The organism is Kitasatospora sp. SUK 42, from assembly GCF_015776785.2.
In the GTDB taxonomy this organism is placed as follows: domain Bacteria; phylum Actinomycetota; class Actinomycetes; order Streptomycetales; family Streptomycetaceae; genus Kitasatospora.
In genome coordinates this window covers 1,623,575-1,679,656 of record NZ_LFMD02000002.1, presented here as the reverse complement: position 1 = coordinate 1,679,656, position 56,082 = coordinate 1,623,575, and the positions used below count along the sequence as shown (strand labels likewise).

General features: G+C 74.5%; 49 protein-coding genes, 1 tRNA gene, 1 pseudogene and 1 riboswitch. Of the genes and pseudogenes, 22 read left to right on the top strand and 29 right to left on the bottom strand.

Annotated features, from left to right (window positions below; all coding sequences use genetic code 11):
• The 9 genes from RZ50_RS07210 to RZ50_RS07170 all read left to right on the top strand — a co-directional run.
• Positions 1–378 (top strand): LytR C-terminal domain-containing protein (locus RZ50_RS07210; protein WP_217680294.1); only part of this gene is annotated, 378 nt, incomplete at its 5' end.
• Between the two features lie 310 nt (positions 379–688).
• Positions 689–2,446: an LCP family protein gene (locus tag RZ50_RS07205; protein ID WP_305853015.1), complete on the top strand. Its 1,758-nt coding sequence runs from the start codon at positions 689–691 to the stop codon at positions 2,444–2,446.
• Positions 2,447–2,550: 104 nt separating this feature from the next.
• The gene (locus tag RZ50_RS07200) at positions 2,551–3,000 is read left to right on the top strand and encodes an SRPBCC domain-containing protein (protein ID WP_196952437.1); all 450 of its coding nucleotides are present in this window, start codon (positions 2,551–2,553) and stop codon (positions 2,998–3,000) included.
• A gap of 182 nt (positions 3,001–3,182) precedes the next feature.
• Positions 3,183–3,983 carry a VOC family protein gene (locus RZ50_RS07195; RefSeq protein WP_196952436.1) on the top strand — a complete coding sequence of 267 codons (801 nt, stop codon included), beginning with the start codon at positions 3,183–3,185 and terminating at the stop codon, positions 3,981–3,983.
• Positions 3,984–4,071: 88 nt separating this feature from the next.
• Positions 4,072–4,818, top strand: coding sequence for an HAD family phosphatase (locus RZ50_RS07190; protein WP_196952435.1), 747 nt, complete (start codon positions 4,072–4,074; stop codon positions 4,816–4,818).
• Positions 4,815–7,220 carry a glycoside hydrolase family 65 protein gene (locus RZ50_RS07185; protein WP_196952434.1) on the top strand — a complete coding sequence of 802 codons (2,406 nt, stop codon included), beginning with the start codon at positions 4,815–4,817 and terminating at the stop codon, positions 7,218–7,220. The genes RZ50_RS07190 and RZ50_RS07185 overlap by 4 nt, the downstream gene beginning before the upstream one ends.
• 124 nt (positions 7,221–7,344) lie before the next feature.
• Positions 7,345–9,078: a pyruvate dehydrogenase gene (locus RZ50_RS07180; RefSeq protein ID WP_374199880.1), complete on the top strand. Its 1,734-nt coding sequence runs from the start codon at positions 7,345–7,347 to the stop codon at positions 9,076–9,078.
• A 74-nt stretch (positions 9,079–9,152) separates the two neighbouring features.
• Positions 9,153–9,788, top strand: a complete 636-nt coding sequence (locus RZ50_RS07175) for a helix-turn-helix domain-containing protein (RefSeq protein WP_196952433.1) — start codon at positions 9,153–9,155, stop codon at positions 9,786–9,788.
• A gap of 31 nt (positions 9,789–9,819) precedes the next feature.
• On the top strand, positions 9,820–10,038 hold the full coding sequence (locus tag RZ50_RS07170) for a DUF6126 family protein (protein ID WP_196952432.1): 219 nt from the start codon (positions 9,820–9,822) through the stop codon (positions 10,036–10,038).
• A 72-nt stretch (positions 10,039–10,110) separates the two neighbouring features.
• On the opposite strand, the gene RZ50_RS07165 is transcribed toward RZ50_RS07170, so the two are convergent.
• Positions 10,111–11,553, bottom strand: coding sequence for a PLP-dependent aminotransferase family protein (locus RZ50_RS07165; RefSeq protein WP_196952431.1), 1,443 nt, complete (start codon positions 11,551–11,553; stop codon positions 10,111–10,113).
• A 117-nt stretch (positions 11,554–11,670) separates the two neighbouring features.
• On the opposite strand from RZ50_RS07165, the gene sigJ reads away from it, so the two are divergent.
• Positions 11,671–12,576, top strand: a complete 906-nt coding sequence (sigJ, locus tag RZ50_RS07160) for an RNA polymerase sigma factor SigJ (protein WP_196952430.1) — start codon at positions 11,671–11,673, stop codon at positions 12,574–12,576.
• A 42-nt stretch (positions 12,577–12,618) separates the two neighbouring features.
• Here the strand turns inward: sigJ and RZ50_RS07155 are convergent, their stop codons facing one another.
• The 5 genes from RZ50_RS07155 to RZ50_RS07135 form a co-directional block, all read right to left on the bottom strand.
• Entirely contained in the window at positions 12,619–12,876 is a 258-nt protein-coding gene (locus RZ50_RS07155; RefSeq protein WP_196952429.1) for a hypothetical protein, read from the bottom strand.
• Positions 12,873–13,223 (bottom strand): hypothetical protein, encoded by a 351-nt coding sequence (locus RZ50_RS07150; RefSeq protein ID WP_254802021.1) that lies wholly within the window; start codon positions 13,221–13,223, stop codon positions 12,873–12,875. Before RZ50_RS07150 ends, RZ50_RS07155 begins: the two co-directional genes overlap by 4 nt.
• A 94-nt stretch (positions 13,224–13,317) precedes the next feature.
• Positions 13,318–14,235 (bottom strand): undecaprenyl-diphosphate phosphatase, encoded by a 918-nt coding sequence (locus tag RZ50_RS07145; protein ID WP_196952428.1) that lies wholly within the window; start codon positions 14,233–14,235, stop codon positions 13,318–13,320.
• Positions 14,236–14,333: 98 nt separating this feature from the next.
• Positions 14,334–14,591 (bottom strand): hypothetical protein, encoded by a 258-nt coding sequence (locus RZ50_RS07140; RefSeq protein ID WP_196952427.1) that lies wholly within the window; start codon positions 14,589–14,591, stop codon positions 14,334–14,336.
• Between the two features lie 83 nt (positions 14,592–14,674).
• Entirely contained in the window at positions 14,675–15,454 is a 780-nt protein-coding gene (locus tag RZ50_RS07135; RefSeq protein ID WP_196952426.1) for an NRDE family protein, read from the bottom strand.
• A 209-nt stretch (positions 15,455–15,663) separates the two neighbouring features.
• On the opposite strand from RZ50_RS07135, the gene RZ50_RS07130 reads away from it, so the two are divergent.
• Complete coding sequence (locus tag RZ50_RS07130; protein ID WP_196952425.1) at positions 15,664–16,146, top strand: carboxymuconolactone decarboxylase family protein; 483 nt, start codon at positions 15,664–15,666, stop codon at positions 16,144–16,146.
• On the top strand, positions 16,143–16,991 hold the full coding sequence (locus RZ50_RS07125) for an isocitrate lyase/phosphoenolpyruvate mutase family protein (RefSeq protein ID WP_196952424.1): 849 nt from the start codon (positions 16,143–16,145) through the stop codon (positions 16,989–16,991). Before RZ50_RS07130 ends, RZ50_RS07125 begins: the two co-directional genes overlap by 4 nt.
• 81 nt (positions 16,992–17,072) lie before the next feature.
• On the opposite strand, the gene RZ50_RS07120 is transcribed toward RZ50_RS07125, so the two are convergent.
• The 12 genes from RZ50_RS07120 to RZ50_RS07070 all read right to left on the bottom strand — a co-directional run bounded on the left by RZ50_RS07120 (position 17,073) and on the right by RZ50_RS07070 (position 28,793).
• A complete protein-coding gene (locus tag RZ50_RS07120) occupies positions 17,073–17,330 on the bottom strand; it encodes a hypothetical protein (RefSeq protein ID WP_196952423.1) in 258 nt (85 codons plus the stop codon).
• Between the two features lie 42 nt (positions 17,331–17,372).
• Entirely contained in the window at positions 17,373–18,458 is a 1,086-nt protein-coding gene (locus RZ50_RS07115; RefSeq protein ID WP_308271514.1) for a cytochrome P450, read from the bottom strand.
• The gene (locus RZ50_RS28940; protein WP_254802020.1) at positions 18,443–20,002 is read right to left on the bottom strand and encodes a cytochrome P450; all 1,560 of its coding nucleotides are present in this window, start codon (positions 20,000–20,002) and stop codon (positions 18,443–18,445) included. The genes RZ50_RS07115 and RZ50_RS28940 overlap by 16 nt, the downstream gene beginning before the upstream one ends.
• Positions 19,999–20,625 carry an ATP/GTP-binding protein gene (locus tag RZ50_RS07110; RefSeq protein WP_196952421.1) on the bottom strand — a complete coding sequence of 209 codons (627 nt, stop codon included), beginning with the start codon at positions 20,623–20,625 and terminating at the stop codon, positions 19,999–20,001. Before RZ50_RS07110 ends, RZ50_RS28940 begins: the two co-directional genes overlap by 4 nt.
• The gene (locus RZ50_RS07105) at positions 20,603–20,950 is read right to left on the bottom strand and encodes a DUF742 domain-containing protein (RefSeq protein ID WP_196952420.1); all 348 of its coding nucleotides are present in this window, start codon (positions 20,948–20,950) and stop codon (positions 20,603–20,605) included. The genes RZ50_RS07110 and RZ50_RS07105 overlap by 23 nt, the downstream gene beginning before the upstream one ends.
• Entirely contained in the window at positions 20,947–21,360 is a 414-nt protein-coding gene (locus RZ50_RS07100; protein WP_196952419.1) for a roadblock/LC7 domain-containing protein, read from the bottom strand. The genes RZ50_RS07105 and RZ50_RS07100 overlap by 4 nt, the downstream gene beginning before the upstream one ends.
• Positions 21,361–21,409: 49 nt before the next feature.
• Positions 21,410–22,624: a sensor histidine kinase gene (locus RZ50_RS07095; RefSeq protein WP_254802342.1), complete on the bottom strand. Its 1,215-nt coding sequence runs from the start codon at positions 22,622–22,624 to the stop codon at positions 21,410–21,412.
• A 235-nt stretch (positions 22,625–22,859) separates the two neighbouring features.
• Positions 22,860–25,004, bottom strand: a complete 2,145-nt coding sequence (locus RZ50_RS07090; RefSeq protein WP_196952417.1) for a SpoIIE family protein phosphatase — start codon at positions 25,002–25,004, stop codon at positions 22,860–22,862.
• Positions 25,005–25,127: 123 nt separating this feature from the next.
• A complete protein-coding gene (locus tag RZ50_RS07085; protein WP_196952416.1) occupies positions 25,128–26,249 on the bottom strand; it encodes a PP2C family protein-serine/threonine phosphatase in 1,122 nt (373 codons plus the stop codon).
• Between the two features lie 715 nt (positions 26,250–26,964).
• Positions 26,965–27,543, bottom strand: coding sequence for a TetR/AcrR family transcriptional regulator (locus tag RZ50_RS07080; protein WP_196952415.1), 579 nt, complete (start codon positions 27,541–27,543; stop codon positions 26,965–26,967).
• A 38-nt stretch (positions 27,544–27,581) separates the two neighbouring features.
• Positions 27,582–28,406 carry an alpha/beta fold hydrolase gene (locus RZ50_RS07075; RefSeq protein WP_196952414.1) on the bottom strand — a complete coding sequence of 275 codons (825 nt, stop codon included), beginning with the start codon at positions 28,404–28,406 and terminating at the stop codon, positions 27,582–27,584.
• Positions 28,407–28,502: 96 nt separating this feature from the next.
• A complete protein-coding gene (locus RZ50_RS07070) occupies positions 28,503–28,793 on the bottom strand; it encodes a YiaA/YiaB family inner membrane protein (protein WP_196952413.1) in 291 nt (96 codons plus the stop codon).
• Between the two features lie 210 nt (positions 28,794–29,003).
• Positions 29,004–29,162: riboswitch (cyclic di-AMP (ydaO/yuaA leader) on the top strand.
• 13 nt (positions 29,163–29,175) lie between these two features.
• Between RZ50_RS07070 and RZ50_RS07065 the strand changes: the two genes are divergently transcribed.
• Positions 29,176–30,024, top strand: a complete 849-nt coding sequence (locus RZ50_RS07065) for a M23 family metallopeptidase (RefSeq protein ID WP_196952412.1) — start codon at positions 29,176–29,178, stop codon at positions 30,022–30,024.
• Positions 30,025–30,093: 69 nt separating this feature from the next.
• Here the strand turns inward: RZ50_RS07065 and RZ50_RS07060 are convergent, their stop codons facing one another.
• On the bottom strand, positions 30,094–30,966 hold the full coding sequence (locus tag RZ50_RS07060) for a hypothetical protein (protein WP_196952411.1): 873 nt from the start codon (positions 30,964–30,966) through the stop codon (positions 30,094–30,096).
• 42 nt (positions 30,967–31,008) lie between these two features.
• On the opposite strand from RZ50_RS07060, the gene RZ50_RS07055 reads away from it, so the two are divergent.
• From RZ50_RS07055 to RZ50_RS07040, 4 genes are all read left to right on the top strand, one after another.
• Positions 31,009–31,581, top strand: coding sequence for a GNAT family N-acetyltransferase (locus tag RZ50_RS07055; protein WP_196952410.1), 573 nt, complete (start codon positions 31,009–31,011; stop codon positions 31,579–31,581).
• A 150-nt stretch (positions 31,582–31,731) separates the two neighbouring features.
• Positions 31,732–32,475 carry a sensor domain-containing protein gene (locus RZ50_RS07050; RefSeq protein WP_196952409.1) on the top strand — a complete coding sequence of 248 codons (744 nt, stop codon included), beginning with the start codon at positions 31,732–31,734 and terminating at the stop codon, positions 32,473–32,475.
• A 100-nt stretch (positions 32,476–32,575) separates the two neighbouring features.
• Positions 32,576–33,328 carry a class I SAM-dependent methyltransferase gene (locus RZ50_RS07045; RefSeq protein WP_196952408.1) on the top strand — a complete coding sequence of 251 codons (753 nt, stop codon included), beginning with the start codon at positions 32,576–32,578 and terminating at the stop codon, positions 33,326–33,328.
• Positions 33,329–33,353: 25 nt separating this feature from the next.
• Positions 33,354–33,800: a GNAT family N-acetyltransferase gene (locus RZ50_RS07040; protein WP_196952407.1), complete on the top strand. Its 447-nt coding sequence runs from the start codon at positions 33,354–33,356 to the stop codon at positions 33,798–33,800.
• On the opposite strand, the gene RZ50_RS07035 is transcribed toward RZ50_RS07040, so the two are convergent.
• The 8 genes from RZ50_RS07035 to RZ50_RS07000 form a co-directional block, all read right to left on the bottom strand.
• Complete coding sequence (locus RZ50_RS07035) at positions 33,797–34,966, bottom strand: hypothetical protein (protein WP_196952406.1); 1,170 nt, start codon at positions 34,964–34,966, stop codon at positions 33,797–33,799. The two genes, RZ50_RS07040 and RZ50_RS07035, sit on opposite strands and share 4 nt — an antisense overlap.
• Positions 34,967–35,344: 378 nt before the next feature.
• On the bottom strand, positions 35,345–36,196 hold the full coding sequence (locus RZ50_RS07030; protein ID WP_196952405.1) for a hypothetical protein: 852 nt from the start codon (positions 36,194–36,196) through the stop codon (positions 35,345–35,347).
• A 200-nt stretch (positions 36,197–36,396) separates the two neighbouring features.
• Positions 36,397–36,470: transfer RNA gene (locus RZ50_RS07025), tRNA-Met, on the bottom strand.
• 106 nt (positions 36,471–36,576) lie between these two features.
• Positions 36,577–37,875 (bottom strand): PrsW family intramembrane metalloprotease, encoded by a 1,299-nt coding sequence (locus tag RZ50_RS07020; RefSeq protein WP_196952404.1) that lies wholly within the window; start codon positions 37,873–37,875, stop codon positions 36,577–36,579.
• Between the two features lie 116 nt (positions 37,876–37,991).
• Positions 37,992–38,822 (bottom strand): tRNA (guanosine(46)-N7)-methyltransferase TrmB, encoded by an 831-nt coding sequence (gene trmB, locus RZ50_RS07015; protein WP_308271513.1) that lies wholly within the window; start codon positions 38,820–38,822, stop codon positions 37,992–37,994.
• 125 nt (positions 38,823–38,947) lie between these two features.
• Entirely contained in the window at positions 38,948–40,183 is a 1,236-nt protein-coding gene (gene lhgO, locus RZ50_RS07010; protein ID WP_196952403.1) for an L-2-hydroxyglutarate oxidase, read from the bottom strand.
• Positions 40,184–40,499: 316 nt separating this feature from the next.
• Positions 40,500–42,080 (bottom strand): TROVE domain-containing protein, encoded by a 1,581-nt coding sequence (locus tag RZ50_RS07005; RefSeq protein ID WP_196952402.1) that lies wholly within the window; start codon positions 42,078–42,080, stop codon positions 40,500–40,502.
• 600 nt (positions 42,081–42,680) lie between these two features.
• Positions 42,681–44,108, bottom strand: a complete 1,428-nt coding sequence (locus RZ50_RS07000; protein WP_196952401.1) for an MFS transporter — start codon at positions 44,106–44,108, stop codon at positions 42,681–42,683.
• Positions 44,109–44,868: 760 nt separating this feature from the next.
• Here RZ50_RS07000 and RZ50_RS06995 point away from each other — a divergent pair.
• The 3 genes from RZ50_RS06995 to RZ50_RS06985 all read left to right on the top strand — a co-directional run bounded on the left by RZ50_RS06995 (position 44,869) and on the right by RZ50_RS06985 (position 48,570).
• On the top strand, positions 44,869–47,016 hold the full coding sequence (locus RZ50_RS06995; protein ID WP_217680291.1) for an asparagine synthase-related protein: 2,148 nt from the start codon (positions 44,869–44,871) through the stop codon (positions 47,014–47,016).
• A gap of 195 nt (positions 47,017–47,211) precedes the next feature.
• Positions 47,212–47,733: a universal stress protein gene (locus RZ50_RS06990; protein ID WP_196950589.1), complete on the top strand. Its 522-nt coding sequence runs from the start codon at positions 47,212–47,214 to the stop codon at positions 47,731–47,733.
• A 132-nt stretch (positions 47,734–47,865) separates the two neighbouring features.
• Complete coding sequence (locus RZ50_RS06985; protein WP_196950590.1) at positions 47,866–48,570, top strand: DsbA family oxidoreductase; 705 nt, start codon at positions 47,866–47,868, stop codon at positions 48,568–48,570.
• An 89-nt stretch (positions 48,571–48,659) separates the two neighbouring features.
• Here RZ50_RS06985 and RZ50_RS06980 read toward each other — a convergent pair whose 3' ends face one another.
• Positions 48,660–50,933 (bottom strand): sigma-70 family RNA polymerase sigma factor, encoded by a 2,274-nt coding sequence (locus RZ50_RS06980; RefSeq protein ID WP_308271512.1) that lies wholly within the window; start codon positions 50,931–50,933, stop codon positions 48,660–48,662.
• 359 nt (positions 50,934–51,292) lie between these two features.
• Positions 51,293–52,168 (bottom strand): TetR/AcrR family transcriptional regulator, encoded by an 876-nt coding sequence (locus RZ50_RS06975; RefSeq protein ID WP_254802017.1) that lies wholly within the window; start codon positions 52,166–52,168, stop codon positions 51,293–51,295.
• Between the two features lie 573 nt (positions 52,169–52,741).
• Between RZ50_RS06975 and RZ50_RS06970 the strand changes: the two genes are divergently transcribed.
• The gene (locus RZ50_RS06970; protein WP_254802016.1) at positions 52,742–54,091 is read left to right on the top strand and encodes an NAD(P)/FAD-dependent oxidoreductase; all 1,350 of its coding nucleotides are present in this window, start codon (positions 52,742–52,744) and stop codon (positions 54,089–54,091) included.
• A gap of 182 nt (positions 54,092–54,273) precedes the next feature.
• Positions 54,274–55,569 (top strand): annotated as a pseudogene (locus RZ50_RS06965) (PP2C family protein-serine/threonine phosphatase); the annotation flags it as partial.
• Between the last annotated feature and the right edge of the window lie 513 nt (positions 55,570–56,082).

Below are 56,082 nucleotides of genomic sequence, written 5' to 3'. Positions count from 1 at the left end.
GTGGACGTGTTCAACGCCTCCTCGGCCGCCGGGGTCTCCTCCGGCAACGAGGCCAAGGCCCTGGTCGGGATGGGCTTCAAGGAGGGCCGCACCGGCCCCGCCGCCGGCAAGCCCAGGACCACCACCGTCACCTACGGCAAGGGCGCCAAGGACGCCGCCGAGCAGGTCGCCGCCCGCTACGGCGTCACCGCCACCGAGTCCGCCTCGGCCGCCGCCGACCACGTCGTGGTCACCCTCGGCAGCACCTTCACCGGCGTCGCCGCCGACAAGCCCGCGGCTCCCAGCGCCCCGGCCACCGGCGACCCGGCCGCCAACCTGCCCATGCAGGGCCCCAAGGTCGAGGCCCAGTCCGACGGCGGCATCCCCTGCGTCTTCTAGAGGCCGCCGCGTCCTCCGGAAGCCACCGAGTCTTCCAGAAGCCGCCGCGTCCTCCGATCACCGCGGCGGTGATTCCCCGTCCGAATCGAGTGGTTTCGGGCGGTCTTTCGCCGGGTTCCCCAGTGGCCGACCGGGTTGTTGGTGCACCAGAGGTCCGTGATCATCTTGGGCCTAAATATGATCGGAAGCCACGATGGTCGGTCTGTACTGACTTTCGTATGTGCAACCTGGGAACGGGCTCGTCCGTCTCCTCTGTGTGCGGTGCGCCAGATCGTCCGGGGCGTCGCTTCCGTCGGTGAAAGGTACGCGCATGTCAGGTCGCAGGGGCGAGAGCCCGGCTCGGGGCGAGGGCACGCCCGACGCGCTCGCGTCGGAGGGCCCGGAGGGCGCCGTGCCCCCGCCGCGCTCCGGCGGCCGGGCGGAGGCCCGCCGTGCCGCGCAGGGCAGGGGCGGCGGGAAGGCGGAGGCGGCCAGTGGCGGCCGGGCCGCGGCCCGCCGCAACAGCAAGCCCAAGAAGAACGTGAAGAAGATCGTCGCCTGGTCCGCGGCCGGCGTGCTGGTCCTGATCGCGGGCACCGGCGGCGCGATCTACTACAAGCTGAACGCCAACATCAAGACCTTCGACTCCGACGCGGTGTCCACCGACCGCCCGCCGGAGGCCAAGGCCGACGCGGACGGCAACAAGCCGGTCAACCTGCTGCTGATCGGCTCGGACAGCCGGGGCAAGAACAACGCGGACCTCGGCGGCGGCGAGGACGGCGGCGCCCGCTCGGACACCACGATCCTGCTGCACGTCTACGCCGACCACAAGCACGCCGTGGGCATCTCGATCCCGCGCAACGCGATGGTGCAGATACCGCCCTGCAAGCTGCCCAACGGCAAGTGGACCAAGGGCGGCAACGACCTGTTCAACGCCGCGTTCTCCATGGGCGGCAGCGACGACGGCAACCCGGCCTGCACCCAGAACACCATCGAGAAGGTCACCGGGATCCGGATCGACCACACCATGGTGGTCGACTTCAACGGCTTCGCCGCGATGACCAAGGCCGTCAACGGCGTGGACGTCTGCCTGCCGAAGCCGATCTACGAGGGTGACATCAACCCCAACCTGCACAAGAAGGGCAACCTCGTCCTCCCGCAGGGCAAGCAGACCGTCCAGGGCCAGCAGGCGCTCGACTACGTGCGGCTGCGGCACGGCATAGGCGACGGCTCGGACATCGGCCGGATGAAGCGCCAGCAGGCCTTCCTCAGCTCGCTCGCCACCAAGATGAAGAAGGACGGGCTGAGCCCCACCAACCTGCTGCCGCTCGCGGACGCGGCGACCAAGTCGCTGACCGTCGACCAGGGGCTGGACTCCGCGGACAAGCTGCTCTCCTTCGGCATGTCGCTGAAGAACATCGACATGCACGACCTCAAGTTCGTGACCGCGCCCTGGCGCTACCGCACCCAGGACGCCAACATCGACCTGGTCCAGCCCGACGCCAACAAGCTCTGGGAGACCCTCAGGGCCGACCAGACCATCGACGGCCAGAACGCCACCGGCCAGCAGCCGGACGCCCCCGGCAGCGGCACCAGCTCGGCCCCGCAGCAGCCCGCGCCCAGCACCTCGGCCGCTCCGCCCGCCCCGGCCGGGGACGCGGCCAACTCCTCGATCAAGGTGGCGGTCTACAACGGGACGACCGTCAACGGCCTGGCCGGCAAGGGGACGGAGCAGCTGAAGGCCGCCAAGTTCGTCGCCAGCACGGCGGGCCAGGGGTCGAGCACCAAGCTGAAGACCACCACGATCGAGTACGGCTCCGGGCAGAAGGCGAACGCCGAGAAGGTCGCCGCGCTGTTCCCGGGCGCCAGCCTGGAGCCCAGCAGCGCGCGCGGCATCTCGGTGATCGTCGGCCAGGACTTCGCGGCGGCCATGGGCATGGGGTCCGGCGCGGCACCCACCAGCAGCCCGGCCGGCGCCACCCCGGGCGTCCAGGCGCCCCCGCAGCCGCTGCCGACCACCGTCACCAACGACGCCCGCTCGGCGGACGACGACATCTGCGCGAACACCACCTACGGCAGCGGCGGCTGACCGCGCACACCGGGACGGCGGGCACGGCCCCGGGGCGCACGAGCCCCGGGGCCGTGCCATGGTGGCCGTGGAGGGGGACCACCGGCCACCGAGAGGCGGACCCCATGCCCGAGATCGCCATGCAGTTCGACATCGCCGCCCCGCAGGCCGTCGTCCTCGCCGCGCTCACCACGCACGACGGGCTGACCAGCTGGTGGACGGACGCCGTGGACCGCGAGGGCGACGTGCTGCTGTTCGACTTCCCCGACGTCCCCGAGCCCTTCCGGCTGCGCCTGGAGCGGTCCGGCCCGGACCGGGTGGTGTGGGCCAACGCCGGGTCCTTCCCGCCGCACTGGGCCGGCACCTGGATCAGCTGGGAGCTCACCGACCAGCCGGACGCGCCCGAGCGCACCCGGCTGCTGTTCCGGCACGGGGGCTGGCAGCCGGGCAGTGAGGAGGGCGTCCCGATGGTGGCCGGCACCTGGGCCGAACTGCTGGTCCGGCTCAAGGACTACGCGCAGAGCGGCAAGGTGCAGCCGTTCTTCGTCACCACCCGGCACCACGACGAGGAGTGAGCGGCCGCTGACCGGTCGCCGACCAGTCGCCCGCCAGGGCGCCGTCCGGTGGCGGGAACGCGACGGCGGACCGAAGGTGGGCGGTGTACCGCCGTCCGCGCGGACGGCACCACCGGGCGGGCCGAGCCCCCGCCCGTCCCGACGACCCCAGCCGGCCACCACCGCCTCCGGGAGGCCCAGCAATGCCCGTAGTCACCGATCCGTACACCCCCGGCACCCCGTGCTGGGTCGACCTGATGGCGAGCGACCAGCAGGCCGCGCTCGACTTCTACCGCGACCTGTTCGGCTGGCAGGGCAAGGTCGGCCCGGCCGAGTTCGGCGGCTACGCCGTGTGCACGCTGGGCGGCCGCCCGGTCGCCGGGATCATGGCGCAGTCCGGGCCCGAGGGCCAGCCGCCGCCGCCCGTCGCCTGGACCACCTACCTCGCCTCGGACGACGTCGACGCGACCAGGGCGTCCATCGCCGGGGCCGGCGGCACGCTCCTCTACGACCCGATGGACATCGGCACGATCGGCCGGATGCTGGTCGCCGCCGACCCGACCGGCGCGGTGTTCGGGGTCTGGCAGGCGATGGACTTCATCGGCGCGGGCGTGGTCAACGAGCCCGGCGCGCTGGTGTGGAACGAGCTCAACACCGCCGACACCGGGGAGGCCGGCCGGTTCTACCAGCCCGCGCTCGGCCTGCGCCCGGCCACCATCCAGGGCATGGACGGCTACTACTCGCTGAACGTCGGCGACCGCACGGTGGGCGGCATGCAGGAGATCCCCGGGTACCTGGCGGCCGGCACCCCCTCGCACTGGATGACGTACTTCTCGGTGGACGACACCGACTCCGTCGTGGACGCCCTGGTCAAGGCGGGCGGCTCGGTGATCCAGCCGCCGTTCGACATGCAGTCCGGCCGGATGTCGGTCGTCCAGGACCCGCAGGGCGCGCTCTTCGCGGTGATCCAGGCCCCCGAGGCGCAGATGCCCGACTCGCCCTGATCCCGTGCGGCACACGGAAGCCGCCCTTCCGGCGACGCGCCGCCGGGAATGGGCGGCTTCCCCCGCGTTCCCGGGTAAGACTGCACCCATGCTGGGGCTACCGGACGACATCCGTGCTTTCCTCTTCGACCTCGACGGGGTGCTCACCCAGACCGCGAAGGTGCACGCCGCGGCCTGGAAGGACACCTTCGACACCTTCCTGCGCGCCGAAGCAGCCCGCACCGGCGGGCAGTTCGTCCCCTTCGACGCCGTCATCGACTACGACACCTACGTGGACGGCCGCCCGCGCCTCGACGGCACCCGGGCCTTCCTGCGCAGCCGGGGCATCGACCTGCCCGAGGGCACCGAGGACGATCCGCCGAACGCCCGTACCGTGCAGGGCATCAGCCGCGCCAAGAACGAGACCGTGCTGCGGCTGATCCACGACGAGGGCGTGCGCGCCTACGACGGCTCGGTCGCCTACGTGCACCGGCTGCGCGCGCTCGGACTGCCCAGCGCGGTGGTCTCCTCCAGCGCCAACTGCCGGGCGGTGCTGCGCTCGGCGGGCATGCTGGAGCTCTTCGACGTGATCGTGGACGGCGTGGTCGCCAAGCAGCGGCGGCTGCCCGGCAAACCCGCCCCGGACACCTACCTGTACGCCGCCCGCGAGCTGGGCGTCGAACCCGCGCACGCGGCCGTCTTCGAGGACGCGCTCGCCGGGGTCGCCTCCGGCCGGGCCGGAGGCTTCGGCGCGGTGGTCGGGGTCGACCGCACCGGGCAGGCCGCCGAACTGCGCCGGGACGGCGCCACCGTGGTCGTCCAGGACCTTGCCGAACTGCTGGGGGAGAAGGAATGAGTCCCGGGGACAACTTCGCGATCGACCCGTGGCAGATCGCCGAACACGGCCTGGACCTGGGCTCGTTGGCCCGCGCCGAGTCCGTCTTCGCGCTCTCCAACGGCCACATCGGCCTGCGCGCCAACCTGGACGAGGGCGAGCCGCACGGCCTGCCCGGCACCTACCTCAACGGCGTCTTCGAACTGCGCCCGCTGCCGTACGGCGAGGGCGGCTACGGCTATCCGGAGTCCAGCCAGAGCGTCATCAACGTCACCAACGGCAAGATCATCCGACTGCTGGTGGACGACGAGCCCTTCGACCTGCGCTACGGCGAACTCCTCAGCCACAAGCGCTGGTTGGACTTCCGGGAGGGCATGCTGCACCGCGAGGCCGAGTGGACCTCCCCGGCCGGCCGGACCATCCGGGTGCGCTCCTCCCGGCTGGTCTCGCTCACCCAGCGCGCCATCGCCGCCATCGAGTACAGCGTCGAGGCGGTGGACGGGCCGGTGCGGATCGTGCTCCAGTCCGAGCTGGTCGCCAACGAGCAGCTGCCCGGCGGCCCCGAGGGCGACCCGCGCGCCGCCGCCGTCCTGGAGGCGCCGCTCCAGCCCGAGGCGCACCACGCGAGCGACACCAAGGCCGTCCTGGTGCACCGCACCCGCTACAGCGGCATCCGGGTCGCCGCCGGGATGGACCACGTCATCGAGGGCCCCGAGAGGCTCGAAACCGTCGCCGAGGCCGAGGCCGACCACTGCCGGATCAGCGTCACCACCGTGCTCGAAACCGGACAGCGGCTGCGGCTCGCCAAGTTCATCGCCTACGGCTGGTCCGGCACCCGCTCGCTGCCCGCCGTCCGGGACCAGGTGGAGGCCGCGCTGAACGCCGCCCGGTACACCGGCTGGGACGGACTGGTCGCCGAACAGACCGACTACCTGAGGGAGTTCTGGGAGACCAGCGACGTCGAGATCGACGGCGACGTCGAGCTCCAGCAGGCCGTCCGGTTCGGCCTCTTCCACGTCCTGCAGGCCGGCGCCCGCAGTGAGGAACGGGCCATCCCCGCCAAGGGGTTGACCGGCCCCGGCTACGACGGGCACAGCTTCTGGGACACCGAGACCTTCGTCCTGCCGGTGCTCACCTACTGCCTGCCCAACGCCGTCAGCCAGGCCCTGCGCTGGCGGCACACCACCCTCCCGCTCGCCCGCGAGCGCGCGGCCCAACTCGGCCTGGCCGGCGCGGTGTTCCCCTGGCGGACGATCCGAGGCGAGGAGTGCTCCGGGTACTGGCCGGCGGGCACCGCCGCCTTCCACATCGGCGCCGACATCGCCGCCGCCGTCGCCCGCTACATCCGGGCCACCGGGGACGAGGAGTTCGAGCGCGCGTGGGGCCTCGAACTCCTGGTCGAGACCGCCCGGATGTGGCGCTCGCTCGGCCACCACGACGTCGCCGGAAAGTTCCGGATCGAGGGCGTCACCGGCCCCGACGAGTACAGCGCCGTCGCCGACAACAACGTCTACACCAACCTGATGGCGCAGACGAACCTGCGCGCCGCCGCCGAGGCCGCCACCCGCCACTCCCACGAGGCCGCCGCCCTCGGCGTCGACACCGAGGAGACCGCCGCCTGGCGCGACGCCGCGGCCGCGATGTACATCCCGTACGACGCGGACCTCGGCGTCCACCCGCAGGCCGACGGCTTCACCCACCACCAGGTCTGGGACTTCGAGGGCACCCCGCCCGAGAACTACCCGCTGCTGCTGCACTACCCGTACTTCGACCTGTACCGCAAGCAGGTGGTCAAGCAGGCCGACCTGGTGCTCGCCATGCAGGTCCGCGGCGACGCCTTCACCGACGCCCAGAAGGCCCGCAACTTCGCCTACTACGAGCGCCTGACCGTCCGCGACTCCTCGCTCTCCGCCTGCACCCAGGCCGTCATCGCCGCCGAGGTCGGCCAGCTCGACCTCGCCTACGACTACACGGCCGAAGCGGCGCTGATGGACCTGCACGACCTCGGCGGCAACACCCGCGACGGCCTGCACATGGCCTCGCTCGCCGGGGCCTGCATCGCGCTGGTGGCAGGCTTCGGCGGCCTGCGCGACCACGGCGACACGCTCTCCTTCCGGCCCCGGCTGCCCTCCGGACTGTCCCGGCTCGGCTTCTCGCTGCTGGTGCGCGGGCAACTGCTCGGCGTCCGGATCACCCATGAGGGGACGACGTACACGCTGCGCCGGGGCGATGTGCTCCACCTGCGGCACGACGGCACGGCGGTGCAGGTCAAGGCCGGCAACCCGGTCACCCTGCCGACCACCGTCCCGGCCGCCCAGGAGCGCTGCGCCCAGCCCCCCGGCCGTGAACCCGCCCGCCGCCAGGCCCAGGCCGGCCTCGTGGTCGGCAAGCTCGGCCAGCAGGACCACCTGGCCGCCGAATAGCCCGCGTCCACCCGTCGCCCGCCCGCGCCTCGCCGCTGCTCACCCGTTCGGCCCGCCCCGGGTGCACCCGGACCCTCCCCGTCGGAGGGTTCAGGTGTCCCGCGGCGACCGAAGGAGTGCACCCGTGGCGAGCGTGGCCGAACAGATGGTGGAGGTGCTCCGGCAGGCCGGGGTGGAACGGGTCTACGGGGTCGTGGGCGACAGCCTCAACCCCGTCGTGGACGCGATCCGCCGGGCCGACGGCATCAGCTGGGTGCACGTCCGCAACGAGGAGGCCGGCGCCTTCGCGGCCGCCGCCGAAGCCGAGCTCAGCGGCCGCCTCGCGGTCTGCGCCGGCTCCTGCGGCCCCGGCAACGTCCACCTGATCCAGGGCCTGTACGACGCCCAGCGCAGCGGTCTGCCGGTACTCGCCCTCGCCTCGCACATCCCGTCCGGCCAGATCGGCACCGGCTTCTTCCAGGAGACCCACCCCGAGCGGGTGTTCACCGACTGCAGCAACTGGTGCGAGATGCTCTCGGCCCCCGCCCAGCTGCCCCGGCTGCTGCGGGTCGCCATCCAGCACGCGCTCGGCTCGCACGGCGTCTCGGTGCTCGCCTTCCCCGGGGACGTCGCCGCCCTGCCCGCCGCCGGGCCCGCCGGCACCAGCCACTTCCTCACCGAGCAGGCCGTCGCCGCCCCGCCCTGGTCCCAGGTCCAGGAGCTGGCCCGGCTGCTCAACGCGGCCCGCAAGGTCGCCCTGTTCTGCGGCGCCGGGGTGCGCGGGGCGCACACCGAGGTGATGGAGGTCGCGCAGGCGCTGAACGCGCCGGTCGGGCACTCGCTGCGCGGCAAGGAGTGGATCCAGTACGACAACCCGTACGACGTCGGCATGAGCGGCCTGCTCGGCTACGGCGCCTGCCACGAGGCGCTGCACTCCGCCGACCTGGTGCTGCTGCTCGGCACCGACTTCCCGTACGACTCCTTCCTGCCGCAGGCGCGCACCGTCCAGGTCGACCACGACGCCACCCGGCTCGGCCGCCGCACCGCGCTCGAACTGGCCGTGCACGGCGACGTCGCCGCCACCCTGCGGGCCGTGCTGCCGCTGCTGGACGCCAAGTCCGACCGCACCTTCCTGGACACCATGCTGAGGAAGCACTGCAAGTCGCTCGAAGACGTGATCGGCGCCTACACCCGGGACATCGAGAAGCACGTGCCGATCCACCCCGAGTACGTCGCCTCGGTGCTGGACGACGTCGCCGCCCAGGACGCCGTGTTCACCGTCGACACCGGCATGAACAACGTCTGGGCCGCCCGCTACCTCCAGCCCAACGGCCGCCGCCGGGTGATCGGCTCCTTCCTGCACGGCTCCATGGCCAACGCCCTCCCGCACGCGATCGGCGCCCAGCTCGCCTGCCCCGGACGGCAGGTGATCGCGATGGCGGGCGACGGCGGGATCGGCATGCTGCTCGGCGAACTGCTCACCGTGGCCAAGCACCGGCTGCCGGTGAAGACGGTGGTGTTCAACAACGGCGCGCTCGGCATGATCAAGCTGGAGATGCTGGTCTCCGGCTACCCGGAGTCCGAGATCGACAACGGGGACTTCGACTACGCGGGCATCGCCCGGGCGATGGGCATCCCGGCCAAGCGCGTCGCCGAACCCGCCCGGGTCCGGGAGGTCCTGGCGGAGGCGCTGGACCGGCCCGGCCCGGCGCTGGTGGACGTGATCACCGACCCCAACGCGCTGTCCATCCCGCCCTACATCACCGCCGCCCAGCTGAAGGGCTTCGCGCTGGCGGCCGGCCGGACGGTGCTCTCCGGCGGCGTCGGACGCATGATCGACCTGGCCCGCAGCAACCTGCGCAACATTCCCCGGCCCTGAGCGGGCTCTTTGGGGGCTCTTGCCTCTGAGGCAAGATTCTTGCCCGTGAGGCACGCCGGGTGTCCACTGGGTACATGACCAGCAGCTCCACCGGCGCCCACGACCCGGCCGACCAGCTCGACGACCAGGAGGTCGTCGGCCTCGCCGCCCGTCTCCGCGAGCACCGGCTCAGCAGCCGCCTCACCCTGGAGGTGGCAGCCGCGCGGGTCGGACTCTCCCCAGCGTATCTGTCCCGACTGGAGACCGGCCGCCGGCAGCCCTCGCTGCCCGTGCTCCTCGGCCTCGCCCGCGCGTACGGAACCTCGGTCTCCGGCCTCCTCGGCGAGGCCATGGTGGAGCCCGACCCGGTGGTCCGCGGCGGCGCCATCGAGCCCGGACGGGCCGGCGGCTGGGGCTACCGCCGCGCCGGTGCCCCCGGCCGCGCCATGCAGGCCCTGCGGGTGCAGGTCCCGCCGGGCGTCCAGGACACGGTGGTCCGGGTCCACCCCGGCGAGGAGTGGCTGTACGTCCTGCGCGGAGCGCTCCGTGTCACCCTCGGCGACCGCGTTCACCACCTCGCCGTCGGCGACTCCGCCCACTACGACTCACTCACCCCGCACTGCATCGCCGCCGAGTCCGAGGACGGCGTCGAACTGCTCTTCGTCCACACCCTGTTGCAGAGCCCCGGCGGCGAGCTCTGCCTCGGCGGCGGCCCCGCCGTGACCCACTGACCTGCCGTCAGACCCCTTGGAGGAGATCCCCATGGCCGATCCCACCACCACCGCCGCCGCCCCGGCCGATCCCACCACCACCGCCACCCCGGCCGGTGCCGCCGACACCGCCGCCGGCCCGAAGACCATCGACGCCGGCAAGTGGGCCAACAAGCGGGTCTACCACCGTCTGGTGATCTACACCGTGGGGTGCCACGCCTTCGCCGGGTTCATCATCCTGCTGTTCGAACTGGGCAGCCGCAACAAGTAGCCACCCCTCACCCTCCCGGGCCGACGGCACCCCTGCCGCCGGCCCACCCTCGTGCCGCCCCTTTCCCCCCGTTCACGCCCCGCGCAGCAGCTCGCAGAGGGCGTCCAGGGCCGCCGGGAAGGCGTGCTCCGGCGGGGCGGCGTAGCCGATCACCAGGGCGGGCGGGCCGCCGTCCCCGCCGTCCCCGCCGTCCCCGCCGGGCGGGCCGGCGCGGTGCCAGGTGAGGCCGCTGAGGGCGAGGCCGACGGCCTCGGCGCGGGCGAGCAGCTCGGCCTCGGGCGTGGAGCCCGGCGGGAGCTGGAGGACGGCGTGGAGCCCGGCCGCTATGCCGGTGACCCGGACGTGCGGGGCGTGTTCGGCGAGGGCGGCGACCAGCCGGTCGCGGCGGCGCCGGTAGTGCAGGCGGCAGCGCCGCACGTGCCGGTCGTACGTCCCGGAGGTGATCAGTTCGGCGAGGGTCAGCTGCTCGATCACCGGGGACATGGTGTCGGCCATCGTCTTCAGCCGGGCGACCGGTTCGACCAGCGCGTCCGGCAGGGCCAGCCAGGCGAGCCGCAGGCCCGGCGCGAGGCTCTTGGAGGCCGTCCCGGCGTACACCACCCGCTCCGGGTCGAGCGCCTGCATCGCGCCGAGCGGCTGCCGGTCGTAGCGGAACTCGCCGTCGTAGTCGTCCTCGACCACGTACCGGTCCTGCTCGCGCGCCCACCGCACCGCGGCCGCCCGCCGGTCGGCGGCCAGCGGCGCGCCGGTGGGGAACTGGTGGGCGGGGGTGAGCAGGGCGGCGCCGCAGCGGGCGTCGAGGAGGTCGACCCGGGCACCCCGCTCGTCCAGCGGCAGCGGCACGGTGGACAGCCCGGCCGCCCGGATCAGCGCGTGCTGCGGCGGCAGCCCGTACGCCTCGACCGCGACCGACCGCGCCCCGCGCTCCCGCAGGGCCGCGCAGAGCAGGCCGAGGCCCTGCTGGACGCCGCCGCAGACGAGCAGGCGGTCCGGGTCGGTGCGCACGCCGCGGACCCGGGCCAGGTAGTGGGTGAGCGCCTCGCGCAGTTCGATCCGGCCGAGCGGGCCGCCGTAGCCGAGGGCCTCGTGCGGCGCGGTGGCGAGGGCGCGGCGGGTGGCGGCGAGCCAGGCGGTGCGGGGGAACAGCGAGAGGTCGGGGCGTCCGGACATCAGGTCGTGCCGGACGCTGCGCCGCCGAGGCCCCGCCGGGGCGGTCCGTCCGCCGCGGACGGGGACCGACCGCCGGGCGACCGTGGTGCCGGAGCCCTGCCGGGAGCTGAGCCAGCCTTCGGCGGTGAGCTGGCCGTACGCCTCGACCACGGTGTTGCGGGCGATGCCGAGGTCCTCGCCGAGGGCGCGGGAGGACGGCAGCCGGGTGCCGGGCGTGAGCCGGCCGTCCTGGACGGCCTCCCGCAGGGCGTCCTCCAGCGAGGCCCGCAGACCGGCACCGGCGGCCCGCCGTTCGCCGAGGTCCAGGTGCAGGTCGCCGCCGAAGGAGGTCCAGGAGGTGCTCACGGCCTCATTGTCGCCTGCCCGGTTCCGGGCCGGGGCGGCCGCCGTGCTGTGCTCCCGGTCGGCTAGCGTCCGTGACGGTTGACGTCCCTGACGGTTTCCGAGGCGAGGAGTGACGGGGTGGGCGGGGAGTTCCTTCCGGACGAGTGGGCCGGGCGCGCGGAGCGCTTCGAGGCGGAGCGGCCCCAACTGCGGGCGGTGGCCTACCGGATGCTCGGGTCGGTGGCGGAGGCCGAGGACGCCGTGCAGGAGGCGTGGCTGAAGCTGAGCCGCAGTGACGTGGGTGAGGTGCGCAACCTCGGGGCCTGGCTCACCACGGTGGTCGGCCGGGTCTGCCTGGACCAGTTGCGCTCCCGCGCCTCCCGCCGGGAGGACCCGCTGCCCGAGGGGGAGGAGGGGTGGGTACGGCTGCCGGACCCGGTGGTCGGCGGGCTGGGGGCGCTGGACCCGGAGCACGAGGTCCTGGTCGCGGACTCGGTGGGCATCGCGCTGATGGTGGTGCTGGAGACGCTCTCCCCGGCGGAGCGGGTGGCGTTCGTCCTGCACGACCTGTTCGACGTGCCCTTCGACGGGATCGCCGAGGTGCTCGGCCGTACCCCCGCCGCCACCCGGCAGCTGGCCAGCCGCGCCCGCCGCCGGGTGCGGGGCGCCACTCCGCCCGCCGACTCCGACGACGCCCGCAAGCGCGAGGTGGTGGAGGCCTTCCTGGCCGCCGCCCGGGGCGGCGACTTCGACGCCCTGCTGACCGTGCTCGACCCCGGGGTGGTGCTCCGCTCGGACGGCGGCACGCTGGTGCCGAGCGTGCTGCGCCGCGGCGCGGCCGACATCGCCGCGCAGGCGGTCACCTTCGCCCGCTTCGCGGCCGAGGCCCGCCTGGTGCTGGTCAACGGCTCGCCGGGGGTGGTCGCCTTCGCCGACGGCCGCCCGCTGTCGGTCATGTCCTTCACCATCCACGACGGCCGGATCACCGCCCTGGACATCCTCACCGACCCGACCCGTCTGGCCGCCCTGGGCCTCACCGCCTGATCCCGTGCCGAGCCGCCCCGGACCGACCGGTCCGGGGCCCGGTCAGGCCGGGGGAGCGGTCACCTGGCAGATCACGACCAGTTCGAGGCGCGGGACCACGTAGTACGCGAACAGGCCGTCCGCGACGTCCATGTAACGCATCGGCTCGCCGCTGCCCTGGTAGGTGGTGCCGTCCAGGTGGAGCGCTGCGGCGGCCCGGACGAGCTCGTCGGCCTTGGATTCGACGGCTGCCAGGAATCCGGCCGGGGCCCCACCGGCGACCGCCTCCTCGCTGGGCAGGTACTCCCAGCTCCAGCTCACCCGTTCACCGCCGAGAACGCCGCGCGGTAGAGCTCGGCGACCGCCACCGCGTGCGCCCGGCACTCGTCGACGGACGGGGCGTGGTTGGCCAGGTAGTTCGCCCGGTGGTAGGCCTTCGCGGACTCCGGGAGCCTTTCGATCTCGACCACCGTGGCCCAGTGGGAGACGAAGGCGTGGATCGGGCTGAGGCTCCCGACCGCGATGGCCTCCGCCATGGCCCGGGTCTGCCCTTCCACCATCTCGGGCAGCCGGTCCGGGGCGACGACGGCGAGCGCGGCCTTGACCGCGGCCGGGGCCTTCTCGGGCCGGGGAATGGTCTCGACTCCGTCCGGCAGCGGCTGACTCATGGGACGCTCCTCTCCTCCCGGGCGAGCCTACTCGCGAACCGGTGCGCCGAGGGCCGTCCGGCGGGGTGCCGGACGGCCCTCGGGGCGGGGTGGTTCAGAGCGACAGGTAGACCGCGCTGCCGACGCCGGCGAGGAAGCAGTAGACGGCGAACGGGGTGAGGCTGCGGGTCTCGAAGTACTTGGTGAGGAAGCGGACCGAGATGTAGCCGGCCACGAAGGCGGCGACGCTGCCGGCGGCGACGGGGCCGAGGACGGACGAGTTCTCGGGCTTGAACAGCTCGGGCACCTTCAGGACCGAGGCGGCCAGGATGACCGGGGTGGCGAGGAGGAAGGAGAACCGGGCGGCGTCCTCGTGGTGCAGGCCGCGCAGGATGCCGGCGCTCATGGTGACGCCGGAGCGGCTGATGCCGGGGAAGAGGGCGAGGATCTGGGCGGCGCCGATCCAGGCGCCCTGGCCGTAGCTGAGCCTGGTCAGCCGTACGTCGGAGGCGATCGCCGGGTCCAGGCCGGGCTCGTCGACGGGGGCGGCGTGGCCGGCCCGGCGGCGGCCGTTGCCGCCGCGCTTGAGGCGTTCGGCGCCGAGCAGCACGAGGCCGTTGAGGGCGAGGAAGACGGCGGCGGGGACGGGCTTGCCGAGTGCGTGCCGCAGCGCCTTCTCCAGGACGAGGCCGGCGATGCCGACGGGGATGGTGGAGATGATGAGCAGCCAGGTGAGCTTCTCGTCCCGGGTCTGCACCCGGCGGTGCCGGATCGAGCTGAGGAGGCCGCTGACCACCCGGACCCAGTCCCGCCAGAAGAACACCACCAGGGCGAGCGCGGTGGCCAGGTGGAGGGCGACCAGGGCGGCGAGGTAGGAGGAGCCGTCGGCGGTCATGTCGAGGTCCCGCTGGATCTTCCCGCCGAGCAGGGCCGGGAGCAGGATGCTGTGGCCCAGGCTGGAGACCGGGAAGAGTTCCGTCACACCCTGCAGCAGGCCGACGCCTATCGCTTCCGGGTAGGTCAGGGTCGACATCGCGCACCTTCGCTCGGAGTCTGCGGCCGACCGATTCCGGCGGCCCCCGCGAAGCTACTACGGGCATGTAGACGCCCGGCAGTCCCGATGTCAGAAGTTCATCGAGCGTACGCCCGGGCGACACCGGATCCGAGTTTCCCGAGCAGGACCCAGGGGAGGGGCGCGGTGGCGGCCGGCGCGGCCCGGTGCACGGCGCCGCCGAGCAGCACGCCGGCGGTCGTCGCGAGCGGGGCGCCGACCAGCGGCAGGGCGACGGTCAGCACGGCGGGCAGCAGTACGGACGGGCGGTGCGGGCGGCGGGTGCGGCGCAGGCGTTGCGGGCGTTGCGGGCGTTGCGGGCGTTGCGGGCGGTCCATCGGGGCCTCCTCCGGAGTCGGCGGACGCCCACGATGCCGCCTCCCGCAGCGTCAGGTTCAAGCCCGCCGCGGGCCCCGCGGGTTCACAACGCCACCCGCCGCCAGCCCGACCCGTCGGCGGGCACCGGGGCGGTGGCGAAGTCGTAGCGCAGCAGCTCCGGCCCGAGGGCCAGCAGGGAGATCGAGGAGGAGCCCCAGATCCGTCCGTCGCCGAAGTCCCGCCGCTGGATCAGCGCCGCGTCCTCGTCCAGCGCCAGCCCGTCGCCGGTGACGATCGGCAGCCACGCGCCCCAGGCCCGCGCGGCCGGGTCGTCGCCGGTCGGTTCGGGCCGGGGCGCGGCGGCGAAGCGGGCCCGGAAGTGTTCGGTGCGGGCGGCCATCAGCGCCCGGATCCGCTCCGAGGCGGTGCGGTTGGCGGCCGTCCCCTCCAGCCCGTCGTTGATCACCACGCTGAGGCCGACGGGCAGTTCGCGCTGCTCCAGGGTCCCGCCGCCCCAGCTGGTGACCGTGGCGCCGTCGGGGCGGACCAGGACGAGGTGGAAGGGGTCGTACGGGGTGAGGTCGAGGTGTCCGATCCCGCCCTCCCGGACGGCGGTGAGCGGCAGTTGGCCGCGGCTGAGCCGGGTGTCGGCGGGGGCGAGCGGGCCGAAGCCGTTCAGCAGGCAGGCGGCGGTGCGCCGGTCGGGGTCGACGGCCAGCCAGGTGCCGCCGGCCGTGAGGTCCAGCCCGCCGAGCAGCCGGGGGCGGTCCGGCCAGTGGTGCTCGGGCGGCAGCCAGTGGCGCCCCAGGTACTCGTCCCGGACGGAGAGCAGCAGCACCGGCACCGGCGCCTGCGGTTCGATGCTGACGAACGCCGTGCACACGACCCTGTTCCCCCTGGTCTCGCCCTCGGTATGGGTTCTCCCAGCGATCCTCGCACGCCCGTTCGCGCCCCGGAAGTGCGCCGTTCACCCCCGTAAGCGCCCTGCGGGCGGTCCTGCGGGCCGTCCCGCGAGCGGCCCGTAAGTGGCCCAAGGAAGCGGGCGCCGAACGCACCAGGACGGCAGGCCACCACGCTCCTAGGCTGGTGGTCATGACGACGAACGAGACCACGAACGGGGCCCCGGTGCCGGCCCCCGAGCAGCGCCTGCACATGCACAAGCTCGCCCCCGCCTTCTACGAGGCGGTGATCGCCATGGACCGGGCCTCCCGGCAGGGCCTGGACCCGGTGATCGCCGAGCTGGTCAAGGTGCGCGCCTCGATGATCAACGGCTGTGCCTTCTGCATCGACATGCACTCCGCCGACGCCCGCAAGCACGGTGAGCAGGACCACCGCATGCTCTCCCTCCCGGCCTGGCGCGACACCCCCTGGTTCACCGCCCGCGAGCGGGCCGCCCTCGCGCTCACCGAGTCCGTCACCCTGCTGACCGAGGGCCACGTGCCGGACGCCGTGTACGCGGAGGCCGCCGCGCAGTTCGACGAGACCGAGCTGGCCCAGCTGATCGCGCTGATCGTGACCATCAACGCCTGGAACCGGATCAGCGTCTCCACCCGCATGAGCCCGGCCGCCAAGTGAGCGGCCCCGACACGGCCGCCCAGCGGGAGAAGGCCAGGCTGCTCCGGGAGCTGCACCGTCCGGGTGAGCCGGTGGTGCTGGCCAACGTGTGGGACGCGGCGAGCGCCCGGCTGGTGGCCGGCGCCGGGGCGCGCGCGGTGGCGACGGCCAGCGCGAGCGTCTCCTGGTCGCTCGGCAGCCCGGACGGCGGCGGCGCGGACCGGGAGCAGGTGCTGGCCCGTACGGCCGAGGTGGTCCGGGCGGTCGACCTGCCGGTCACCGCGGACCTGGAGAGCGGCTACGCGGACACCGCCGCCGGGGTCGGCGAGACCGTCACCGGGCTGCTCGCCACCGGCGCGGTCGGGGTGAACCTGGAGGACGCCGGGTACGACCCGCGGGAGGCCGCCGAGCGCATCGCGGCCGCCCGGGCGGCGGCCGACGCGGCGGGCGTGCCGCTGTTCGTCAACGGGCGCACCGACGTGTTCCTGCGCGGCCTGGGCGAGCCCGAGGGCCGGCTGGACGAGGCCGTCCGCCGGCTGCGGCTCTACGTCGAGGCGGGCGCGGACGGCGTGTTCGTCCCCGGCGTCGCCGACCCGGAGACCATCGCCGCCCTGGCCGCGGCCGTCCCCGCCCCGCTGAACGTGCTGGCCGCCCCCGGCTCCCCGTCGGTCGCCGAGCTGGCGGAGCTCGGGGTGGCCCGGATCAGCCTCGGCCCGGGCCTGGCCGAGGTGGCGTACGCGGCGGTCCGCCGGGCGGCCGAGGAGGTGTACGCGAGCGGCACGTACACCGGCCTGGACGGCGGGCTGACGTACCCGGAGCTCAACGGGCTGTTCACGGGCCGAGCGGCGGGAACGGGGGCCGGCTGACCGTACGGGGGGCGGTCAGACGGTCCCCGCTCGGCGGATCGAGCGGCTCAGCCGAGCTGTCCGCTCAGCCGAGCTGTCTGTTCAGCCGATCTGCCCGCTCAGCCCCGGGTGGGACATCTGGTTGGTGCCGATGGCCTCCACCGCCCGGGCGGCGCCGCCGACCACCGGGAGCTTGCCCGCGGCGTGCAGGGCGAGGTCGCCGGGGGAGAGGTTGAGACCGTCGGTGATGCCGCCGGTGGCGTCCGGCGAGCTGGCGGTCTGGGAGGTGGCGGACGCCGCCGGGGCGGCGAGGGCGAGGCCCGCCATGGTGAGGGCGGCCAGGGTGGCGAGTTTCTTCATGCCCTGCCGAACGACCGGGCCGCCCTCAGGTAACCGGGTCGTTCAGACTGTCACCCACAGCGTCCGCACCGCGTTGCTGACGAACGAGGCGATCGGCTCGTTCACCCTCCCCTCCGCCAGGGCCAGCCCGGGGAAACGGGTGAACAGGTGCCGAAGCGCCGTCTCCGCCTCCAGCCGGGCCAGCCCCGAGCCGAGGCAGAAGTGCGGGCCGTGGCCGAGCGACAGGTGCCGGGCCGGCTGCCGGGTGAGGTCGAAGCGGTCGGCGTCCGGGTAGTGCCCGGAGTCCCGTCCGGCCGCCGCGTACGAGGCGAGCAGCGCCTCGCCGCGCCGGATCACCACGTCGCCGACCTCGATGTCCTCGATCGCGTAGCGCAGCGGGAACTGGCCGACCGGCGAGTCGTAGCGCAGCGTCTCCTCCACCACCGCCGACCACGGCTGCGCGCCCCCCAGCACCAGCCGCAGCTGGTCGGGGTGGGCGAGCAGGGCCCGGACGGCGTTGGTGATCAGGTTGAGCGTGGTCTCGTGCCCGGCGACCAGCATCAGCAGCAGGGTGCCGACGAGTTCGGCCTCGCTGAGCCGGTCGTCGGCCTCCCGGGCGGCTATCAGGGCGGTGGTCAGGTCGTCGCCCGGTTCGGCCCGCTTGGCCGCCACCACCGAGGCCAGCAGCGCGTTGAGGTCCCGCTGCGCGGCGACGGCCGCCTCGGGGGTGGCCGCGCTGGAGACCAGGGTGTCGGAGAGCGCGTGCAGCTCGTGCTGCTGTTCCACGGCCAGGCCGAGCAGTTCGCTGATCACCTGCATCGGCAGCGGGTAGGCGAAGTGCTCGCGCAGGTCGAACTCGCCTTCCAGCCCGGCGACCCCGTCCAGCAGCGCGATGGTCCGGGCCTCGATCGCGGGTGCCAGCGCGGCGATCCGGCGCGGGGTGAAGGCCTGGCTGACCAGTCCGCGGAGCCGTCGGTGGTTCTCGCCGTCGGCGGTGATCATGCCGGGCACGGCGACGAAGTTGAGCAGCGGCCAGCCCGTCGGCAGCCGTCCTTCCCGGAAGGTGGTCCACAGTCCGGGGTCCTTGCCGACCCGGGGGTCGGCCAGCAGCGACTGGAGGGTGTCGTGGTGGGTTACCGCCCAGACCACCACCCCGCCAGGGAGCTCCACCAGGACCGCGGGGCCGGCTGCCCGGAGTCGGGCGTTCTCGCCGTGCTGGTCGCGGCCGTGGGGGTCGAGTCTGACGGGCTCGGGGCGGGTGCCGGGGGAGTCGGCGGTGGAGTCCATGCGGGCCTCTCGGGGGCTGGCGGGCGGGGCGGGGTGAAGGCGCTGTACAGCACCGGGAGGGCGACCAGCGCCCGTGACCACGGGGACGGCCGCCAGGCCAGTTCGACTGCGGGGACGGCGAGTTGGAGGTCGGGCAGGCGGTGCAGCAGGGTCTCGACGGCGGTCTCGACGATGATCCGGGCCGGGTGCTGGGCCGGGCAGACGTGCCTGCCCGCGCCCCAGGCGAGGTGGGCCCGGTTACCGCCGAGCGAGCCCTGCGCGGCGCTGGCGGTGCCCTGGGCGGCCGGGTCGGCGTTGGCCGCAGCCAGGCCGAGCACCAGCATGTCGCCCGCGCTGATGTACTGGCCGCCGAGCACGGTGTCGCCGGTGGCCCAGCGGCCGGGGAAGTTCTGCGTCGGAGGGTCGCGCCAGAGCACCTCCTCCAGCGCGTCGGAGACGGTGAGCCGTCCGCCGGTGAGGGTGGCCCGGAAGCGCCGGTCGGTGAGCAGCAGCCGCAGCGTGTTGCCGATCCAGTTGATGGACGTCTCGTTGCCCGCGACCATCAGCACCACCAGGTGGTGCGCCGCCTCCTCGTCGGTCAGCCCGGCCGGGTGGGCGAGCAGCCAGGAGGTGAGGTCGGCGCTCGGGGTGGCGCGGCGGTGCCGGACGAGTTCGGTCAGGATCGCCTGGAACTCCCGGCTGGCGCGGACCGATTCGGGCCCGCTGTCCACGAAGTGGCTGATCAGCTCGATCACCCGCGGCCCGGTCTCGGTGGACAGGCCGATCAGCTGGGTGGAGACCAGCAGCGGCAGCGCGCGGGCGTACTGGGCGATCAGGTCGGCGGTGCCGTCCGGGCCCCAGCTGTCGATCAGCCCGTTGGCGGCCGCCTCGGTGGTCTCGCGCAGCTGCCGGTGGTCGATCTGGGCCAGGGTGTCCGAGACGGCGGCGCGCAGCCGCTGGTGCTCGGCACCGTCCAGGTTGAGCAGGGTGGGCCGCCAGGCGGTCATCGGCAGCAGCCGGGAGTCGGCCGCCAGCCGGCCTTCGGCGGGCACCCGCCAGTGCCGGGAGTCCTTGGAGAACAGGGCCTCGTTGCGGGTGAGTTCGAGCAGTTCGGCGTAGCCGAGGACGAGCCAGGCCTCGACGCCGGGCTCCAGCTCGATCGGCGCGACCGGCCCGTAGCGCTCGCGCAGCCGGGCGTACAGGCCGTGCGGGTCGTCGGCGACGGCCTGGCCGTACAGCGGGGTCAGCGGGACGCCGACCGGCAGCCCGCCGCCGTAGGGGACGCCGCCGTGCGGAGTGCCGGCGCCGTGCGGAGTGCCGGCGCCGTGCGGGGCGCCGTCACCGTACGGGGCGCCGCTGCCGTACGGAGTGCCGGCGCCGTGCGGGACGGGGCAGCCGGAGGACTGCGGCGGTTCGGGGGCGGTCATCCGGGCAGCTCCAGGAGCGAACTGCGGTGCAGGTGGTCCACGAAGTCGATCAGCAGGTCGTACGACTGCCGCCGGTCGCGTGCGTCGCAGTACAGGATCGGCACCTCGGGCAGCAGGTCCAGCGCCGAGCGCAGCTCCTCCTCCGGGTAACTCGGCGTACCGGGGAAGGTGTTGACGGCCACGGCGAAGGGGATGCGCTGCTCCTCCAGCCGGCCGAGCACGTCGAAGCTCTCGTCCGGCCGGCGCAGGTCCACCATCGCGATGGCGCCGAGCGCGCCGCGCGACAGGTCGTCCCACAGCGGCCAGAACCGCTGCTGTCCGGGCGTGCCGAACAGGTACAGCGCGAGCCGGGGGTTGAGCGTGATCCGGCCGAAGTCCAGCGCGACCGTGGTGGTGGTCTTGCCGCTGTGCCCGGTGAGGTCGTCGACGCCGCTGCTGGCGGCGGTCATGGTCTCCTCGGTGCGCAGCGGGGTGATCTCGCTGAGCGAGCCCACCAGGGTGGTCTTGCCGACCCCGAACGGGCCGGTGACCAGGATCTTGACCGCGCCCTGCACCGAGGCGGGCAGGTACTGCGGCCCGGCCGGAACGTCGGCGGGGGCTTCAGCGGAGTTGGCGGAGGCCAACGAGCACCTCTTCCAGGAGGGTTGTGGGCAGGCGTTCGGCCTGCGGGACGGGCGGGAGCACCTGCACGGCGCCGAGGTCCCAGAGGTCGCCGACCAGCACCTTGACGACGCCGAGCGGCAGCCCCAGGTGGGCCGCCACCTCGGCGACGGAGAGCAGGCTGTGGCAGAGCCCGAGGATGCGCCGGTGCTCGCGGTTGAGCAGGACGTGCTCGGGCAGTTCGGGGGGGTCGGGTAACGCGCTGACCAGGCTCTCGATGGCCAGGTCGGAACGGGTGGGGCGGCTGCGCCCGCCGGTGATGACGTAGGGCCGGACGGGCCCGCTCACCGGTGGCCCCCCGCCGCGTGGTCGACGCGCGGCGGGCTGGTGAGGTGGGTGCCGATCCGCTCGACCAGGACCTGCATCTGGTACGCGACCAGCCCGGCGTCCACGGCCTCGCTGGTCACCACGGCCAGGTGCGCGCCGGCCCCGGCGGCGACGATGAACAGGTAGCCGCCGCCGTACTCGATGATGATCTGGCGGGTGGCGCTGCCCGGCCCGCCGAAGCCGGCCGCGACGCCGCGGGCCAGCGACTGGAGCCCGGAGCAGGCGGCGGCGAGCCGTTCGGCGTCCTCGCGGGCGATCTCGGCGCTGCGGCCGATCTCCAGGCCGTCGTTGGAGACGACGACGGCGTGCTGGACCTGCGGGACGGTGATGATGTCGGCGAGCAGCCAGCCGAGATCAGGGGCGGTGGTCATGGAACTCTCCGGAGCGCTGGGGAAGTCGGGGGAAGCGGGGCGGGAAGGATCAGTGGGGGCCGGGCGGGGTCTGGGCCTGGGCCCGGGCGGCCGATCGGCCGCTGGCGGTCCCCGCCTGGAACATCGCCATGAACGCCTGTGCGTCGCGGGCCGAGCGGTACGGCGGCTCGGGCGGCGGGGGAGCGGCGTGCTGGGCGGGGCGGCCGGCGCGGTCGCGCCGATGGCTCCGGCGGGGCAGCGGCGGCGGGGTGTTGCCGGTCGCGGCGGGCCGTCCGGGGGGCGGGGTCTCCACCAGGGGGTGGCCGGGCGTGGGGGCGCCCGTCCGGGGTCCGGCGCCGAACGCCCGGTCGTCCGGCCCGAGGCCGGGGACGGTGGGCGGCAGCGGCTCGGTGAGCAGGGCGTTCGGCAGCAGGACGACGACGCGCACGCCGCCGTACGGTGAGGGCGCGGAGCTGAGGGTGACCCGGAAGCCGTACTGCTCGGCGAGCCGGCCGACCGCGGCCAGTCCCAGCTGCGGCACCTCGCCGAGCCGGGAGACCTCCAGGGTGCTGCCGCCGGCGAGCGCGGCGGCGGCCTTGGCGACGGCCTGTTCCGGCATGCCGACGCCGCCGTCGTCGATCTCGATCACCGCGCCGTTGTGCACCGGCATCAGGGTGACGAACACCTGGGTGCTGGGCGGGGAGTAGCGGGTGGCGTTGTCCAGCAGTTCGGCGATGGCGTGGATCAGCGCCTCGGCCGCGGCGCCGACCACCGCGGTCTCGATCCGGCTGCGCACCACCACGCGCTGGAACGGCAGGATGCGCGACTGGGCGCCGCGCACGACGTCCTCCAGCGTGACCGGTTCCGGCCAGTGCCGTCCGGCCCGGGCGCCGCACAGGACGGCCAGGGTCTGGGCCAGCCGGGCCTGTTGGGCGGCGGCGTGGTCGGCCTTGAGCAGGCCCTCCAGCAACGCCGGGTCGTCGTGGGTGCGTTCCATTTCGTCGAGCAGCGCCTGCTGGTCGTGGGCCATGACGAGGATGCGGCGGGCGACGCTGAGGAAGGCCCGCTGGGTGGAGGCGGTGTGCTCCTGCTCCTGCTGGACGGCGGCCAGCTCGACGCCCCGGCGGGCGAGTTCGGCGGTCAGCTGCTCCTGGACCCGGGCGAGCTCGTCGGTCAGCCGGTCGGCCCTGTCGCGCTGGGTGACGGACACGGCGCGGCACCGCGCGGCGGTCACGAGGGCGAGGACGGCGAGCACGCCGGTTGCCGTTACGCACCACTGAGTCATCGTCACGCCGCGAATTCTAGGGTGATGATCCTACGAAGGTGTGAACGGATCTCGCCAAGTGACTGGATCTCGTCAATATCGTCTCAATACGCCGTCAATCCTGCGTCGTTCGAACGCGATCCCGCCGCTCCGACAGGGCGTCCGGCCGTCGCGTCCAGGGCCTTCCGACCCCCTCCGGTGTGACGGGAGGTGGCTGATTCGCGTCCCGGGTTGTGAGGGGCGCGTGTGCACGGTGTTACGGAACGGGCGACATCCGGTGCAGGAGCAGCAGCGCCACGTCGTCCGGCCGGGAACGGCGCTCGGTCACGTTCAGGGTCAGCAGGTCGGCCAGCCGCTCCAGCGCCGGCTCCGGGCCGATCCGCCCCGGACCGGCCTGCCGGGCCCACAGCTCCAGCCCGCCGAGCATCCGCTGCACCGACTCGTCGTAGTCCTCCTCGCGGTCCTCGACCAGCCCGTCGGTGTACACCAGCAGCGTCTCGCCGCCCTCCAGCCGGTCGACGGCCAGCGGGTAGGGCTGCCCCGGGTCCACGCCCAGCGGCGGGCCGCCCGGCAGGTCCAGCTCGACGGCCGCGGCGTCGACGGTGATCCGCACCGGCGCCGGGTGCCCGGCCCGCGCCGCGGTCAGGCTGCCGTCGGCCGGGTCCAGGGTCAGGTAGAGGCAGGTCGCGAACAGCTCGGTGTCCAGCTCGGCCAGCAGCCGGCTGGTCCGGGCCAGCGTGGCGGCCGGGTCGTGCCCGTCCGTCGCGTACGCCCGCAGGCCACTGCGCAACTGGCCCATCACGGCGGTGGCCTCCGCGTTGTGGCCCTGCACGTCGCCGATCACCAGCCCGATCCGGCCGTCCGGCAGCCGCAGCAGGTCGTACCAGTCGCCGCCGATCTGCATGCCCTCGGTGCTCGGCAGGTAGCGGGCGGCGCTGGCCACCCCCGGCAGCCGGGGCAGGGTGCGCGGGAGCATCGCGCGCTGCAGCTCGCTGGCCCGGTGGTGGTGGGTGTCGTACAGCCGGGCCCGCTCCAGGGACTGCGCGAGGATCCCGGCGAACGCCGAGTACAGGGTGCGGTCCTCGCGGCTGAACGCGCGCTCGGTGGCGAAGGTGATCAGGCAGGAGCCGACCTGCCGCCCCGAGGCGACCAGCGGCAGCACCGCCCAGGCCGCCGGGGCGAGCGCGTCGCCGCGCCGCGCCGTGCGGCCGGGCTCGCTGAACAGCGGGGCGGAGCGGGCCAGCGAGTGCTGCATCATGCCCTCGGACAGGTCCGCCAGCCTCGTCAGCTCGGCACGGCGCGGGCCGCCGTACACGGTGTGCGAGACCGGCAGCAGCCGGCCCTCGTCCACCAGGTCGAGCACGATGCCGGCGGCGCCGAAGGCCGGGCGGACCACGTCGGTGACGGTCGCGGTCACGTCCCGTACGGTCACCGCCCGCGACAGCGCCCGGGTGAGCGACAGCAGCAGCGCCGTCCGGGCCCCGGCCGCGGAGGCCTCCGGGGCCTCCGCGGCCTCCGGGAACTCGGGAGTCCTCCGGCGGTTCGCGTCGGAGAGCAGCCCGGCGATCCGCACCGGGCGGCCGTGCACGTCCAGCATCACCTCGCCGGACTCCTCGACCCGCGCCACCCCGCCGCCGTGGCGCAGCACCCGGTAGCCGATCCGGTAGTGGCCGCCGCTCGCCAGCGCCTCGGCGAGCGCGGCCTGCACGTCCGGCAGGTCCTCGGGGTGGACTATCCGCTCCAGCTCGGGGGCGCTGCCGTCCGGGGTCGCGGGCCGCCCGGCCACCCGGAAGGCCGCCGCGTCCCAGTAGCTCTCCCCGGTGACCAGGTCCCGCTCGAAGGCGCCGTGCCCGGCCGCCCGCACGGCGAGCGACAGCAGCGGGTGGGCGAGCGCGGCGTCCGACTCCGGGGCCGCCGCCTCCCGCGGCGGCCGGACGTCGGAGTGGTCCAGCAGGTGGTGCAGCCGGTGGCCGCAGGCCTCCGCGATGGTCTCCAGGACGTCCAGGTCGCGGCGCGGCACGGTGCCCCGGTGGGCCAGCGCCAGGGCCAGCACGCCGACCGGCATCCCGTCCACGGCCATCGGCAGGGTGACCACCGCGACCATGCCGGTGCCCATGCCGGCGTTCCGGTTCGGGTAGTCGACGCTGGTGTGCTCGGGGCTGAGCAGGTACGGGCGGCCCAGCTTGAGCGCCATCGCGGCGGGCAGGTCGCTCTTCGGGTCGACGGTGCTGTAGCGCTCGTGGGCCCAGGCCGGCAGCCCGTGCGAGGCGGTCAGCCGGAGCATCCCCGCCGAGTCCAGCAGGTAGAGCGCCGAACCCTCGCCGGTGATCCAGCCCGGGCCCTCCGCCAGGACGGTGCCGAGCAGTTCGGCGGCGCTGGTGCAGCCGAGTAACAGGCGCACGCAGCGCATCGCGCTGCGGGGGGCCGGACCGCCGCTCGGCGTCCGACTCTCGTCCTCGGAGGGGGGCACTGAATCTTCATACCCCATTTCCACAGCCGGTGACTGGCGACGGCGGCAGGAGGTTCATCCGGCGGTGTCGGGGCCGGCCGCGCCCAGCCGGCGCACCAGCACCAGGGTCCGGTCGTCCGCGACGTCCTGCGCCACCGTGTGCACCAGCCGCTGCGCCGCGCCCCGGACCAGCTGCTGCTGCGGCCGGTGCGTGCGCACCTCCGGCTCGGCAGCGGCCAGCAGCCGGCCCACCCCCTCGTCCAGGTCCCGGCCCGGCACCTCCACCAGGCCGTCGCTGAACAGCAGCAGCGAGTCGCCGTACGACAGCCGCCCCGACACCGCCGGGTACGGCGCGCCCGGCACCAGGCCCAGCGCCGGGCCGCCGTGCTCGGACGCCTCCCAGCCGCGCAGCCGGCAGTACCGCACGGGCGGGGGGTGGCCGGCGTTGAACAGCCGGTAGTGGCCGGTCGCCGGATGCAGGGCGAGGTGCACGGCGGTCGCGAAGTCGTCCTCCCAGCCCATCCGGACCAGGTGGTCGTTGGCCGCCGGCAGGAATGCCTCCGGCGCCACCCGGCCCAGCAGCATCGCGAACGCCCCCGACAGGTGGGTCGACCGGGCGGCCGCCCGGCTGCCCTTGCCGGACACGTCCACCAGCACCAGCTCCAGCAGGTCCTCCTCCGGGCGGTGGGCGCAGAGCAGGAAGTCCCCGGAGAACGACGCGCCCCCGGCCGGGGCCAGCGCGCTGTCGAAGTGCCAGTCCAGCAGCCGCTCCGGCAGCCGGCCCAGCGTCCGGTTGTGCTCGGCCAGCTCCAGCAGCATCGAGTCGCCCTGCGTCCCGCGCAGCCCCAGCCGGTGCCGGAACCGGTTCGCCGTCAGCACCGTCGCCCCCGTGCAGGCCAGCACCACCGTCACCCCCAGCCGCACCCCGCGCGGGTCCTGCACCACCGGGCCCAGCACACTGCCCGCCAGCGCCGCGCACACCAGCACCAGCAACTGGCCGCGCCGCAGCACCAGGCCCCCGACCACCACCGGCAGCACCAGCGCCGAGGACGGCCACCCGTACGGCATCAGGACCGGCAGCACGCTCAGCGCCGCCGTCACCCCGAGCAGCACCCCCAGCGCCACCCGCCCGGCCCGTATGTCCCCGTCCAGCAGGCGCCCGTACCAGCGCCGCACCCTCGCTACCAGTGCGGGCACCTGGGACCTCCGCGAAGGCGTGGGCGGTCCCCTGTCATGACCACCAATCAGCCCGGCCACACTAACCCCTCCACCCACAACCCCCACACACACACCCGCCTGCCGCCGTCCGCGGGCCCCCACGCACAAGCCCACCGCCCGGCCTTACCGCAGCTACCTCCGCGCCGGGCGCGAGAAACCGGCGAGCCCGACGTCTGACGCGTCACCACGCCCCGATCCGCTCCGGCCCGGGCCGGCCGCCCCTGTCCGACGGCCTGCCCAGACCGCCCCTGCACGAGAAGTCGGCAGGTTCGACTTCTGGTGCATCGCCTCCCGCCCGGCCTGTTCGGGCCCGGGTCGGCTCGCTCCTGCCGCTGCTGCGCGAGAAGTCGGTGGGTTCGACTTCTGGCGCGGGCTGCTGGTGTCTCGGCGCACCGCGACACCTCGGCGGTTGTGCCTGCTTGAGCGCCCCGCGACCGTTGCGCTGGAAGTCGGTGTGACCGGCTTCTCGGGTCGCCACCTCTCCTGCCGCGCAGGAAGTCGGCCTGGTCGACTTCTGGTGCGTGCGGTGCCGGGTTCTGGCGGCCTGTCATGCACGCACCTGTTGCGCAGGAAGTCGGCGGGTCCGACTTTTCATGCATCGCCCAGCCTGATCTGTTCGGGCCTGGGCTGGCTCGCCCCTGCCGCTGTGCCCTGTTCGCGCCGCCGTCCCCACCTCGCGGCTTCTGCGTGCGGGTCAGGAGGCGGTCGTTGTGGGCCAGGTGTGGAGGCTGGTGGTGAGGGTGGTGATCAGGCGGTCGTGGGTGGTGGTGAGGTCTTCGGCGAGTTGGAAGGCGCCGGCGATGGAGAGGGAGGCGAAGCCGTGGGCGAGGGAGCGGACGGTCCGGGCGGCGTGGATGACCTCGGGGCCGTCGAGGCCGTACCCGCGGAGGACGGCGACGATGACGCCGACGAGGCGGGCGGCCGCGCGGGTGAGGTCGTCGTCGGGCTGGGGGGCCTGGGGGAGGGCGTTGTAGCGGTGCGGGCGCCCGGTGGCGTACGCGTGGTAGGCGCGCAGGACGGCGGTGACGGCGTCGTCCCCGCTGCGCCCGACCGCGGCTTCGGCGAGCCGGTCGGCCAGCTCCTCGGTGACCCGGACGGCGATCAGCCGCCGCAGTTCGGTGAGGCCGCCGCTGACGTGCTTGTACAGCGAGGGGGTGGCGACCCCGGCCCGGGCGGCGACGGAGGCCAGGGTGAGGGCTTCGACGCCCTGTTCGTCGATGAGGGCGAGGGCGTGGTCGACGACCTGGTCGGGGGTCAGTCCTACGCGGGGCATGGTGTCGGGTCCTTCGTGCGGTCGGGACGGCCGGGTGCTCAGGCGAGTTCGGCGAGGAAGGGGAGCAGGGCGTCGGCGGTGGCCTGCGGGTTGTCGGCCATCGGGTAGTGCCCGGACCCTTCGATCATGACCTTCCGCGCGCCCAGTGCCGCGGCCTGACGGTCGGCGACGGCCGCCGGGTCCGGGAAGTCGGGGTCCTTGGCGCCCATCAGGACGAGCGAGGGGCAGCGTACGGCGGCGCACCAGCCGATCGGCGCGGAGTCCCCGGTGACGTGGCCGCGGGTGGCGGTCTTGCGGCCGGGGGTGCGCAGGTCGGCGACCAGGCCGTCCACGTAGGTGTCGAGGTCGGCGGGCCGGGGGCCGGGGAAGGCCATCTTGCGGAGGTAGAAGCCCCAGGTGGCGGGCCAGTGGACCATCGCGGTGCCCATCACGGCCATGACGCCGCGCATGAGGGCGTTGGACCGGTGCTCGACGAAGGAGTCGATCAGCGCGATCCCGGCGACCCGCTGGGGCGCGTCCCCGGCGAGCTTGACCACCGTCGCGCCGGTGTAGGACTGCCCGACCAGGACGGCCCGCTCGATGCCGAGGTGGTCGAGCAGGGCGAGGACGTCGGCGGCGATGGCGGCGGGGCTGTAGTCGTCCCAGACGATCGAGGTCTCGCCGAAGCCGCGCAGGTCCATGGTGATGACCCGGTGGCCGGCGGCGGTGAGCAGCGGGTGGAGGTGCCGGTACGCGCGGCGGGTGTCGAGCATTCCGGGGAGCAGGACGACGGGGGTGCCGTCGCCCTGCCGGGTGTCGTCGTAGGCGAGCCGGCCGCCGGTGACGTCGAGGTACTGGGTGCTCGGGGTGATGGTGCCGTTCATGGCGGGCCTCCGCTGGTCGCTGCTGCCGATAGCCATAAAGCTACGGCTATTAGCCTTAGCCGTCAAGCGCCCGCCCGGCGCGGAGGCGCCCCCCGCTCAGGCCCCCTCGACCCGGAACGGGTCGTGCTCGCTGAGCAGCTTCTCCAGCCGGGCCTGGTCGACCCGGGCGACGGTGTCGCTCGACTCCTGCCGGTCCCGGATCACCTTGGCCAGCGTGAACGCGGAGGTGACGCTGTAGAGGAGTCCGATCCCGAGGAAGGCCCGGGTCCACCCGTCGACGGGCAGGTAGGCGATCCCGGCGGCGAGGGCCGTGCCGGAGATCGCGAAGGAGAGGACGGCCTGGACGAAGTACGCGGCCGTGGTGCGTGTCTGCATCGCTGTGCTCATGGCGTCAGGATGCGGCGGTCCGGCCGGGCCGCACATGAGTACGGGCACTCAATCGGAGCCGGGTGGTCGGACCCTGCGATTGAGGGGTCGTTCGTTGACGGCCGATCACCCGTTCCACAGTCGTCCCGGACGGATGGCTTGGAATCAGAGCCTCCTAGGATTAACGTTTGATAACGCAGCGCGGTCGTCAACGCCGTACCCAGACGGCACCGTGCGCCGTCGCCTAATCCCGCCGGCCGGCCTCCGGGCAGGTCAGGGAGCCGGGGAACCACGTTCCTTGGGGTGAATCGGCGGGGCTCCGGCCCGGCCGTAGGAGACCTTCCTGCTCCGAACCCGTCAGCTAACCCGGTAGGCGCGAAGGAAGGAAAGGAGCGCGCCTCCCGTGGCGTCGACGCACACCCCGGCACACCCGGCCGGCCCCGCAGCCGGTACCCGGCTCCTCGACCACCCCGGCCCGGACGGCGTCGAGTCCGACGGCGCCGCCCCCTTCGGCCCGGAGGCCGAGACCAGCCGCCACCGGCTGCCGCGTCAGACCCGTGGAGCCTCCCCGCTGCTCGGCGTCACCGCCGTCGCCGCCACCCTGGGCGCCACCGGCTTCGCCTCCGCCACCCCGGCCGCCGCCCCCGCGATCGAGGCCCCCGACGAGGCCCCGGTCGCGCTCGCCGCCGACCCCGGCCTCGCGCTCGCCGCCCGGATCCAGCAGCAGGCCGACAGCCAGCGCACCGCCGCCGAGGAGAGCGCCCGGCTGCAGGCCGCGAAGGAGGCCGAGGCGAAGGCCGCCGCCAAGGAGGCCGAGGCCAAGCGTGCCGCCGAGGAGGCCGAGCGCGCCAAGGCCGCCGCCCTCACCCTGCCGGTGAAGGACTACGACCTCTCCGCCCACTACGGCCAGAGCGCCCGCTACTGGGCCCACCTGCACACCGGCCTGGACTTCGCCGCCGACACCGGCACCCCGGTGTACGCGCTCGGCCAGGGCACCATCACCTCGGCCGGCTGGTCCGGCTCGTACGGCTACCGCATCGTCGAGACCCTGCCCGACGGCACCGAGATCTGGTACTGCCACCTCTCCTCGATCATCAAGGGCGCCGGCCAGGTCGTCTCCGGCCAGCAGATCGGCAAGGTCGGCGCGACCGGCAACGTCACCGGCCCGCACCTGCACCTGGAGGTCCGCCCCGGCGGCGGCGCCCCGGTGGACCCGGAGACCTGGCTCCGGCAGCGCGGCCTCAACCCCTGACGCGTACGGGAAGGCCCCTGGAGACCGCCGACGGTCTCCAGGGGCCTTTCCGCATCCGGGCAGGTGGTGTCACTCCGGCGGCAGCTGCGCCAGGTACGCGTCGATCTCCTCCGGCCCCGGCTCCGGCGCGAGCTCCGGGAACTCCGTGACCAGCAGCCGCGGCAGCCCCGGTACCGTCCACCCGCCGATCAGGTCGAGCGCCGCCTCGGCCGCCGCCTCCTCGAACTCCCCGAAGTCACCGGCCAGTTCGTCCGGCATCGGCCGGCCCAGCGCGGTCAGCTCGGCCAGGTTGCGGTAGCTGCGCCGCATCAGGCCCTGCTCCAGCAGCCGCCGCGCGCCGTCGGTGGCCATGCCGACCGACAGCACCCGGCCCGGCCCCCAGCCCTGCTCGTCCGGTTCGTCCAGCCAGCCGGCCGGCACCAGCGCCTCGTACCCGGCCAGCCGCTCCTCCTCGTCGAGCCCGGCGAAGTCGGCCAGCCACGCCCGGACCGCCTCCTCGTCCGTCGTGTCCACCCCGTGCGCGTGCAGCAGCAGCGCGTACAGCCGGGGCCAGGTGACCAGATCGGCGCGGCGCAGCAGCCCGGCCGCGACCTCGCCCTGCCACTCGGCCTCGGCGTGCAGCCGCTCCTGGCGCTTGGCGTTGAGCCGCTTCGCCGCCCGCTGGTGGTCGACCAGCAGTCGTACGGCGTCGCCGTACGCGAGCGGGTCGGCCTCCGGCTCGGGTTGGACGTAGAGGTGGAGCCGCTCGTAGAGCAGGTGCTCCACCGCGTTGGAGGTCAGTTCGGGCCAGCCGTCGTGCATCCTGCCCTCGCCCAGCTCCAGCAGCGCCAGCACCGTGCGCAGCGGCGCCTCGGCCACCGGCGCGCGGCCCTGCTCGGCCGCCCAGTCGAGCAGGTCGGCGGCCCTGGTGCGCGGGGCGAGCCGCAGGTCTTCGTCGTTCATGCCTCGAACGGTAGCCGCCGGACGCCGGTAGGGTCGGCAGCCATGGTCCCCGTACGACTCACCGGCCCCCGGCTGGCCATCCGCGAGTACCACCACACCCCGGAGGACGTGGACGCGCTGCACGCGCTGTTCGGCGACCCCGAGGTGACCCGCTACCTGCCCTTCGGGCCGCGCGACCGCGAGACCTGCGCCGACCAGATCGAGCTCTACCTGGAGGAGGCGATGGCCGAACCGCGGGACACCTACCGGCTCGCCGTCTGCCGCCGTACGGACGCCGAGGACCCGGCGGACGCGACGCCGATCGCGCACGCCGGCCTCACCCTCGGCCCGCACCTCTCCGCCGACCTCGGCTACGTGCTGGCCCGCGAGGTGTGGGGCCGGGGCTACGCGGGCGAGATCGTCGGGCTGCTCCGCGACCTCGCCTTCGGCCCGCTCGGCCTGCACCGGCTGGCCGCCCGGGTCGACGTGGACAACACGGCCTCCGCCAGGGTGCTCACCGGGCTCGGCTTCCGGGAGGAGGGGAGGGCCCGGCACGACCAGTACAAGGGCGGTGTCTGGTCCGACTCGTACCGCTACTCGCTGCTCGCCGACGAGTGGCCCGGACCGACGGCCTGACGGGCCGGTGACCAGGCACCGGCCCGACGGGGGGTTAACCCCACCCCCGATCCGCCGGTCCCCCTGATGGCCCCACGGCCTTCGGCCGGGCCAGACTGTGGGACGTCAGCACGTACGAACGACCGCGAGAACGAGGGGCCGGGGCCGGAGATGAGCAGCAGCCGAAGCACGTGGGACCAGGAGTGGGACGTCCACGACGGTTACGGCGACGGCGGCCCGCACCCCGCCCGGGCCCGCCGGACGGAACAGCCGCCGGCCTTCTGGCGGGCGCCGTTCTCCGCGCACTACTACCGCGAGGTCGGCTACGTGCTCACCGGCCTGCCGGTGGCGATCGTCGGCTTCGCCGTCTCGATCATCATGTTCTGCTTCGGCTTCGGCACCTTCGTCACCGTCCTCGGCCTGCCGGTGCTGGCCGGCCTGACCAGCTTCGCCCGCGGCCTCGGCAGGGCGGAGCGGGCCCGGGTGCGCGGCCTGCTGGCGCTGGACGTGCCCGGCCCGGCGCCGGTGCGGCAGGTCCGCCAGGGCGGCTGGGGTGCGGTCACCGCGCGGCTGGCGGACGCGGCGGGCTGGAAGGCCGTGCTGTACCAGGTGGTGATGTTCCCGTGGGCGGTGTTCAGCTTCTCGGTGACGCTGGTGTTCCTGCTGCTCGGCTGGTTGATGGCGCTCTACCCGGTCTACCACTGGGTCTTCGCGACCTACACCCCCTGGCGCGGGGCCCAGCTGTACGACTTCACCGACAGCGACCACGTCCGGCACGTCTACTACGTCGAGGGCGCCTGGCAGATCGCCGTGTTCTCGCTGGTGGGGCTGCTGCTGGTCGGCCTCACCGCGCAGCTGGTCCGCGGCCTGACCAACGTCAACCGCGCCGCCGCCAAGGGCCTGCTCGGCCGCTGAGCCCACCGGGCCCCGCCCCAGCCCCTTCCCTAGCCCCCCGCCCCCGGCCCCGCCCGCGTCCCCGGATGCGGGCGGGGCCGGCCCGTGTTCGGATGACCGGGTGGCCGCCGCACGCACTCCCGCCCCGGGCCCCGACGTCCTGGTCACCTCCCGCCCGCTCGACGAGTACTGCGCGCTGTTCGGCCTCACCCGCGCCGGGCTCGCCGCCCTGCCCGGTCCGCTGCTGGACTGCCCCGGCGGCGCGGCCGGCCTGGCCGCCGAGGCGCGCGAGCTGGGCTGCCGGGTGATCGCCGCCGACCCGGCGTACGCGCTGCCGCTGCCCGAGGTCGAGGCCCGGGCGGTGGCCGCCCGGGCGGCGATGGCCGCCGCGATGGCGGCCCGCCCGCACCTGTACCCCTCGCCCCGCCCGTACGGCCCCCACCTCGTGGAGCGCTACCTGCGCAGCTGGGACCGCGCCCGCCGGCTGTTCGCCGCCGACTCGGCCGCCCACCCGCAGCGGTACGTGGCGGCCGCGCTGCCCCGGCTGCCCTTCGCGGACGGCGCCTTCGCCCTCACCCTGAGCGGCTACCTGCTCTTCGCCTACCCCGAACTGTTCGGCCCCGAGGGCCAGTTGGCCGCCCTGACCGAGCTGGTCCGGGTGACCTCACCGGACGGCGAGGTGCGGGTGCAGCCGCTGTCCGACGGCTACGGCCGCCGCTGCGGCCACCTCGACCGGCTGCGCCACGCGCTCGGCGAGCGCCGGGTAGCCAGCGAGGTCCGCCGCTTCCCCCGGGCCGAGGACGGCCGGACCCGGAAGGTACTGGTGCTGCGCGCGGCCGACCATCGCCGCCGGGCGGAATGTAATAGTCACTAGGCTTATTCGCCCCTATACTCGCCGCATGACCGAGACGACGATCCGGCGTGCCGACACGGCCGACGCCGACCGACTCACCGCACTGATCCAGGCCTCCGACGCCTACCGCGGCGAGTACTTCGCGATGATCGACGGCTACCGGGTGACACCCGGCTACCTCTCCCGCCACGAGGTGTTCCTCGCCGTCGACGCCGACACCGACCGGCTCCTCGGCTTCTACGGGATGATCCGCGAACCGGCCGAGCTGGACCTCATGTTCGTCGCCGACGAGACCCAGGGGCTCGGCATCGGACGGAAGCTGATCACCGACATGCTCGACCGCGCCCGGGTGGCCGGGATCGCCTCGGTCAAGGTCGTCTCCCACCCGCCCGCCGAGGGCTTCTACCTGCGGATGGGCGCCGAGCGCACCGGCACCCGCCCGCCGCAGGTCAGGACCCCCTGGGCGCAGCCCGAACTGCGCTTCACCGTCTAGGAACCGTCGCCCTGGGAACCGTCGCCGTCCGGCGACGCGGACGGCGACGCGGCCGAGGGCGCAGCCGGCACTGACGCCGCCGGAACCGGCTGGCCCGCCGCCGGCTGCGCCGGGACGAAGGCCGTCTCCTGCAGCCGGGACAGTATCTTCTCCGCCAGCCAACTGCGGTCCGACCCGTACGGGATGCCCTGCGGGTCGACCAGCTGCGCCGCCACCGCGTCCCGCAGCCGCTGCGCCTCCGCGCCGGGCAGGAAGGAGAGCAGCCCCCGGGCGGCCAGCAGGGCGTGGTACTGCTCGAAGCCCGAGCGCGGGTGCTCGATCGCGTCCAGCACGCTCGGCAGGTCCGCCAGCGAAGGGTCGCCCTGCATCAGTGCGAGGGCCTGGATCCGGCGGCCCTCGGAGCCGTCCGCGAAGAGGTCCCGCACCTGGTCGGCGGTCAGCGCCGAGCGCCGCGCGGTCGAGCGGACCTCCGCCACCACGCCCTCCGGCCCGGTCGGGGATCCCGCGGAGGGCGGCAACTGCGCGGCCAGCGCCGCCGGTTGCGCCGCGCTGTCGCCGAGCAGTCCGAGCTGGTGCATCGCGCGCATCCGCAGGTCGTCCGCGCCGACCTTGTCGCCCCGCCGGTCGCGGTCCTGGCCGGCGAGGAAGAGGTCCAGCGCCTGGTCCGCGTCGGTCAGCACCCGCGGCAGCGCCAGCCTGGTCACCAGCCAGCCGGCCAGGAAGCCGAAGACCAGGAAGTACAGCACCAGAGCGGCCGCGAACGGCACCGCGGCGCCGTCCTCCCCGCCGAGCGCGGGTGCCAGCGCCGTACCGAGGTCGTGCAGCCGCTCGCCGAGCGAGCCGAGCTGGGTCAGCCCGACGCCCAGCAGCACCTTGGTGAGCCAGTCCGAGACCTGCTCCAGGTTGGTGTTCGGCGCGTACGAGCCCTGCGGCTCGTCGGAGCCGCCGCGCACCCGGGGTACCCCGAACAGGAAGCCCAGCGCACCGCCGAGCACCGCCGAGGCGCCGGCCACCACCAGCCCGCCGCCGAGCGCCTGCCAGGCGTCCTCCCGGCCGAGCGAGAACAGCAGCAGCCCGAGCAGGCCCGTCCCGACCGGCACTCCGGCGGCCGTCCAGTGCACCGCCCGAAGCGCCGACGTACCGACCCGCCGTCGCGCCTTCGCCATCGCCCACCCCCTGTGTCCGCGCCACTCCGCTCCGGAGTCCGCGCCGACTCTAGCGCCGCGGCCGGGGGCCGGGAACCTTGGACGGCCGGAAACGGGGGCGCCTGAAAACGCAGACGACCCGCGGGCTGCTCCTCGACGCCGGCCCGTGCACTGGCCTGGCGCCGAGGCACCGGGGATGTACCGGTGAGCCCGCGGGCCGGGTGACTGCTGTGGATTTCGCCTGCCGGAGGCCAGGGGCCTCACCCTGCGCAGGCAGGGGCGGCTCTAGCGAGCAGCCACCTCACGCATCCTGATGGAACTCAACTCAGGATCACCTCCTTTCAGTGTGGGCCCACCATAGGCACCCCAATGTCCGGAGGGCAACGGATTATTCGCGGCTCAGACGCTCTTCACCTTCTCCTGGAACTTGGTGTAGTCGATCACGTTGTCCGGCGAGGGCACCGTGATGGTGAGCGGCTTGTCGAAGTCGGAGAAGTCGATCTTGCCGGCGTCCTTGCCGGTCGTCTTCTCCATCCGGATCGGGTAGGGCTTGCCCTCGGTGGCGATGTGCAGCAGCGACTGCTCGCCCTTGGTGTCCTTCATCTTGAGGCTGAAGGTCTTCACCCCGTTGACGGTGCCCGCGGTGCCCTTGCTGGGGGTGCCGTTGTCCTCCAGCATCTGCTTGCCGGCCACGGAGAGGTCGCAGAGGTCGATGAGGTCCTTCATCTTGGCGTCGTTCTGGAAGCCGGTCAGGTAGCGGCCCTTGAACAGCTCGGCGACCGCCTCGCCCTTCGGGCCGCCGAAGGTCTTCCAGAACTGCGCGTCCGGCTTGATGAAGTACTGCTTGCCGTCGCTGATCAGCTCGTACGAGCCCATGCCGGGCATGCCCATCGAGCCCTGGCACTGGCCCTTGCGGTCCATCGCCAGGCTGATCGTCATGGTGCCGTCATCGGCCCCCATGCTTCCGGAGATCTTGAGGGCGGTGGCGGAGGCCAGCGCATCCTTCGCCTTCTTCTCGATCTCCTGCGCGGACAGCTTGTCGGTGTCCAGCGCGGCCGCGGTGGGCGTCGGCGTCGGGGTCGGCGTGGGGGTGGGGGTGGGGGTGGCGGCCGGAGTCGCGGCCGCCGCGGCGCTGGTGGCCGGCGCGGAGGCGGAGTCCGCGGTCTTGTCCTTGTTGTCGCCGCAGGCGGCCGTGCCGGCCCCCAGGAGCAGGCAGATCGCGGCGGAGGCCGCAAGGCGCTTCGACAGCATGAGGTGCTTCCTTATCCAGGGCACGGCCCAGCCGTCCCCCAACTGGATGAATTTTTCCTCAGCAGTATCGGTGAGTCCTCTGACAGCGGATCTTGGATCGGACGCCTGTTACCGCTTCGTGGCATGAACGTGCTCTGCCCGTGTCGGGGCATGCGAAAAGGCCCGGAGGAAGAATCCTCCGGGCCTTTTCGGCTACTGAGTAGCGGGGACAGGATTTGAACCTGCGACCTCTGGGTTATGAGCCCAGCGAGCTACCGAGCTGCTCCACCCCGCGTCGGTGAACACAACAATACGTGGAAGTCGCCGAGATGGGAAATCGGTTCTTCAGGCAGCCCCCTCAGCCCCTCGGTCCGCCCCCCGGGCCGCTCCTCGGGCCGCCCCTAGGACCGCCGGTCGCGGCGCGCGGCGTGCCGGGCCGAGCGGGCCCTCGTCCAGGCGGCGAAGCAGACCAGCGCCGCGAAGCACGGCACCATCAGCACCCCGTACACCACCAGGAACCCGTCCGTCCCCAGGTCGGCGGCGGCGTTCCAGGTGCCGTGCAGCACCATCGCCAGCAGCAGCCCGACCGGTGCGGCCAGCCGGGCCAGCCAGCGCCGCCCGGTGGTGAGGGCGACGGCCAGGCCGATCCCGGTGAGCGCGGTGAACAGCGGGTGGGCGAAGGGGGAGAGCAGGGCGCGCAGCACGAAGGTCTGCACGGTGGAGTCGAAGTCGCGCAGGCTGGGCGGATCGCCCAGGCCGATGCTGTCCAGCCGGTGCCGCTGGTCGCTGCTGAAGGCCCGGCCCAGGTAGAGGGCGTTCTCGGTGAAGGCGAAGCCGCAGGCGGCCATCCCGCCGAGCACCACCCCGGCCGCCAGCGTGCGCGGCCGGGAGCGGCCGTGCGACGCCCCGCCGGAACGCGGGGCGGGGCGCAGGTAGGGCAGCGGCCGCAGGTACGGGCGCAGCCGCAGCCCACCCCGGGCGCGTGGCCCGCGCCCGCACCGTCGCCGGCGCGGGCCGCAGGACGAGGGAAGCCGGTGCAGCAGCGGCGCGCAGGGGCGCCCGGTGCGGCGGCCGCGGCAGCGCAGCCGCTGGCCGAGCGGGAGGAGCAGCACCAGCAGGGCGGTGGCCTTGGCGCTCTCCTCGATGACCGGGGTGGCGACCCCGGCGCCCAGCAGCTCGCCCAGCGGGCCCTGGTGCGAGGTGAGGTACCTGGAGGCCCAGTTGTTGGCGAGGATCGCGACCGTGGTGGCTGCGCAGGCGCCCCAGCCGAGGCAGAACACGGTGTGCCGCAGCGGCACCCGGGCGGTCAGGTTGAGCCAGGCCAGGCCGCCGAGCACGAAGGGCAGCGGCACCATCGCCAGGCCCAGACCGACCAGCAGCCCGGCGGTGCCGGTCTGCCGCTGGACGAGGTGCAGGATCAGCACTCCGCAGCCGACCAGGGTCAGCACGGCGGTCGCGGTGACGGAGGAGAGCGCCATCGAGCGGCCGCCGCCCGGCGCCGCCACGGGTAACCCGGGCAGGGCGGCCACGACGGTCGCGGCGGGCGGGGACACACCGATCGGGCGGGGCAGCAGCCGGTCGGCCCGGCGCCTCCGGGGCCCCGGGATGGTCCGGGTGTCGCCGGTGCGCGGAACCGTCTCCGGTGCGTCGGCGGCGGTGTGGACGGGCGTCCGGGGCCCGCCGCCGGGCGGGTCGCCCATGCGGCACAGGGTAGGACACACCGGGCGCCCGTCGGGAGGACTCGGGACGGATCCCCCCGCGGGGGCACGGCCCCCGGCCGGGTGCGCCGCCGTCCGTTCGAACGGCGGCGGACGGCTCAGCGGCGGCGGAACAGCAGGTCGTGGACCACGTGGCCCTTGGCGATCCCGGCCCGTTCGAACTTGGTGAGCGGTCGCCAGTCCGGCCTGGGCGCGTAGCCCGGAACGCTGCCGTCCGGGTGGTCCGCGGGCTCCAGCCAGCCGCTGCCGTCACCCTCGGGGTGCAGGTTCTCCAGCTCCGGCGAGGCGGACAGCACGGTCAGCATCTGCTCCGCGTAGTGCTCCCAGTCGGTCGCGCAGTGGACCAGGGCGCCGGGGGCGAGCCGGGGCAGCACGAGGTCGAGGAAGGACGGCTGGATCAGCCGGCGCTTGTGGTGCTTGGGCTTGGGCCACGGGTCGGCGAAGTAGACCCGCAGCCCGGCCAGCGAGGCGTCCGGCAGCATGTCGCGCAGCAGGATGACGGCGTCGCCGGCGGCCAGCCGGACGTTCTCGGAGCCGTCGCGCTCCAGCATGCCGAGCAGGTTGCCGTGGCCGGGGGTGTGCACGTCGGCGGCGAGGATGCCCGTCGACGGGTCGGCGGCGGCCATCGCGGCGGTGGTCTCGCCCATGCCGAAGCCGATCTCCAGGGTGACCGGCAGCTCGCCGAACAGCTCCCGCAGGTCCAGCGGAGTGCCGTCGATCGGTATGCCGTACCGCTCCCAGCTCCGGTCCAGGGCGCCCGCCTGGGCGTTGGTCATCCGGCCCCGGCGCGGCTGGAAGCTGCGGATGCGCCGCTCGCGGTGCTGGGCCTCGGTGGCCTTGTGCGGGTACATCGGCGCGGGGTAGGCGGCCGGCGCGGCGGACAGCCGGGCGGACGGCGAGGGCTGGGGGATCGGGGCGGTGGCAGTCACAATCAACCGAGTCTACGGGGCGGCGCGCGGCGCCTGTCGGGGTGTGTGACCGGGCTCATCCGCCCCTCGCTCACGGGGTTCATCCGCGCCCGCTCACGCGGTTCAGCCACCCCCGCTCACGCGGTTCAGCCGCCGGCCTCCAGCGCGGCCAGCGCCCGGCGGGCCACCTCGCGCCCGATCGGCAGCGAGGCGGTCGCGGCGGGGGAGGGGGCGTTCAGCACGTGCACCGTACGGCGCGGGGAGCGCGGGTCCTCGGGGTCGAAACCGGCGAAGGCGAAGTCGTCCAGCAGCGAGCCGTCCCGGGCCACCGCCTGGGCGCGTACCCCAGCGGTGGCCGGCACCAGGTCGTCGGCGGTCACGGCGGGCAGCAGGCGCTGGACGGCGGTGGTGAACGCCCGCTTGGACAGCGAGCGGTGCAGCTCGCCCAGCTCGTACCGCCAGTGCCGCCGGAGTATCCGCCAGGTGCCGGGGAAGGCGAGGGTGTCGGCCAGGTCGTACGGGCGCACGGTGCGCCAGCGGTAGCCCTCGCGGGCCGCCGCGGGCACCGCGTTCGGGCCGACGTGGACGTCGCCGTGGATGCCCCGGGTGAGGTGCACGCCGAGGAAGGGGAAGGCCGGGTCGGGCACCGGGTAGACCAGTCCGCGCACCAGGTCCCTCCGGTGCTCGGCCAGTTCGTAGTACTCGCCGCGGAACGGGACGATCCGCACCCCGGGGTCGTCCCCGGCCAGCCGGGCGATCCGGTCGCTGTGCAGCCCGGCGCAGTTCACCAGCACCCGGCAGCGCAGCTCCCCGGCCGTGGTGCCGACCGTCACCCCGTCCCGGCGCCGCGCCACCGTCCGCACCCCGGTGCCGGGCCGCAGCTCGGCGCCCGCCTCCTGGGCCAGCCGGGCGTACGCCGTCGCCACGGCCGGGAAGTCGCAGATGCCGGTGGTGGCGACGTGCAGCCCGGCCAGACCGCTCACCTCCGGCTCGTACCGGGCGATCCCGGCCCGGTCCAACTCGGTGACGGGGATGCCGTTCGCCCGCCCTCGCTCGGCCAGCGCCGCCAGCCGGGGCAGTTCGGCGGGGTCGGTGGCCACGATCAGCTTGCCGGTGACCTCGTACGGGACGCCCTGCTCGCGGCAGAACGCCACCATCTCGTCGGCGCCCGCGACGGCGAACCGGGCCTTGTACGAGCCGGGCCGGTAGTAGACGCCGCTGTGGATCACCCCGCTGTTGCGGCCGGTCTGGTGCGCGGCGAAGCCGGTCTCCTTCTCCAGCACCGCGACCCGCAGCCCCGGGCGCGACCGGGTCAGCGCGTACGCCGTGGCCAGCCCGACGATCCCGCCGCCGACCACCGCCACCTCGACCTCGTCCGCCACGCCCGCTCCTCACCGTCGTTGGGGCCTCGCTGCCGATGCTGGCACGGCGCCGGGTCCGGGTCGAGACCGCGTGGTGCGCGGGTTCCGCCGGTTCCCCGCGCGACGGTCGGCCCGTGAAGGCTCCGCCGCGCGGATACGCGGTCCCCGCTCGTTCGCGTCGTGGCACGTCAGGGTGGGCGGCGTCCCCGCCGCCCACTCCCGGGTGTCGGCGGAGCCTCCTCCGGCGGCTCCGTCCGAGCTGCCGCGGCCGGCCCCCCGACCTGGCCGCGGCACGGTGCGCGGGATTCCCCCGGAACCCCGCGCACCGTCCTTCCCCCTACACCTCCCAGGGCCAGCCGGCGTCCGTTCCCGCCTCCAGCAGCGGGATCAGCCGGAAGGCCGCGTCGCCCAGACCGCCGAAGGTGTGTCGGTTGGTGCCGCCGCTGGGGCCGTGGCCGGGGGCGTAGCCGGCCAGGTTCCAGGTGTAGACCGGGACTTCGGCCGGGACGGCGGCGAGAGGATCGCTGCCCTGGTAGCCGGAACCGGTCTGCTCGTCGGTGACGATGACCACCCGGTCGTGGCCCCGGTAGTGGGCGCGGACGGCTGCGGCGGTACTGGTGCCGCCGAGGTTGGAGAAACGCTCCAGCACCCGCAGCACCGCCTCCCCGCGGCCGACCTCGACCACCCGGCTGTCGGAGCCGAACTGGACCAGGTCCGCCTCGGCGGCCCGGACCTTCAGCGCGGTGCCGAAGATCGCCGCCGAGTCCGCCCGGTTGAGCTGCGTCCCCGCACCGGGCCGGTCGAACATCGAGCCGGAGCGGTCCACCAGGATCAGCGTCCGGCCCGGCAGCCCGGGCACGTTGGCGAGCGAGTGGCCGAGCGCCGTCTCCAGCGCGTGCCCCCAGCGCAGCGAGGGCGCGTGCCGGTGCGCGGCCAGGTAGCGGAACGGGAACTGGCGCGAGCGCCGCACCTCGCCCGGGTCGGAGATCCGTCGGGCCACCTCGGCCGCGACCGCGTCCGACACCCCGGCCTGGTCGAAGTTGCGCAGGTTCCGCACCAGCGCCATCGGGCCCATGGACGGGATGACCGCCTCCCAGACCGCCGCGTCCAGCGGGCCCTGGAGCCAGCCGGCCAGCGCCTCCCAGGTCAGCCCGGCGGCGGCCAGCCGCTCGGCGCCGTCCTTCGCGGTCACGGCCGCCCGGCGTTCCTCGACCGGCAGCGCGAGCAGTTCGCGGTTGGCGGTCAGCAGCCGGTCGGTCGAGGGCGGGGTGGCCTCCTCCGGGCGGTGCCGGCGGTCCAGCGCGTGGGCGAACAGCGGGCCCTGCCAGGGCTTCTCCGGATCCGGCGAGGGGTGGGTCAACTCCAGTACGTCGCCGAAGCGGTAGCCCTTGGCCGCGGTGTCGTACTTGAGCAGCGAGCGGGCGTCGTACAGCCGCCGCACCGCGTCCGCGACGCCGCGCTTGAGCGGCTTGGGCAGTGCCCGGCCGTAGCGCGAGGTCCAGTACGCGAGCAGCTCGCCGGGCTCGTCGGCGCGCCGCAGCACGGCGTCGACGGCCTGCCGGGAGTGGCCGTGGGCGCCCGCGTCCAGCCGGGCCCGGGTGAACTCGGCGGCGCCGACCAGCGCGGCGGTGCGCAACTGCGCGTCGTGCCGCAGCCAGCGCAGCAGCCCGAGGGTCCACTCCGGCTCGGTGACGGCGAGTTCGCGCACCAGCGCGGTGTAGCGGTCGTCGCGGTCGCCGCCGCGCTCGTAGAAGGTGTCCTGGCCGACCATGTTGGCGACCGACAGGAGGAAGAGTTCGGACTTGCGGTCGCGGACGTGGCCGATGCCGCCCTGGTGGGTGCGGCCGTGCCGGCCGGTGGTGGCCACCGGCGAGCTCGGACCCGCCTTGGCCCTGCGGACGGTGTTGAACCTGGACATGCTGCAGCCCCCCTCGGCGTGCTGGTGGTGTCGACGGGAGGGAGGCGTGCAGCGGTGAGGGGTGCCCGAGATCGTGCCGGCCGTTGGACGGCCGACCTCGGCGGAGGTGTATGCCTTGTGCTCTGTCCGATTGAGCTAGCGGCCGCGCTCGCGCACGGCACGCCCGGGACTCGAACCCGGAACCGCAAGATCCGAAGTAACCCCCGCCTGCGCACCGGGCACTCCGAAGCGCACCGCCTCCCGAGATCAAAAGTGGCCGCGGTCGATGGAACTCAGCTTCACCGCGCCCCGCCGGGGGCACTCGACCGAAGTAACCGCTGCCGTCGCACCGGGAGGTGCGGAAACCTATTCACGTGTGGGTGTCCAGAGTTCGAGGACGGCTGAGGTGACGTAGCCGCTCTCCCGACTGAGCTACACCGGCCCGAAGCCGGTGGCGGGACTCGAACCCGCGACCTGCCCATTGACAGTGGAAGTAACCTCTGCCTGCGCACCTGGACAGGAGAGACCCTAGCCAGGCCCCTCCCGCAGGCGCATCCCATTTATCTCCGGTTCCACGCCGCTCACGCCGCTCGGGCGCTGCTCACACAGCTCGGGCACCGCTCACGCCGGCGCGACGATCACCGCGCGCGCCCGTTCCGTCAACTCCCGTACCCTGCGCTCACCCTGGAACGGCTCCAGGCGCCGCAGCATCTCCACCACGTACTCCCGGCTGCGCTGCGAGGAGATCCGGCCGGCCACCTCGACGGCGCGTTCGCCGGCGGCGACCGCGGCGTCCAGGTTGCCCGCCTCGGCCTCGGCCATCGCCGAGACCACCAGCCGCAGGCCGTGCGAGCGGACGAAGCCCTCGGTGGGCTTGGCCAGCGCCTCGCGGGTGAACTGCCGGACCTTGGAGGGCACTCCGAGGTCGCGGAAGCACTCGGCGGCGTCCGCGGCGAGCCGGTCGTAGGCGTAGAAGTCGATCCACGCCGGATCGGGATCCCCGGCGCGCGCCCGCTCAAGTGCGCTCTCCGCGGCGCCGAGTGCCGTCGCACACGCCGCCGCATTGCGGGCCTTGGCCTGCGCCCGGGCCTCCACCAGGTGGAAGAAGCTCATGGTCCGGGCGGTGGCCAGGCCCCGGTTGCGCTCCAGCGCGGCCTGCGCGAGGTCGACGGCCTCCTCGGCGAAGCCCCGGTAGCCGGCCTGCAGGCTCATCGAGGCGAGCACGTACCCGCCGAGCGGCACGTCGGCGGCGGCCCGGGCGAGCCGCAGGGCCTGGATGTAGTAGCGCTGAGCGGCCTCGTGCTGCCCGGTGTCGAAGGCCATCCACCCGGCCAGTCTGGTCAGTTCGGCGGTCGCGCCGAACAGCGCCCGGCCGACGGCGTCGCTGTACGAGGCGAGCAGCAGCGGCGCCGCCTCCACCCGCAGGCACTCCGGCACCATCGACGAACGCCAGTCCCCGCCACCGTACTTGGAGTCCCAGCGGCGCGCCTCCTGGGCGGCCTCGCGGAGCTTGGCGGCGTCCGAGTGGCCGACCCGGTAGGAGGAGGCCTCGCTGGGGGAGCGCGGCACCTCGCGGGCCACCGAGCCGTCCGCCGGGGCGATCAGCCAGCGGGAGACCGGAGTCGCGTACGCGGCGACCGAGAAGGTGCCGGCCAGGCTGTCGCTCCAGCGCCCGCCGCCGGGGCCGCGGCGCAGTTCGAGGTCGACCCGGAACAGGTCGGTGGCCGAGCGCACCGCGTCGGCGACCTCGCGCGGGAAGGCCAGGCCGAGTTCGGGCGCCGGGTCGGTGTCGCCCAGGCCGATCTCCTCCAGCGGGACGGGCCGGCCGAGCTTGCCGCCGATCGCGGTGGCGATCAGGTGCGGGACAGGCCCCTGCGGGACCATGCCCTTGCTGACCCAGCGGGCCACCGAGGTCTTGTCGTAGCGCAGCGTCAACCCGCGCTGCGCGCCCAGGTCGTTGACCCGGCGGGCCAGTCCGGCGTTGCTGATCTGGGCGAGGGCCAGGAGCGTGCCGAGCCGTTCGTTCGGTCCTCGTGGGCTGACGGTCATGGTGGCGGCGGCACCTCCTGCGGCCTTGTGCGCGGGGCCCGGGCGGCACCGAGCCGTAGCTGCTGTACCTAGAGTAGTCGGACGCGTTCCGACGGTTAAGAGGCCGCATTCCGGATGGCGGGATCGCGCACCCGGCGGTCCCGCGCGGGGCCGCCGAGGGGGTTGGTCCGGACCACTCGGAGCGGAACGGCCGCGCCGCGCGCCGGAGTCCCGTGCTCCGGTCCCGTGTTCACGTGCGCCCGGCCGTGCCCCCTGGCTCGACCGGCTGCTCGGCGATTCGCTGGTGGTCGTGGGTCGGCCCGCCGTCGAGGACCCGGCGGGCCGGGGGATGCCGCCGTCTCCATCCCCGCGGGCGGCGGCGGAGTCCGGGAGGGCATGCGGATGCCCTCCCGGGCTGGACGACGCCTTTCGGCCATATCGCGATGCCCATGCCAAAAAGGTTCGCCCCGGGCGGTCCGGGCCGGGGAGGGGGAGGCCCGGCCCGCTCGATCCCCGCTCCGCCCGGGCCGGCCGCCGAACCGGCGTACGGGCATCGCCGAGCTGTTCCCGGGCCCGCGCCGACAGCGCCCCGATCCACCGGGGATCCACCGCCCGGCCCGCGCCGAATCGGAAGCGGAACCGACAACACCCGCCCCGGCGGCGCCCCGTGGTGGCACGATGTCTCCTGACGGCGCGCCGGAAGAGGGACACGCCGGAAGCGGGCACGCCGGAACGCGCGTGCGCGGCGCGCGGGTGCAGGTCCTCGTCCGGTGGAGGCGCGATGCGGTGGCTGACGGGCTGGAGCACGGGCACGCCCCGGGCGGGCACACCGGCGCACGAGGCCCTCGCCGCAGTCGCGCCGATCGCCGCGCGCCCCCTGTGGACCGGCCCCAACCCGCTCTGGGCCGTCGGAGACTGGCGGCCCGAGGAGATCCGGCTGGCCACCCTCCGCCCCGGCGCCCCCGCCACGGTCAGCACCGGCCCCACCGCCCCCGACCCCGTCGAGGACACCCCCGCCACCACCCGGCTCGCCGTCCTCGGCCACTGCGGCGCCACCGACGCCGAGCTCGCCGCCGGCCTCGCCGCCGCCCGCGGCGGCGCCGTCCGCCACCTGACCGCCTGGCCCGGCAGCTACACCGTCGTGCTGCGCACCGGCACCCGCTCCACCCTGCTGCTCGCCGACCTGGTCGGCGCCCAGCCCGTCTTCCACACCCCCTGGGCCGGCGGCACCGCGTACGCCACCGCCGCCCTCCCGCTCGCCGACCTGGTCGGCGCCCCGCTGGACACCGGCCACCTGGCGGCCCGGCTCGCCTGCCCGGAGTCCCCGGAGGCGCTCGGCACCGGCACGCCGTACCTGGGCGTCCAGCGGGTGCCGCCCGGCCACGTGCTCGCCATCCGCGGCGGCCGCCCGTACCTCGACGCCTACGACGCGTCGCTCGGCGCCGAGCAGCCGCGCGACGAGGCGCCCGCCGTGCGCGAACTCACCCGCGCCCTGCTGGAATCCGTCCGCTCCCGGGTCCGCACCACCGCGCCCGCACCCGGCCCGACCGGGCGCGCCCGGCTCGGCGTCGACCTCTCGTACGGCACCGCCTCGGCCACCGTGGCCCTGCTCGCCGCCGCCGTACCGCTGCCGCCGGTGCCCTCGGCGGCCACCGCCGCACCGGCGCTCGCCGCAGGGGCCGGCACGGCGGCCAGGACCGGTGCGGTCAAGGGCTCCTGGGCCCGCGCCGCCGACCGGGAACCGCCCGCCCCCGAGCAACTGGCCGCCGTCACCCTCGGCGAGACCGAACCCCCGGCCACCCTCGCACTCGCCCCCGACACCCCCCGGCTGCGGCACACCGTGCTCGACCCCGGCCCCGACACCCTCCCGTACGCCGGACTGCGCGCCGCCCCGCAGCCCGGCCGGCTCACCGACGAACCCGGCCCCGAACTCGTCGCCGCCGCCCGCGCCGAGGCCCGCTTCGGCGCCGGCGGCACCGACCACCTCACCGGCTACGGCGCCCGCCAGGTGCTCGACGGTCACCCGGCCCGGCTGGCCGACCTCATCCGGGCCGGGCGGCCCCGCGAACTGCTGCCCCCGGTCGCCGCGCTGGCCGGCGCCGACCGGGCCGCCGCGGGCGTGCTCGCGGGCGCGCTGCGCACCCCGCTCACCGTGGTGCGGGCCGCCCACCGGCTCTCCCGGATCCGCTACGCCGAGGCGCTGGACGAGGCCGCCGCCAGACTGGCCGCCCGTCACGTCCCGGACGGCGGCGGTACCGCGGGCCACCGCTCGGCCGCCGACCTCGCCTGGTGCGTGCCCGGCCCGGCCGCCCGCTGGCTCTCCGACGAGGCGCTCTCCTCGGTGGCCCTGCGCCTTCGTCTGGCGGCGCGCAATTCGGCGCCCGAGGAACACCCGGGCGCGTACCGGGCCCGGCACGCCCTCTACCGACAGGCGCGCTCCTACCGCACGCTGGTGCACGCCACCGAACAGCCCGGCCAGCGGCTGCACGCGCCCTTCCTCGACAACCAGGTGGTCCGCGCCGCCCGGCTGCTCCCCGACGACGTCCGTCTCCAACCCGGCGCCCGGCACGCCCTGCTGCACGCCGTCCTCACCGGCGCCGGCCGCACCGACCTGCCCCCCGACTGGGGCCGCGGCCCCCGCCCCGACCGAGCCGCCCCCGCCCGGGCCGGCCTGCGACTGGCCGCCGACGGCCTCGCCGAACTCTTCGACGCCCCGCTCCTCGCCGAGGCCGGACTGATCGACCTCCCCGCCGTCCGCGCCCACCTCGCCCGCTCCGCCGACCCCGCCACCCCGCTCTCCCCGGCCGCCCTGGCCGGCCTCGCCGAGCTGGTCTCCACCGAACTCTGGCTCCGCCGCATCCGCGCCCGCCGCCACGGCGCCTGCTGGACCGGCCTCCCGCACCCCCGCCTCCCGGCCCTCACCCCCTGAGTCCCGGGCGCGGCGCCGATCGGGTCGGCTCCGCCTGCCCTCCGGCGCGGCTGCCGGGGGCCGTCCGTTCCACCCCCCCCTGCCTTCGCCCACGTTCGCCCGGCCCCCGACCCCCCTCCGGCGCGGCTGCGGGAGGGGGCCCGGGCGGGCGGTGATGATGGCGGGGTCGTGGGTCCGGGGTGAGGAGCGTGGGCGGTGGCCGGTGTGGGCGCGGGGCAGGACGTTCCCGTGGTGCTGTCGGTGCTGGGGCGGCCGCCGACGGGGCGGGTGCCCGGGGTGTTGGCGGCGTGTGACGGGTCGGACGGGTCGCTGTGGGCGCTGGACCGGGCGATGACGGAGGCGGAGCTGTTCGGGCTGCCGCTGTACGTGCTGGCCGTGGTGAACCCGGCGCCGGCCGGGTACCCGCCGGGGATGGCGGAGCTGGTGCAGGAGAGCGTGGAGACGCTGGTCGAGAGCATGGCGGACGGGCTCCGCCGGGCGGTGGCCACCGTGCTGCGGCAGCGGGTGCGGCCGTTCGCGGGGGAGATGTCGCTGCACGTGGTGCTGGGCAACGTGATCGAGGTGCTGCTGGAGGCCTCGGCCCGGCAGCACACCCTGGTGGTCGGCACCCGGGGCAACGGGGGCTTCGCCCGTCTGCTGCTGGGTTCGGTGAGTTCGGCGGCCGTGCACCACGCGGCCTGCCCGGTCCTGGTGGTCCCCGCCCCGCCGGGGCCGTGAGGGGGCCGCGAGGGGGCCGTTGACGGAGCCCGGCGGCGTCGGGCGGTGTCGGGAATGTACCGAGATGGTTCATCGTTCACCTATCCGGTTATCCGGTACACCGACGACACGACGCCCCTGGAGTTCTCCCGCATGAAGGTCGAGATCTGGTCCGACATCGCCTGCCCGTGGTGCTACATCGGCAAGCGCCGCTTCGAGCAGGCCCTGGCCGAGTTCCCCGGCAAGGAACGGGTCGAGGTCGTCTACCGCCCGTACCAGCTGGTTCCGGACGCCCCCGCGACGGCGAGCCCGCACCGTGCCTGGCTGGCCGAGCGCTACGGCCCGCAGTCGGTGGCGATGGACGCGCGGGTGGCCGAGCTGGGCCTGGCCGAGGGCATCACGTACGACTTCGACGCCGCCCTGCACGCCAACACCTTCCTGGGCCACCGCCTGCTGCACCTCGCCGAGTCCGAGTACGGTGCCGAGGTGCAGGGCCGTCTCAAGGAGGCGCTGATGAAGGCGCACTTCACCGACGGCGTGGACGTCGGCGACCGCGCCGCGCTGGCCGACGTGGCCGTGGCGGCGGGTCTGGACCGGGAGCGGGTGACGGCCTACCTGGCGGGCGACGAGGGCGCCGCCGAGGTCCACGCCCAGCTGGCCGAGGGCCGGGAGCTGGGCATCACCGCCGTGCCGACCTTCGTGTTCGAGGGCAAGTGGGCGGTCCAGGGCGGCCAGGAGGCCGAGACCTTCCGCAAGGTGCTGGAGCAGGTCGCCGCCGAGATCGGCGAGCGCCGGCCGGCCCCGGTGCCGGTCGCCCCGGCCGGGGAGGCCTGCGCGGACGGCTCCTGCGCCATCTGACACCGCTCCCGCACCACCGGCCGCCGGACCACGGCCCCGTCAGGGGCCGGACCCGGCGCCGATCCGCCCGGGGCCCGTCCCAGGAACTCTCAGGAGCACCTGAAGCGGGCCTCGGCCCAGTCCGCGATGTTCAGCGCCGACCAGATCCCGTTCACCGGGGTGACGACCAGCCGGATCGACTTCTGCCCGGCCAGCGGCACGTGCACCGGCACCGCGTCGTCCCCGACGGTGAGCGTGCGGGAGTGCCACAGGGTGCTGCCGTCGCCGCCCTGGACGGAGAAGACCACCCCGCCGGGCGTGAGCGTGGCGTCGTCGACCCCGGCGACCGCGTCGAAGGACGTGCAGCTGCGGTTGAGGTCGATCAGCGTGGTCGCGGGCGCGTGCACGGTGATGGCGTGCGCGTGGTTCTCGCCGCCGATCCACGCGTCGTCGTGCTGCCAGAACTTGTCGCTGCCCTTCTGCCGGATGCTCGGTTCGGGTGGCGGCACCCGGTTGTTGCCGGGCTTGAACACGGGCAGCGAGTCGACCCAGAAGTCGGTGGTCGCGGGCGTCGTGGGTGGTGAAGTGGGCGGCGTCGTGGGCGGTGTCGGCGGGGCGACGGTCGGGTCCGGCACCGTCGGCAGGGTCGGGGTCGGTACGACCGGTACCTCCTGCGACACCGGCGGCGTCGGGGTCGGGTCGACCGACGGCCCGACGGAAGGCCCGGGCACCGCAGGGCTGCGCGTAGTCGGCGGCCCGCTCGTCGGCTTCTGGGTGGCCGCCGGGGCCTGGCGCCCCCGGGCCGTCGCGGACGGCTGCGGGCTGAGGTTCGGGCTCGGGCTCGACGAGGGCTGGTCCGGGGCCGGGGCGGCGTCACCCGGGGCCTGAGCCGGGGCCTGGGCGGCCGAGGCGGCCGGGGCGGGCGGAGCGGGCGCGGGTGCCGCCGAGACGGGGGCGGTCGACGCGGCACCGGCCGGGGGAGCGGCCACCGGAGGCTTGGGTTCGGGCGAGCCGGTCAGCGCGTACGCGGCGGCGGCCGCCGCGGCCACCGCCACGGCGGCGGCGATCCCGGCCTTGGCGGCGGTGCCCAGGCCCTCGCCGGCCGCGCCGCCGGCCCCGCTCCCACCACCGGAAGCCGCACCTGCCGAACCAGCTGCACCAGCCGCACCCGCGGTCCCCGAGGACCCGGCCGAAGCCGCCGCCGTCCCCGCCGCGGCCGCACCGCCGACCGCGGCGGCACCGCCCACGGCGGCCGCGGCGGCGCTGAACCCGCCGACCCCGACCCACACCAGCACACCGCCGGGCAGCAGCGCGCGCAGACCGGTGTTGATCTCGGTCAGCTCCAGGCAGGCCGCCGTGCAGCGGTCGCACTCCTTGAGGTGCCGTCCGACCTCCGCCGAGGCCCGCTTGCGCAGCGAGCCGCGCGCGTACGCCCCGAGCCGGTTGGCGTACGCCTCGCAGGTGCTGTCCTGGCTGCCGGAGACGTGCGCCTGCAGGAACCCGGCTGCCAGCCGGTCGCGGGCCCGGTGGGCCTGGACGGCGGTGGCGTTGGCGGTCTTGCCGAGCATCACCGCGACGGTCTTCGGCGACTCCCGCTCGACCTCGGTGTGCCAGAGCACCACCCGGTCGTCCTCGGGCAGTTCGGCGTAGGCCTGCATGACCATGCGCTGGTCGGCCATGGCCATCGCCCAGGCGTCGGCGCCCGGGTCGGCCAGGTCGAGGTCGACCACGGCGGCCGAGCCCTGCGCGAACACGCTGAAGTCGTCGACGAGTTGCTCGCGCCGCTCGCTGCGGGTCCAGGCGGCGGCGACGTTGCGCACGGCGGTCAGCAGGTAGGCGCGGACGGCGAACTCCGGCCCCTTGCCCGCCCTGAGGGCCTGCAGGGTGCGGGCGAAGACCTCGCCGGCGAGGTCCTCGGCGGTGAAGCTGTCCCGGCAGCAGGTGCGCGCGTAGCGGCGCACCGAGTCGACGTGCCGGCGGTAGATCTCCTCGTACGCGGTGTCGTCGCCGGCCCGGACCCGGGCGGTCAGTTCGGCGTCGGAGGCCGGGCGCTCGCCGTCCACCGGGTCGGCGGGGGCGGGCACGGTCGGTCGGGCGGGGCGGCCGGCGCCGACGAACGCCTCGGGGGCGACCCCGCCCCGGCCGGCCGGGGCCTGTCCGGGCACCCGGTTCGGCGGCAGCGCGGCGGCGGAGGCGGACAGCGACTCGCGGCTGGGCATGCCGGCCTGGTCGGGGACGTGGCCGGCGCTCGAACCGGCTGCGGCGCCCGGAACTTGGGCGGCTCCGCTGCCGCCGGGGCCCGCGGCGGACCCTTCGGCCGTGCTACCGGAGAGGCCTCCGAAGTCGAGGCCGTACCCGTAGTCGTTCTGTTCTTCGGCGCTCACAACGGACCCCAGATTCCACGACAGCCCCCGCAGTGTGGAAGGGTGCGCGGGAGTGCGTAGGCGCACGGTTTCCCGACGTACGGCGCCGACGGCGCGCGAAGGGCGCGCATCGGGACATTGGCTCCAACCACGGGCAAAGGATGGCATAGCGCAGGGACGGGCGGTAGCCGGACCGGCCGGTACCCACTCTTCCGAGGGGCCGTCGCGGATGTGTTCGCCCAGCGTGCGGCGATGGGCCGTGCGTCGCCCGTACCCGGCGCGCGCGCCGTGCCCGCGCGCCGGTCTCCTGTTCAACTCCCTTGCCCGGACGGCGCGTCGGCCGTGTCGCCCGGCGATCCGACCACGCTCCGAACGGTGCGTCAGCGCGCCCGCAGGCCGTCCAGCAGGATCTGCAACAGCCGGTCCGACGGCCCGGAAAGCGATTGACCGTCCGTCTGCGGAGCAACGGCCGCGAAGCCGGCCACGGCCGGTACCGAGACCGCCGGCCGGGCCGCGTGCACCGGCACCGAGGCGGTCAGCACCAGCACCACGTCCGACACCGTGACGCCCGGCCGCAGTTCGCCCGCCGCACCGGCCCGCGCCACCAGCGCGGCCAGCAACTGCAACAGCAGTCTGGGGTCGGCGTCGGCCGCCGAGGGTTCGACCGGGGCCCCGGACCGCGCCTCCTCGCCGCGCAGGTCGAAGCGGACGGCCGCCGGCGGTTCCGGCGCCCGCTGCTCCGGCACCCGGCCCAGCTCCTCCGCGTACCGGAACGCCTCCGGCGGCAGCAGCCGCCCGGCGCCCGTGCTCACGGCCCGGGCCAGGTACCCGGCCAGCGCCTCCCACGCACCGTCGCCGCCGTACAGCGACTCCCGGGCCTGCGCGGTCAGCCAGGCCACCTCCTCGGCGGCGATCCGCTGGACCAGCACCTCCTTGCTCGGGAAGCGCCGGTACACGGTGCCGACGCCGACCCCGGCCCGGCGGGCGACCTCCTCCATCGGCGCGTCGTAGCCGAACTCGCCGAACACCTCCCGGGCGGCCCGCAGCACGCTCTCCAGGTTCCGCCGGGCGTCCACCCGCAGCCGGGCCCCGGGCACCGGCACGGCGGCCGGTGACGGCTCCGTCCGGTACGGGACGGCCGAGTACGACACCCCGTCCTGCCTCGGCAGGTCCGCCGGGCCGCGCTGCTCCGGCACCATGCCCTGTCCGGCGTGCGGTGCGCCCGCCCGACCCAACACCTGCTCCTGCTCCATCATCCCAACTCTCCCCCGCAGGCGTCCGAATCCGGACCCTGTCGTCGCCCGCCCCTGCACCCCCCGGTGCAGCTCAGCCCGTCAGAAATGACCTGATGACCCATTGCTCGTGCCGCCCGTCCGATTTCGGTGACCACGGTCGTGCCGCCGGGCCGCCTTCACGTCCGGCTCGGCGCGTCGGCACCGTCCGGGGCCCTGTCCGGGAACTACCCTTCCCCGGATGACTGTCCCCCAGTCGGGTTCTCACGCCAACGCTGGAACTGGCCGTAATGGCCGCTCCACGGTGCGTCGCCGCCGATTGTCATGGCGGTGGCCGCTCCGGTACACAATCCGACCATAGTTCACGCCTCTTCGCGGCCGAAAGTGCGTCAGAAAGTCGCCCGGCAAGCACAACTGACCACCATGGTCACTTCCGTGGCAACCAGCCCCGTACGGACTGTGGACAAGACCACCTCCGGCGGTCCTTCATAGGGGGCGTGATGGGGGGACACCCCCGGCCGCGGGGCCGGGACGAGACGCCACATCGGCAGGAGGTGCACCATCAGGATCCTGATCGCCGGCGGCGGCTGCGCCGGGATGGCCACCGCGCTCCACCTCCAGCGCGGCCTGCGCGAACGGCTGCGCCGAGGCGAGGTGGAGATCACCGTCGTCGAGCCCCAGGCCTACTTCACCTACCACCCGCTGCTGGCCGAGGTCGCGGCCGGCTCGATCGACCCGAGACACGTGGTCGTCCCGCTGCGCCGGATCCTGCCGGACTGCCGGGTGGTCACCGCCCGGATCACCCGGATCGAGCACTTCGCCCGCCGTGTCCTGGCCGACGTCGCGAGCCCCGGCGAACCCCCCGTACCGGTCGAACTCCCCTACGACATCCTGGTGGTGGCCCCCGGCTCGGTCTCCCGGACGGCCCCCGTGCCCGGCCTCGCCGAACACGGGCTCCGCTTCTCCACCGTCGGTGAGGCGGTGAACCTGCGCAACCACGTGCTGGAACAGCTCGACCTCGCCTCCGCCACCCGTGATCCCGCCCTGCGCCACGCCGCGCTCACCTTCGTCTTCGTCGGCGCCGGCTACGCGGGCGTCGGCGCGCTCGCCGAGCTGGAGGACATGGCCCGCACCGCCGTACGGACCTATCACAACGTCCGGGCCGAGGACCTGCGCTGGGTGCTGGCCGAGGCGACCGACCGGATCCTGCCCGGCGAGGCGTCCGACCTCGCCGAGCACGCCCTCGGCCAGCTGCGCGAGCGCGGCGTCGACATCCGGCTGGGCACCACCCTGGAGTCCGCCCTCGGCGGGGTCGTCGCGCTCTCCGACGGCAGCCGCTTCGAGGCCCGCACCCTGGTCTGGACGGCGGGCGTGCGGCCCTCCCCGCTGCTGCGCGAGAGCGATCTGCCGCTGGACACCCTCGGCCGGGTCCGCTGTCTGGCCACCCTGCAGGCCGTCGGCCCGGACGGACGCGCGCTGCCCGGCGTCTGGGCGGCCGGCGACTGCGCCGCGGTGCCCGACCCCGACGCGGACGGCGCCCCCTGCGCGCCCAACGCCCAGCACGCCTTCGCCCAGGCCGAACTGCTCGCCCGCAACATCGCGGTGGCCCTGGACGGCGGACCGCACGCGCCCGGCCTCGTCGGGTACCGGCCGGGCCCCGCCGCCTGTTCGACCTCGCTGGGCCTGCGCCGGGCCGTCGCCCACACCCGGCGCGGCGGCCGGCTCACCGGACGGCGGGCCTGGTGGCTGCACCGGGCCCGGCACCTGTGGCGGCTGCCGAGCGCGGAGCGCCGGGTGCGGGTGCTGATGGACTGGGTGTTCGGCGGGGTCTTCTCCCGGGAGACGGTCTCGCTGGGGGCGATGGAGCACCCGCGTACGACCTTCGAGGACGGTTTCGACCCAGGGTCCGGCCGGCCGCCCGGCGCCGGGCCGGAAGCCCCGCGGTGAGTTCCCCGGCGCCCGCGCTGCGGCGGGCGGTCCGATGAACGACCCGACGGCCACGCCGGGCGCGCGACTTCCGGAACCGGCCCTCCGCCTGACAGGATCAGCCCGAACTGGTCATTACCCCGTGTGCTGTGGCGCACACAAAAAGTGATGTTATGCCTGGAAAACGAGGAAGCGGCCGTCGTTTGAACCTCATGCGCTGGAGCGCCCGGCTCACCGGAGTCCCCTGGCGTGCCGCCCCGCCCAACGGGGCCGGCACCGACGAGGGAGCGCCCGCCCCCGAGGGCGTCGTCGTGCCCAGCCCCCGCGACCCCACCAGCCTCGCCACCGCCGCCGAACTCCTCGACCCGCACAAGCCCCAGCACCTGCGCGAGGTCCTCAACCGCATCCCCGCCCCGGTCGCCGTCACCTACGGACCGCTCCACCAGCTCGGCTACGCCAACCGCGCCTACCGCGAACTCTTCGGCGACCGCCCCACCGGCCTGCCCGCCGGCGAGGCCCTCCCCGAACTCGGCACCATGGGCGTCCTACCCCTGATGGACCAGGTCATCCGCGGCGGCCGCCCCCGCAGCGTCAAGGCCCGCTGCATCCTCGGCCTCACCGGCAACCGCTACTACAACGTCTCCTGCGTCCCGCTCGGCAACGGCGACACCTGCGACACCCGCGACACCCCCGTCGAGGGCCCGCCCGCCGGAGTCCTGATCTTCGCCGCCGAGGTCACCGACCAGGTCCTCGCCGCCGCCCGCCTGCGCGAAGCCGAACGCCGCCAGCGCGAGGCCGCCGTCACCCTCCAGCGCAGCCTCCTCCCGCAGAAGCTCGACCAGCCGGCGGACCTGCGGGTCGCCGCCACCTATCAGCCGGGCGGTGCGGAGGCCGCCGTCGGCGGCGACTGGTACGACGTGATCGCCATCGACGGCGGACGCACCGCCCTCGTCATCGGCGACGTCATGGGCCGCGGCCTGCGCGCCGCCGCAGTGATGGGCCAGCTGCGCACCGCCGTGCGCGCCTACGCCCGCCTCGACCTGCCCCCGCACGAGGTGATGCGCCTGCTCGACGGCCTCGCCATGGAGATCGACGCCAACCAGATCGCCACCTGCACCTACGCCGTCTGGGACCCGCGGCGCCGCACCCTCTCCTACGCCTCGGCCGGCCACCTCCCCATGCTGCTCCGCTGCCCCGACGGCACCATCCTGCGCAGCGAGGAACAGAACGGACCCCCGCTCGGCACCGGCGACGGCCTGCACGTCTCCCACACCCTGCGCCTGCTCCCCGGTACGACCGGTGTTCTCTATACGGACGGCCTGGTCGAACGCCGCGACGAGGACATCGACCAGGGCCTCGACCTCCTGGCCCGCACCCTGACCGGCGCCATCGGGGCCCCCGAGGTGATCTGCGCCCGGCTGCTCCGGGCGATGGGAGTGACCTCGGAGCACGACGACGACGTCGCGGTCCTGGCCTTCCAGCTGCCGGCAGAGGAAGGTGCGGCGACGGTGCGGGCGGCGCTTGACTCGGCCACCCCAGAGGTCTAGTGTTCTTCGAGCTGCCTGGCAGGGAGCACCGGACACGCATCTGCGCGGACGGCCCCGGGGTAGCCAATCCTCTGAATCACCACTTCCGGTTCATGCCGGTCGTTTCGCTTTTCGCGTTGCGGCTCGGTGTCTATTTGGCGTGCGCGTTTTATCGGATTGCGGTCGGATTCGCTTTTCGGAGCGGTGATCGGCTAGAGTTTGAAACGTCGGACAGGGCGTCAAGCCCCGGAAGACACCGGCGAGTTGGATGACGAAGCCCCGGAAACGGAGCGGAAAACATCTGATAAGCTGGAAACACGAAAGAACGAAGCGCCCGGAGGGCCCGCTGGAAGGCGGCTCGAAGGAAGCGTCCGTTCCTTGAGAACTCAACAGCGTGCCAAAAGTCAACGCCAGATATGTTGACATCCCCGGCCTCAGATTCTTCTGGGGTTGGAGATTCCTTTTGAAATAACACTAGCGAGGACG

Bases quoted from the DNA above. Each gene is read 5' to 3' on its own strand.
- RZ50_RS07190 (WP_196952435.1), top strand. From the start codon at position 4,072: ATGCTGGGGCTACCGGACGACATCCGTGCTTTCCTCTTCGACCTCGAC.
- RZ50_RS07020 (WP_196952404.1), bottom strand. From the start codon at position 37,875: ATGGGCGACCCGCCCGGCGGCGGGCCCCGGACGCCCGTCCACACCGCC.
- RZ50_RS07070 (WP_196952413.1), bottom strand. From the start codon at position 28,793: ATGAGCACAGCGATGCAGACACGCACCACGGCCGCGTACTTCGTCCAG.
- RZ50_RS07205 (WP_305853015.1), top strand. From the start codon at position 689: ATGTCAGGTCGCAGGGGCGAGAGCCCGGCTCGGGGCGAGGGCACGCCC.
- RZ50_RS07185 (WP_196952434.1), top strand. From the start codon at position 4,815: ATGAGTCCCGGGGACAACTTCGCGATCGACCCGTGGCAGATCGCCGAA.
- RZ50_RS28940 (WP_254802020.1), bottom strand. From the start codon at position 20,002: ATGACCGCCCCCGAACCGCCGCAGTCCTCCGGCTGCCCCGTCCCGCAC.
- RZ50_RS07075 (WP_196952414.1), bottom strand. From the start codon at position 28,406: ATGAACGGCACCATCACCCCGAGCACCCAGTACCTCGACGTCACCGGC.
- RZ50_RS07120 (WP_196952423.1), bottom strand. From the start codon at position 17,330: ATGAAGAAACTCGCCACCCTGGCCGCCCTCACCATGGCGGGCCTCGCC.
- RZ50_RS07200 (WP_196952437.1), top strand. From the start codon at position 2,551: ATGCCCGAGATCGCCATGCAGTTCGACATCGCCGCCCCGCAGGCCGTC.
- RZ50_RS07000 (WP_196952401.1), bottom strand. From the start codon at position 44,108: ATGACCGTCAGCCCACGAGGACCGAACGAACGGCTCGGCACGCTCCTG.
- RZ50_RS06970 (WP_254802016.1), top strand. From the start codon at position 52,742: ATGGCCACCGCGCTCCACCTCCAGCGCGGCCTGCGCGAACGGCTGCGC.
- RZ50_RS07050 (WP_196952409.1), top strand. From the start codon at position 31,732: ATGAGCAGCAGCCGAAGCACGTGGGACCAGGAGTGGGACGTCCACGAC.
- RZ50_RS07170 (WP_196952432.1), top strand. From the start codon at position 9,820: ATGGCCGATCCCACCACCACCGCCGCCGCCCCGGCCGATCCCACCACC.
- RZ50_RS07195 (WP_196952436.1), top strand. From the start codon at position 3,183: ATGCCCGTAGTCACCGATCCGTACACCCCCGGCACCCCGTGCTGGGTC.
- RZ50_RS07100 (WP_196952419.1), bottom strand. From the start codon at position 21,360: ATGACCACCGCCCCTGATCTCGGCTGGCTGCTCGCCGACATCATCACC.
- RZ50_RS07080 (WP_196952415.1), bottom strand. From the start codon at position 27,543: ATGCCCCGCGTAGGACTGACCCCCGACCAGGTCGTCGACCACGCCCTC.
- RZ50_RS07140 (WP_196952427.1), bottom strand. From the start codon at position 14,591: ATGGACCGCCCGCAACGCCCGCAACGCCCGCAACGCCCGCAACGCCTG.
- RZ50_RS07175 (WP_196952433.1), top strand. From the start codon at position 9,153: ATGACCAGCAGCTCCACCGGCGCCCACGACCCGGCCGACCAGCTCGAC.
- RZ50_RS07005 (WP_196952402.1), bottom strand. From the start codon at position 42,080: ATGTCCAGGTTCAACACCGTCCGCAGGGCCAAGGCGGGTCCGAGCTCG.
- RZ50_RS06995 (WP_217680291.1), top strand. From the start codon at position 44,869: ATGCGGTGGCTGACGGGCTGGAGCACGGGCACGCCCCGGGCGGGCACA.
- RZ50_RS07095 (WP_254802342.1), bottom strand. From the start codon at position 22,624: ATGACTCAGTGGTGCGTAACGGCAACCGGCGTGCTCGCCGTCCTCGCC.
- RZ50_RS07145 (WP_196952428.1), bottom strand. From the start codon at position 14,235: ATGTCGACCCTGACCTACCCGGAAGCGATAGGCGTCGGCCTGCTGCAG.
- RZ50_RS06985 (WP_196950590.1), top strand. From the start codon at position 47,866: ATGAAGGTCGAGATCTGGTCCGACATCGCCTGCCCGTGGTGCTACATC.
- RZ50_RS07055 (WP_196952410.1), top strand. From the start codon at position 31,009: ATGGTCCCCGTACGACTCACCGGCCCCCGGCTGGCCATCCGCGAGTAC.
- RZ50_RS07060 (WP_196952411.1), bottom strand. From the start codon at position 30,966: ATGAACGACGAAGACCTGCGGCTCGCCCCGCGCACCAGGGCCGCCGAC.
- RZ50_RS07130 (WP_196952425.1), top strand. From the start codon at position 15,664: ATGACGACGAACGAGACCACGAACGGGGCCCCGGTGCCGGCCCCCGAG.
- RZ50_RS07150 (WP_254802021.1), bottom strand. From the start codon at position 13,223: ATGAGTCAGCCGCTGCCGGACGGAGTCGAGACCATTCCCCGGCCCGAG.
- RZ50_RS06975 (WP_254802017.1), bottom strand. From the start codon at position 52,168: ATGATGGAGCAGGAGCAGGTGTTGGGTCGGGCGGGCGCACCGCACGCC.
- RZ50_RS07040 (WP_196952407.1), top strand. From the start codon at position 33,354: ATGACCGAGACGACGATCCGGCGTGCCGACACGGCCGACGCCGACCGA.
- RZ50_RS07035 (WP_196952406.1), bottom strand. From the start codon at position 34,966: ATGGCGAAGGCGCGACGGCGGGTCGGTACGTCGGCGCTTCGGGCGGTG.
- RZ50_RS07030 (WP_196952405.1), bottom strand. From the start codon at position 36,196: ATGCTGTCGAAGCGCCTTGCGGCCTCCGCCGCGATCTGCCTGCTCCTG.